The 57,671-nt window shown below is 68.4% G+C and carries 48 protein-coding genes and 3 pseudogenes (2 of these 51 cut by a window edge); 36 read left to right on the top strand and 15 right to left on the bottom strand.

Annotated elements, in window-relative coordinates; genetic code table 11:
* The 10 genes from tsf to D9T14_RS00725 form a co-directional block, all read left to right on the top strand.
* Positions 1 to 71 carry the end of a translation elongation factor Ts gene (gene tsf, locus D9T14_RS00770; RefSeq protein ID WP_119162345.1) on the top strand. It extends 742 nt beyond the left edge of the window, so only the last 71 of its 813 coding nucleotides appear in the window; its start codon lies off the left edge, out of view; the stop codon is at positions 69 to 71.
* A gap of 271 nt (positions 72 to 342) precedes the next feature.
* The gene (gene pyrH / locus D9T14_RS00765; RefSeq protein WP_119162344.1) at positions 343 to 1,056 is read left to right on the top strand and encodes a UMP kinase; all 714 of its coding nucleotides are present in this window, start codon (positions 343 to 345) and stop codon (positions 1,054 to 1,056) included.
* 71 nt (positions 1,057 to 1,127) lie between these two features.
* Positions 1,128 to 1,649: a ribosome recycling factor gene (gene frr / locus D9T14_RS00760; protein ID WP_220451987.1), complete on the top strand. Its 522-nt coding sequence runs from the start codon at positions 1,128 to 1,130 to the stop codon at positions 1,647 to 1,649.
* A 13-nt stretch (positions 1,650 to 1,662) separates the two neighbouring features.
* Positions 1,663 to 2,538 (top strand): phosphatidate cytidylyltransferase, encoded by an 876-nt coding sequence (locus D9T14_RS00755; protein WP_119162342.1) that lies wholly within the window; start codon positions 1,663 to 1,665, stop codon positions 2,536 to 2,538.
* A 47-nt stretch (positions 2,539 to 2,585) separates the two neighbouring features.
* Positions 2,586 to 3,752: a dual-specificity RNA methyltransferase RlmN gene (rlmN, locus tag D9T14_RS00750; protein WP_119162359.1), complete on the top strand. Its 1,167-nt coding sequence runs from the start codon at positions 2,586 to 2,588 to the stop codon at positions 3,750 to 3,752.
* A gap of 127 nt (positions 3,753 to 3,879) precedes the next feature.
* Entirely contained in the window at positions 3,880 to 5,049 is a 1,170-nt protein-coding gene (dxr, locus tag D9T14_RS00745; RefSeq protein ID WP_119162341.1) for a 1-deoxy-D-xylulose-5-phosphate reductoisomerase, read from the top strand.
* A 16-nt stretch (positions 5,050 to 5,065) separates the two neighbouring features.
* On the top strand, positions 5,066 to 7,795 hold the full coding sequence (locus tag D9T14_RS00740; RefSeq protein ID WP_170175730.1) for a DEAD/DEAH box helicase family protein: 2,730 nt from the start codon (positions 5,066 to 5,068) through the stop codon (positions 7,793 to 7,795).
* A 61-nt stretch (positions 7,796 to 7,856) separates the two neighbouring features.
* Complete coding sequence (gene ispG / locus D9T14_RS00735) at positions 7,857 to 8,999, top strand: flavodoxin-dependent (E)-4-hydroxy-3-methylbut-2-enyl-diphosphate synthase (protein WP_119162339.1); 1,143 nt, start codon at positions 7,857 to 7,859, stop codon at positions 8,997 to 8,999.
* Between the two features lie 71 nt (positions 9,000 to 9,070).
* Complete coding sequence (locus D9T14_RS00730; protein WP_232012294.1) at positions 9,071 to 9,883, top strand: GNAT family N-acetyltransferase; 813 nt, start codon at positions 9,071 to 9,073, stop codon at positions 9,881 to 9,883.
* A 122-nt stretch (positions 9,884 to 10,005) separates the two neighbouring features.
* Positions 10,006 to 11,781 (top strand): proline--tRNA ligase, encoded by a 1,776-nt coding sequence (locus D9T14_RS00725; protein WP_119162337.1) that lies wholly within the window; start codon positions 10,006 to 10,008, stop codon positions 11,779 to 11,781.
* 3 nt (positions 11,782 to 11,784) lie between these two features.
* Here the strand turns inward: D9T14_RS00725 and D9T14_RS00720 are convergent, their stop codons facing one another.
* Positions 11,785 to 12,804, bottom strand: a complete 1,020-nt coding sequence (locus D9T14_RS00720; RefSeq protein ID WP_119162336.1) for a hypothetical protein — start codon at positions 12,802 to 12,804, stop codon at positions 11,785 to 11,787.
* A gap of 143 nt (positions 12,805 to 12,947) precedes the next feature.
* Here D9T14_RS00720 and rimP point away from each other — a divergent pair, with 143 nt between their 5' ends.
* Together rimP and nusA are read left to right on the top strand one after the other, a co-directional pair.
* A complete protein-coding gene (rimP, locus tag D9T14_RS00715; protein ID WP_374955798.1) occupies positions 12,948 to 13,421 on the top strand; it encodes a ribosome maturation factor RimP in 474 nt (157 codons plus the stop codon).
* Between the two features lies 1 nt (position 13,422).
* On the top strand, positions 13,423 to 14,415 hold the full coding sequence (gene nusA / locus D9T14_RS00710) for a transcription termination factor NusA (RefSeq protein ID WP_119162334.1): 993 nt from the start codon (positions 13,423 to 13,425) through the stop codon (positions 14,413 to 14,415).
* Between the two features lie 200 nt (positions 14,416 to 14,615).
* On the opposite strand, the gene D9T14_RS00705 is transcribed toward nusA, so the two are convergent.
* Genes D9T14_RS00705 through D9T14_RS00695 form a run of 3 tightly spaced genes read right to left on the bottom strand, consistent with a single transcriptional unit; the run spans position 14,616 to position 17,831 of the window.
* The gene (locus tag D9T14_RS00705) at positions 14,616 to 16,241 is read right to left on the bottom strand and encodes an ABC transporter permease (protein ID WP_197720565.1); all 1,626 of its coding nucleotides are present in this window, start codon (positions 16,239 to 16,241) and stop codon (positions 14,616 to 14,618) included.
* Positions 16,241 to 17,155: an ABC transporter ATP-binding protein gene (locus D9T14_RS00700; protein WP_119162333.1), complete on the bottom strand. Its 915-nt coding sequence runs from the start codon at positions 17,153 to 17,155 to the stop codon at positions 16,241 to 16,243. The genes D9T14_RS00705 and D9T14_RS00700 overlap by 1 nt, the downstream gene beginning before the upstream one ends.
* A 4-nt stretch (positions 17,156 to 17,159) precedes the next feature.
* Positions 17,160 to 17,831, bottom strand: a complete 672-nt coding sequence (locus D9T14_RS00695; protein WP_119162332.1) for a TetR/AcrR family transcriptional regulator — start codon at positions 17,829 to 17,831, stop codon at positions 17,160 to 17,162.
* A 193-nt stretch (positions 17,832 to 18,024) separates the two neighbouring features.
* On the opposite strand from D9T14_RS00695, the gene D9T14_RS00690 reads away from it, so the two are divergent.
* From D9T14_RS00690 to D9T14_RS00670, 5 genes are all read left to right on the top strand, one after another.
* Positions 18,025 to 18,270: a YlxR family protein gene (locus D9T14_RS00690; RefSeq protein ID WP_232012292.1), complete on the top strand. Its 246-nt coding sequence runs from the start codon at positions 18,025 to 18,027 to the stop codon at positions 18,268 to 18,270.
* Between the two features lie 242 nt (positions 18,271 to 18,512).
* A complete protein-coding gene (gene infB / locus D9T14_RS00685; protein WP_119162330.1) occupies positions 18,513 to 21,386 on the top strand; it encodes a translation initiation factor IF-2 in 2,874 nt (957 codons plus the stop codon).
* Positions 21,383 to 21,808 (top strand): 30S ribosome-binding factor RbfA, encoded by a 426-nt coding sequence (gene rbfA / locus D9T14_RS00680; RefSeq protein ID WP_119162329.1) that lies wholly within the window; start codon positions 21,383 to 21,385, stop codon positions 21,806 to 21,808. The genes infB and rbfA overlap by 4 nt, the downstream gene beginning before the upstream one ends.
* 11 nt (positions 21,809 to 21,819) lie before the next feature.
* Positions 21,820 to 22,722, top strand: a complete 903-nt coding sequence (gene truB, locus D9T14_RS00675) for a tRNA pseudouridine(55) synthase TruB (protein WP_119162357.1) — start codon at positions 21,820 to 21,822, stop codon at positions 22,720 to 22,722.
* The gene (locus D9T14_RS00670) at positions 22,722 to 23,399 is read left to right on the top strand and encodes a hypothetical protein (RefSeq protein WP_126464242.1); all 678 of its coding nucleotides are present in this window, start codon (positions 22,722 to 22,724) and stop codon (positions 23,397 to 23,399) included. The genes truB and D9T14_RS00670 overlap by 1 nt, the downstream gene beginning before the upstream one ends.
* A 163-nt stretch (positions 23,400 to 23,562) precedes the next feature.
* On the opposite strand, the gene D9T14_RS00665 is transcribed toward D9T14_RS00670, so the two are convergent.
* From D9T14_RS00665 to D9T14_RS00640, 6 genes are all read right to left on the bottom strand, one after another.
* Complete coding sequence (locus tag D9T14_RS00665) at positions 23,563 to 23,787, bottom strand: YbdD/YjiX family protein (RefSeq protein ID WP_232012291.1); 225 nt, start codon at positions 23,785 to 23,787, stop codon at positions 23,563 to 23,565.
* The gene (locus D9T14_RS00660; RefSeq protein ID WP_119162326.1) at positions 23,784 to 26,198 is read right to left on the bottom strand and encodes a carbon starvation CstA family protein; all 2,415 of its coding nucleotides are present in this window, start codon (positions 26,196 to 26,198) and stop codon (positions 23,784 to 23,786) included. The genes D9T14_RS00665 and D9T14_RS00660 overlap by 4 nt, the downstream gene beginning before the upstream one ends.
* A 237-nt stretch (positions 26,199 to 26,435) precedes the next feature.
* Entirely contained in the window at positions 26,436 to 27,287 is an 852-nt protein-coding gene (gene fdhD, locus D9T14_RS00655) for a formate dehydrogenase accessory sulfurtransferase FdhD (protein ID WP_119162356.1), read from the bottom strand.
* Positions 27,288 to 27,420: 133 nt separating this feature from the next.
* Entirely contained in the window at positions 27,421 to 30,249 is a 2,829-nt protein-coding gene (fdhF, locus tag D9T14_RS00650) for a formate dehydrogenase subunit alpha (RefSeq protein ID WP_197720564.1), read from the bottom strand.
* The gene (locus D9T14_RS00645; RefSeq protein ID WP_119162325.1) at positions 30,242 to 31,510 is read right to left on the bottom strand and encodes a complex I 51 kDa subunit family protein; all 1,269 of its coding nucleotides are present in this window, start codon (positions 31,508 to 31,510) and stop codon (positions 30,242 to 30,244) included. Before D9T14_RS00645 ends, fdhF begins: the two co-directional genes overlap by 8 nt.
* On the bottom strand, positions 31,503 to 32,012 hold the full coding sequence (locus tag D9T14_RS00640; RefSeq protein WP_119162324.1) for an NADH-quinone oxidoreductase subunit NuoE family protein: 510 nt from the start codon (positions 32,010 to 32,012) through the stop codon (positions 31,503 to 31,505). Before D9T14_RS00640 ends, D9T14_RS00645 begins: the two co-directional genes overlap by 8 nt.
* A gap of 617 nt (positions 32,013 to 32,629) precedes the next feature.
* Between D9T14_RS00640 and D9T14_RS00635 the strand changes: the two genes are divergently transcribed.
* The 6 genes from D9T14_RS00635 to D9T14_RS00610 all read left to right on the top strand — a co-directional run bounded on the left by D9T14_RS00635 (position 32,630) and on the right by D9T14_RS00610 (position 40,036).
* Complete coding sequence (locus D9T14_RS00635; RefSeq protein ID WP_119162323.1) at positions 32,630 to 33,412, top strand: MIP/aquaporin family protein; 783 nt, start codon at positions 32,630 to 32,632, stop codon at positions 33,410 to 33,412.
* Positions 33,413 to 33,516: 104 nt separating this feature from the next.
* Positions 33,517 to 35,043 carry a glycerol kinase GlpK gene (gene glpK, locus D9T14_RS00630; RefSeq protein ID WP_119162322.1) on the top strand — a complete coding sequence of 509 codons (1,527 nt, stop codon included), beginning with the start codon at positions 33,517 to 33,519 and terminating at the stop codon, positions 35,041 to 35,043.
* A gap of 249 nt (positions 35,044 to 35,292) precedes the next feature.
* Positions 35,293 to 36,222, top strand: coding sequence for a bifunctional riboflavin kinase/FAD synthetase (locus D9T14_RS00625; protein ID WP_119162321.1), 930 nt, complete (start codon positions 35,293 to 35,295; stop codon positions 36,220 to 36,222).
* A 102-nt stretch (positions 36,223 to 36,324) separates the two neighbouring features.
* The gene (gene rpsO, locus D9T14_RS00620) at positions 36,325 to 36,588 is read left to right on the top strand and encodes a 30S ribosomal protein S15 (RefSeq protein WP_119162320.1); all 264 of its coding nucleotides are present in this window, start codon (positions 36,325 to 36,327) and stop codon (positions 36,586 to 36,588) included.
* A 300-nt stretch (positions 36,589 to 36,888) separates the two neighbouring features.
* The gene (locus D9T14_RS00615; RefSeq protein WP_119162319.1) at positions 36,889 to 39,096 is read left to right on the top strand and encodes a polyribonucleotide nucleotidyltransferase; all 2,208 of its coding nucleotides are present in this window, start codon (positions 36,889 to 36,891) and stop codon (positions 39,094 to 39,096) included.
* Positions 39,097 to 39,415: 319 nt separating this feature from the next.
* The gene (locus D9T14_RS00610) at positions 39,416 to 40,036 is read left to right on the top strand and encodes a CPBP family intramembrane glutamic endopeptidase (protein ID WP_170175729.1); all 621 of its coding nucleotides are present in this window, start codon (positions 39,416 to 39,418) and stop codon (positions 40,034 to 40,036) included.
* Positions 40,037 to 40,144: 108 nt separating this feature from the next.
* Here the strand turns inward: D9T14_RS00610 and D9T14_RS14385 are convergent.
* Positions 40,145 to 40,675 (bottom strand): annotated as a pseudogene (locus D9T14_RS14385) (transposase family protein); the annotation flags it as partial.
* Positions 40,676 to 40,939: 264 nt separating this feature from the next.
* Here D9T14_RS14385 and D9T14_RS00600 point away from each other — a divergent pair.
* The 4 genes from D9T14_RS00600 to ychF all read left to right on the top strand — a co-directional run bounded on the left by D9T14_RS00600 (position 40,940) and on the right by ychF (position 46,296).
* Positions 40,940 to 41,956, top strand: a complete 1,017-nt coding sequence (locus D9T14_RS00600; RefSeq protein WP_119161929.1) for a sensor histidine kinase — start codon at positions 40,940 to 40,942, stop codon at positions 41,954 to 41,956.
* Complete coding sequence (locus D9T14_RS00595) at positions 41,953 to 42,591, top strand: response regulator transcription factor (RefSeq protein ID WP_232012467.1); 639 nt, start codon at positions 41,953 to 41,955, stop codon at positions 42,589 to 42,591. The genes D9T14_RS00600 and D9T14_RS00595 overlap by 4 nt, the downstream gene beginning before the upstream one ends.
* 422 nt (positions 42,592 to 43,013) lie before the next feature.
* On the top strand, positions 43,014 to 44,870 hold the full coding sequence (locus tag D9T14_RS00590; RefSeq protein WP_119161928.1) for an ABC transporter ATP-binding protein: 1,857 nt from the start codon (positions 43,014 to 43,016) through the stop codon (positions 44,868 to 44,870).
* Positions 44,871 to 45,222: 352 nt separating this feature from the next.
* Positions 45,223 to 46,296, top strand: a complete 1,074-nt coding sequence (ychF, locus tag D9T14_RS00585; RefSeq protein WP_119161927.1) for a redox-regulated ATPase YchF — start codon at positions 45,223 to 45,225, stop codon at positions 46,294 to 46,296.
* A 246-nt stretch (positions 46,297 to 46,542) separates the two neighbouring features.
* Here the strand turns inward: ychF and D9T14_RS00575 are convergent, their stop codons facing one another.
* Positions 46,543 to 46,971 (bottom strand): type II toxin-antitoxin system VapC family toxin, encoded by a 429-nt coding sequence (locus tag D9T14_RS00575; protein ID WP_119161926.1) that lies wholly within the window; start codon positions 46,969 to 46,971, stop codon positions 46,543 to 46,545.
* Positions 46,968 to 47,207 carry a type II toxin-antitoxin system Phd/YefM family antitoxin gene (locus tag D9T14_RS00570; RefSeq protein WP_119161925.1) on the bottom strand — a complete coding sequence of 80 codons (240 nt, stop codon included), beginning with the start codon at positions 47,205 to 47,207 and terminating at the stop codon, positions 46,968 to 46,970. The genes D9T14_RS00575 and D9T14_RS00570 overlap by 4 nt, the downstream gene beginning before the upstream one ends.
* 119 nt (positions 47,208 to 47,326) lie before the next feature.
* On the opposite strand from D9T14_RS00570, the pseudogene D9T14_RS00565 reads away from it, so the two are divergent.
* From D9T14_RS00565 to D9T14_RS00525, 9 genes and pseudogenes are all read left to right on the top strand, one after another.
* Positions 47,327 to 47,449: pseudogene (locus D9T14_RS00565) on the top strand (DUF933 domain-containing protein); the annotation flags it as partial.
* A gap of 82 nt (positions 47,450 to 47,531) precedes the next feature.
* Positions 47,532 to 47,813, top strand: coding sequence for a type II toxin-antitoxin system RelE/ParE family toxin (locus D9T14_RS00560; protein ID WP_119161924.1), 282 nt, complete (start codon positions 47,532 to 47,534; stop codon positions 47,811 to 47,813).
* A gap of 8 nt (positions 47,814 to 47,821) precedes the next feature.
* Entirely contained in the window at positions 47,822 to 48,121 is a 300-nt protein-coding gene (locus D9T14_RS00555; protein WP_119161923.1) for a HigA family addiction module antitoxin, read from the top strand.
* A gap of 129 nt (positions 48,122 to 48,250) precedes the next feature.
* A pseudogene (locus tag D9T14_RS00550) lies at positions 48,251 to 48,379 on the top strand (DUF933 domain-containing protein); the annotation flags it as partial.
* Positions 48,380 to 48,482: 103 nt separating this feature from the next.
* Positions 48,483 to 49,736 carry an ATP-binding protein gene (locus tag D9T14_RS00545; RefSeq protein WP_119161922.1) on the top strand — a complete coding sequence of 418 codons (1,254 nt, stop codon included), beginning with the start codon at positions 48,483 to 48,485 and terminating at the stop codon, positions 49,734 to 49,736.
* A 393-nt stretch (positions 49,737 to 50,129) separates the two neighbouring features.
* Entirely contained in the window at positions 50,130 to 51,611 is a 1,482-nt protein-coding gene (locus tag D9T14_RS00540) for a DUF3375 family protein (protein ID WP_119161921.1), read from the top strand.
* The gene (locus D9T14_RS00535; RefSeq protein WP_119161920.1) at positions 51,604 to 52,323 is read left to right on the top strand and encodes a DUF4194 domain-containing protein; all 720 of its coding nucleotides are present in this window, start codon (positions 51,604 to 51,606) and stop codon (positions 52,321 to 52,323) included. The genes D9T14_RS00540 and D9T14_RS00535 overlap by 8 nt, the downstream gene beginning before the upstream one ends.
* Positions 52,320 to 55,685, top strand: coding sequence for an ATP-binding protein (locus D9T14_RS14335; protein WP_119161919.1), 3,366 nt, complete (start codon positions 52,320 to 52,322; stop codon positions 55,683 to 55,685). The genes D9T14_RS00535 and D9T14_RS14335 overlap by 4 nt, the downstream gene beginning before the upstream one ends.
* Positions 55,682 to 56,848, top strand: a complete 1,167-nt coding sequence (locus D9T14_RS00525) for a DUF3322 and DUF2220 domain-containing protein (protein ID WP_119161918.1) — start codon at positions 55,682 to 55,684, stop codon at positions 56,846 to 56,848. Before D9T14_RS14335 ends, D9T14_RS00525 begins: the two co-directional genes overlap by 4 nt.
* Positions 56,849 to 56,912: 64 nt before the next feature.
* Here D9T14_RS00525 and D9T14_RS00520 read toward each other — a convergent pair whose 3' ends face one another.
* The gene (locus tag D9T14_RS00520) at positions 56,913 to 57,122 is read right to left on the bottom strand and encodes a hypothetical protein (RefSeq protein ID WP_126464182.1); all 210 of its coding nucleotides are present in this window, start codon (positions 57,120 to 57,122) and stop codon (positions 56,913 to 56,915) included.
* 211 nt (positions 57,123 to 57,333) lie between these two features.
* On the bottom strand, positions 57,334 to 57,671 hold the 3' portion of the coding sequence (locus D9T14_RS00515) for a TetR/AcrR family transcriptional regulator (protein ID WP_170175658.1). It continues 250 nt past the right edge of the window; 338 of the gene's 588 nt are visible here — the last part of the coding sequence; its start codon lies off the right edge, out of view; it ends in the stop codon at positions 57,334 to 57,336.

Here is a 57,671-nt window from a genome sequence, read left to right as displayed (position 1 = left end):
CGGTCGGCGCCCTGGCCGCCGAGCACGGTGTCACGGTGACGCGCTTCGTGCGTTTCGCCGCCGGCGCCTGAGCCGACGAGGCGACCGGTTCACGAACACCGCAGGGCCCCACCCGGGAAAGACCGGGTGGGGCCCAGCCGTACCCAAGGCACCGCACCGGAAGCCGCCGCGCCAGCGCGCCGCCGCGCGGGGCGCGTCCCGGACCGCGGACACCAGGGGCCGGTCAGGAGGGCCCCGCCCCTGGCCGCCTCTCCGCAGCGCGGTCCGACCCCGGCGGGACCCGGCACCCGGTAGAGTGTCCACAGCACCGTGGCAGTGTCGACCCATGACCAGGAGGACAATGTGACCGAACCCTTCCACCGTGTCCTGCTCAAGCTCTCCGGCGAGGCCTTCGGGAACGGGAAGCTCGGCGTCGACCCGCACACGGTCCGCGCCATCGCCAAGCAGATCGTGGCCGTGACGAGGGCCGGCACGCAGATCTCGGTCGTCGTCGGCGGCGGCAACTACTTCCGCGGGGCCGAGCTGCAGGCCGGCGGCATGGACCGCGACCGCGCCGACTACATCGGCATGCTCGGCACCGTCATGAACGCGCTGGCCCTGCAGGACTTCTGCGAGAAGGAGGGTGTGCCCACCCGCGTCCAGAGCGCCATCACCATGGGGCAGGTCGCCGAGTCCTACATCCCGCGCCGCGCCGAACGTCACATGGAGAAGGGCCGCATCGTCATCTTCGGTGCCGGCTCCGGGATGCCCTACTTCTCGACCGACACGGTCGCAGCCCAGCGGGCACTCGAGATCGGCGCCGAGGTGCTCCTCATGGCCAAGAACGGCGTCGACGGCGTCTACGACGCCGACCCGCGCACCGACCCGAACGCCACCATGTTCTCCGAACTGAGCTACGACGAATTCCTCGCCCGCGACCTGAAGGTCGCCGACGCCACCGCCGTCAGCCTGGCCCGCGACAACAATCTCAACATGATCTTCTTCAACCTCGACGACCCCGACAACATCATGCGGGCTGTGCGCGGCGAGAAGATCGGCACCCTCGTGCACTGCTGACCGGCAGGTGCACCACTCTTGCGAAAGGAACCATCGTGACGGCAGACATCATCAAGGGCGCCGAGAAGAAGATGGAGGGCACCATCGCCTTCGCCAAGGAGGACTTCGCCACCGTGCGCACCGGCCGCGCCAACCCGGCCATGTTCAACAAGATCGAGGCCGACTACTACGGAACGCCGACCCCGCTCCAGCAGCTCGCCTCCTTCAGCTCACCCGAGCCCCGCACCATGCTCATCACCCCCTACGACAAGGGTGCGCTGGGGGCCATCGAGAAGGCCGTCCGCGACTCCGACCTCGGGGTCAACCCGGCCAGCGACGGCACGGCCATCCGGTGCGTCCTGCCCGAGCTCACCGAGGAGCGCCGCAAGGAGTACACCAAGATCGTGCGCGGCAAGGCCGAGGAGGCCCGAGTCGCGATCCGGGGCCACCGCCACCACGCCATCGAGGCCGTCAAGAAGATGGTCAAGGACAAGGAGATCGGCGAGGACGAGGCCAAGCGCGCCGAGAAGGCCCTCGACGCCACCACCAAGAAGCACGTCGCCCAGATCGACGAGCTGCTCAAGGCCAAGGAGCAGGAGCTGATGTCCGTCTGAGGGCACCCGCACCATGACCTCCACGGATCCGACGACGACTGGCGGTGAACCGGCCCGTAGACACCGGACGGGCCGCAACCTGCCGGTCGCCATCACGACCGGTGTCGTCCTCGGCGCGATCGTCATCGCCACCCTGGCCTGGTGGCACTGGGGATTCGCCCTGTTCATAGCGGTCGCCCTGACCGCCGGCGCCTGGGAGATGTGCAACGCCCTCGAGAAGTCCGGCATCCACCCGGCCCGCTGGCCCATCCTCATCGGCACGCCCGTCCTCGTGCTCGCCTCCTACGCCCTGTTCGCGGCCGGCGAGCGCGAGCGGGCGATGGGCGTGATCATCGGGATGCTCGCCCTCATGGTGATCGTCGCCCTGCTGATGCGCATCCCAAGGGGCACGGACGGTTTCATCAGGGACGCCGCCGCGAGCGTCTTCACCATCGGCTATCTGCCGCTCCTCGGCTCCACCTGCACGCTCATGCTCGCCGACGACAACGGCGCCAGCCGGGTGCTGTGCTTCCTCATCGCCGTCATCGCCTGCGACACCGGGGCCTTCGCCTTCGGGGTGGTGTTCGGCCAACACAAGATGGCGCCGAAGGTCAGCCCAGCCAAGAGCTGGGAGGGCCTGACCGGCGGCCTGCTCGTCGCGCTCGTGGCCGGCGCCGTCTCCGTCCGGCTCATGCTCCACTCACCCATCTGGGTGGGCGCCCTCATGGGTGTCGTCGTCGGCGCCGTGGGAGCACTCGGCGACCTGGTGGAGTCCGCGATCAAACGCGACGCCGGCATCAAGGACATGTCGCACGTACTGCCCGGGCACGGGGGAGCGATGGACCGGCTCGACTCGATCATCCTGTCGGCACCTGCTGCTTGGTTCGTGCTGTACCTTCTCGTGGTGTGAACCGACGCAGCCGCGAGCCCGCCACGACCTTCAGCATCGAACAGATCATGTCGACGGGTCCCGGCCGGCGCCCGCCCAGGCACTGGATGGACCTGAGCCCCACCGAGCGCGTCGACGCGGTCCGGGCCCTCGGCCTGCCTGCCTTCACCGCAAAGCAGATCTCGACCCACTGGTTCATCCGGCTGGAGGAAGACCCGACCCACTGGACCGACCTGCCGGCCGCATCACGCGGGACGGTGGCCGAGACATTCTTCCCCCGCCTCATGGAGCCCGTCGAGGAACTCACCGCCGATCGCGGCACCACCGTCAAGACCGCATGGCGCCTGCACGACGGCGCCGTCGTCGAGTCGGTGCTCATGCGCTACCCGCACCGAACCACCATCTGCATCAGCTCCGAGGCCGGCTGCGCCATGGGCTGCCCATTCTGCGCCACCGGGCAGGGCGGCCTGCAGCGGAACCTGTCGGCGGCCGAGATCGTCGCGCAGGTCCTCCACGGCGCCCGCCTGCTCGCCCAGGGCCGGGTGCCCGGCGGGCCGGGGCGCATCAACAACGTCGTCTTCATGGGCATGGGCGAGCCGATGGCGAACTACGCGGCGGTGCTCGCCGCGGTCAGGGAACTCGTGCGGCCCGCCCCCGACGGCCTGGGCATCTCCGCCCGCGGCCTCACCGTCTCGACGGTCGGCATGGTCCCGCGCATCCGCCGGCTCACCGCCGAGGGCATCCCGGTGACGCTGGCCGTCTCCCTGCACGCCCCCGACGACGAGCTGCGCGACGAACTCGTGCCGCTCAACCAGCACTTCGACATCGACCAGGTGCTCGACGCCGCCTGGGAGTACGCCCGGGTCACCAGGCGCCGGGTCTCGATCGAGTACGCCCTCATCAAGGACATCAACGACCAGGCCTGGCGCGCCGACCTGCTGGCCCGCCGTCTCGCCGAGCGCGGTGACTGGGGCTGGGTGCACGTCAACCTCATCCCCCTCAACCCGACCCCGGGCTCCAAGTGGACCGCCTCACGACCCGAGGACGAGGAGGCCTTCGTCCGGCACCTGCGCAGCCACGGCGTCCCAGTGACCGTGCGCGACACCCGGGGCCGGGAGATCGACGGCGCCTGCGGCCAGCTGGCCGCCACCCTCGACGGCGGGCAGGCGGCCCGCCGGGCACCCGGCAGGGCCTCCCGCGCGTCCGGCAACCGGGCAGGTACCGAGCGCGGCTGAGGGGACACCACCCCCTCATCTGGGCACGTGTGCGTCATACTGAACCAATTCCCAGACGACTGTCCTTGTCGGCGGGCGCCCCGATCCGGTTTCCCGCGGGCCGGGGCAAGGGGCCATAATCACGCAGGTGCGAGATGTTGTTCTTCTGGGCAGTACCGGTTCGATCGGGACACAGACCTGTGAGGTGATCGGCGCGCGCCGTGACGGTTTCCGCATCGTCGCGCTGAGCGCCGGAGGAGGGCAGATCAGCCGGCTCGCCGAGCAGGCGGCGCGCTTCGCGCCCAGGGTGGTCGGTATCGCCGCCACCGGGCGCGAGGAAGAGTTCTGGGCGGCCTTCGAGGCCGCCGGTGGCGTGGACCGCCCAGCCCTCGTCACCGGCCCCGGGGCCAACGAGGAACTGGCCTCGATGAGCGCCGACGTCGTCCTCAACGCCATCACCGGCTCGGCCGGGCTCATGGCCACCCTCGCCGCGCTGGACGCCGGGACGACACTGGCGCTGGCCAACAAGGAGTCCCTCGTCGTCGGCGGTCACCTGGTCACCGACAGGGCCCGGCCCGGACAGCTGGTCGCCGTGGACTCCGAGCACTCCGCCTTCGCCCAGTGCCTGCGCGGCGGCGGCCCCCACGAGGTACGCCGGCTCATGCTCACCGCCTCCGGCGGTCCCTTCCGCGGCATGACCCGCGACGAGCTCGCCGAGGTGACCCCCGAGCAGGCCCTGGCCCATCCCACCTGGCGCATGGGCCGCGTCATCACCATCAACTCGGCCACCCTCGTCAACAAGGGCCTCGAACTGCTCGAGGCCGCCCTGCTCTACGACGTCGACCCCGATGACATCACCGTCGTCGTCCACCCGCAGTCGGTGGTCCACTCCGGGGTCGAGTTCGTCGACGGCGCCACGATCATGCAGGCGTCCCCTCCCGACATGCGGCTGCCCATCGGGCTGGCGCTGACCTGGCCGGAGCGCATGCCCGGCGCCGCCGCCTGCTGCGACTGGTCGCAGGCCACCAGCTGGACCTTCGAGCCACTCGACGCGCAGACCTTCCCGGCAGTCGACCTGGCCCGCCGCGCGGGCAGGGCGGGCGGAACCGCGCCGGCCGTCCTCAACGGCGCCAACGAGGTCTGCGTCGATGCCTTCTGCGAGGGCACAGCGGGTTTCCTGGCCATTACCGACACGATTGCGCGCGTCCTCGACGAGCACCTCGCCTCCGGCCACGTGAGTGACGAGGCACTGAGCGTCGAGGCCGTCCTCGCCGCCGATGGCTGGGCGCGCCGTCGCGCCGCGCAGCTGTGCCGGTGAGGAGGAGCGATCGGGCATGTCCGTGCCGCAACCGGGTGAGCAGCAGGCGGCGAACGGCGTCCCGTCCAGCGCCCCGTGGCCCTGGCGGGAGCACCAGGTGGCCGTCCTCGAGGCGCTGGCCGCGGCGCGGGACCGGGGTCTCGAACGGGTCTGGGTGAGCCTGCCGCCAGGCGCCGGCAAGACGGCCGTGGGGCTGGCCCATGCCCTCGCCTCGGGACGCCCCGTGCTCGTCCTCGTGCCCAACACAGCCGTCCGATCGGTCTGGCTCGGCGAGGCCGCCCGGTTCGGGGCGGCGGGCCGCCGACTGGCCACCACCGACGCCACGCTGCCCACGGACCTGACCGTCCTCACCTACCAGGCGCTCGTCGGGCGCGCCGACGACGAGAACGAGTCAGCGCCGGCGCGGCTCAGCCCCGCCGGGGAGCGGATCATCGCCGAGATGGCCCGGCGGGGGCCCTTCACCATCGTCCTCGACGAGTGCCACCACCTGCTCGCGCTGTGGGGCGAACTGCTGGCCCACATGCTCGACCACGTCGGGCGCGCCGAGGTGATCGGGCTGACCGCCACGCCACCGTCCCGGATGAGCAGGGCCGAGGCCGAGCAGATGCGAGCCGTCATCGGCGAGCCGGTCGCCCAGGTGCCGGTGCCGCCCCTGGTGGCCCGCGGAGAGCTGGCTCCCTTCGTCGAACTGGCCTGGCTCACCCGCCCCACCGCCGCGGAGACCGACTGGCTGGCTGGACGTGCCACCCGGACCGCCGAGTTCATCACCTGGCTCACCGATCCATCGATCGCCTCCACCGGCCTGCTGGCCTGGGCCGAGCTGCGGTGGGGCGCCCTGTCACGGGACTGGCCGACAACGAGCCGCACGGACCCCGAGCTGGCCGATGCGGTCCTTCGCCTGGCCCACGCCGGCCACCTGTCGATGCCCCCGCAGGCCGGCCTCGGCGAGGCCGCGAGGGCGGCGCCGGGGCTCGAGGACTGGCTGGCGATCACCCAGGACTGGTGGGCGCACTGCCTGCGCCGCTCCGGGGATCGCCGCGATGCGGCAACCATCGAGCGGCTGCGCGAACTCCTGCCCGGGCTGGACCACCGGCTGGGCAGACACGGCATCACGCAGGGCGTCCCCGCCGTGCAGCGCGTCCTGGCGCGCAGCGACGCCAAGGCCCGCGGGGCCGTCGAGATCGTCACGGCGACACTGGCCGCCGACCCGCAGGCGCGCCTGCTCGTGCTCTGCGACCACGCCGAGGCCGCCGCACTGCCGGCCGACGTCACCGGCACCATCTCCGAGCAGTCCGGCTCGGCCCGCCGGGTCGCCGCCCTGCTGGCCGCCGATCCCCGCCTGATGACGGCCAACCCGCTGCTCGTCACCGGCCGGCGGATCGCGGGCTCGCCCGAGGCCGCCGCCCTGCTCACCGAGACCGCGGCCGGGCACGAGGACGAGCTGGGCGCCGAGCGGCTGGACGACGGTCTCGTGCAGGTCACCGGCTGGGGGCCGTCTGCCTGGGTGCGGGCCGCGACGGCCATGATCGAGTCCGGTACCAGCCGGGTGCTCGTCGGCACCCGCGCGCTGCTCGGCGAGGGCTGGGACGCGCCGTCGATCACCGGTGTCGTCGACCTCGGTTCGGCCACCACGAGCACAGCCGTCGTCCAGACCCGCGGCAGGGCGCTGCGCCGCGACCCGGCGCGCCCGGACAAGGTCGCCGTCAACTGGTCGGTCTGCGCCATCGCCCCCGGCCACCCGCAGGGCGACGGCGACTGGCGGCGCCTGGTCCGCAAGCACGACGGCTGGTTCGCCCCAGACGAGACCGGTGAGATCGTCGACCAGGTGGCCCACCTCGACTCGCGTTTCTCTCCCTACACCCCGCCTCCCGCCGAGCTCTTCGACGCCGCCAACGCCGCGGCACTGGCCCGCGCCGAACGGCTGGGACAGATCCGGCAGGCCTGGGCCGGTCTCGACCCCAACGGTTTCCCGCGCGGCGAACTGCGCATCACCCCCGCCGCCGGCCGGCACGACAGCGACCGGGCGCTCGCCGTCGCCCCCGATGACCGTCTCGCCTGGGACGGGCACCGGCTCGTCGTGCCGGGCGAGCCGCGTTCCAGGCCCGGCCTGCCCGGCGCCGCGGGCGCTGCCGCTCTCGCCGTCGGCGGGCTGCTCGCCGCCCTCACCGGGGCAACGCCGGTCGCCCTGGCCGCGTTCGGCGCCGCGGCTGCCCTCACCGGCTGGCGGGCCGTGATCCTTGGGCGGCGGATGCACCGCGAACCGGGCCTGGTCGACTACGCGCAGACCGTCCTGGCCGCCCTGCAGGCCGCCGGTCTGGTGGACGCCGAGGCGGCCCTGGACACCGAGGTGACCCACGACGGCGAGCTGCGGTTCAGCCTCTCCGGCGCGGGGCAGGGCCAGGCCGAGGTCTTCGTCCAGGCCCTGTCCGAGCTCATCGGGCCGGTCGGCGCCGATGCCCGCTACCTCATCAACCGCTGGCGCCTGGGGCCCGGCGCCTGCGGCCCCCTGGCGGCGCGCGGGATCGTCGGATCGCTCGCCGAGAACTGGCATGCGGTTCCCGGCGCCCTGGCCGACTCGCGAGCCCACGCCGACCTCTTCGCCGCCGCCTGGGCCGACCACATCGGCGGGGGAACCGCCGTCTACACCGGCCACGCCGTCGGCGCCGGCCTGCTCGCGGCGGTCCGCGGCACATCGCCCCTGGGCGAGGACTCGGCACTGGCGCCGGTGAGACGTACCCGCTGGTGATCCGCGGCAGGCGAGGGCAACCCGGCCCCGCAGCCCCGGCGGCCCGGTTACCCTTGAGGGCATGGCTGACAACCTTCTCATTGACGGGCAGGAGACGGCCCCGACCGTCGCCGTACGACGCAAGACCCGCACGATCCACGTCGGCAAGGTCGCCATGGGCGGTGACGCCCCGATCTCCGTGCAGTCGATGACCAACACCCTCACGGCCGACATCAACGCGACGCTGCAGCAGATCGCCCAGCTGACCGCCGCCGGCTGCGACATCATCCGCGTCGCCGTCCCGAGCCAGGACGACGCCAAGGCGCTGACGGCCATCGCCGCGAAGTCCCAGATCCCGGTCGTCGCCGACATCCACTTCAACCCGAAGTACGTCTTCGCCGCCATCGAGGCCGGCTGCGCAGGCGTGCGCGTCAACCCGGGCAACATCAAGAAGTTCGACGACAAGGTCGCCGAGATCGCCAGGGCGGCCACCGACCACGGCACAGCCCTGCGCATCGGCATCAATGCCGGCTCCCTCGACAAGCGCCTCATGCAGATGTACGAGACCGACCCGGCCGGCGCGCTCGTCCAGTCGGCGCTCAACGAGGCCCGGCTCTTCGAGGACGTCGGCTTCGGCGACTTCGCCATCTCCGTCAAGCACCACGACCCGGTCATCATGATCCAGGCCTACCGTCGCCTGTCAGCCGCCTGCGACTACCCGCTGCACCTGGGCGTCACCGAGGCCGGGCCCGCCTTCCAGGGCACCATCAAGTCCGCCGTCGCCTTCGGCGCGCTCCTGGCCGAGGGCATCGGCGACACCATCCGGGTCTCCCTGTCCGCCGACCCGGTCCAGGAGGTCAAGGTCGGCGTCAAGATCCTCGAGTCCCTCAACCTGCGCCCCCGCCAGTTCGAGATCGTCAGCTGCCCCAGCTGCGGCCGGGCCCAGGTGGACGTCTACACGCTTGCCGAACAGGTGACCGACGCCCTCAAAGACATGACCGTCCCGATCCGCGTGGCCGTCATGGGCTGCGTCGTGAACGGCCCCGGCGAGGCCCGCGAGGCCGACCTCGGTGTGGCCTCCGGCAACGGCAAGGGCCAGATCATCGCCAAGGGCCAGGTCATCAAGACCGTGCCCGAGAGCGAGATCGTCGAGACCCTCGTCACCATGGCCCACGAGATGGCTGCCGAGTTCGCCGAGCAGGGCACGCCGCAGGTCCTCGTCTGATGCCCTTCTTCCATCGGCCCGGGCCGGCCTCGCGCACGCCGCCGCGCGGCAGGGCGAGAATCCTCGAGCCGATGGATCTTCCCGTGCTGCGCGCCCTCCTGGAGGAGCATCCGCTCGAGAACATCTTCATCAGTTCGCGTCTCGACGTGGCGGGCCTGTCCCCGGCCGGGCTCGGCTGCCACGTCTGGGGCTACTTCCGTGACGGCCGGCTCGTCGCGGCCTGCCACGCCGGCGCCAATCTCGTCCTCGCCGGTGACGACCCCGCCGCACTCGACGCCTTCGTGGAGCGCCTCGGTCCGCGCCGGGCCAGCCAGGCCATCATGGGGCCCTCGTCCGCCGTCATGGCCGTCCACGAACGTCTCGTCTCGCGCTGGGGCCAGGCATGGCTCGGCGCCCGCTCCATCCGCGCCCACCAGCCGCTCATGGCCATCGACCACCCGCCGGTCGTGCCCGGCGACCGGCGCGTCCGGCCCGTCACCGCCGAGCACTTCGAGCCCTACTTCGACGCCGCCGTGTCGATGTACACCGAGGAGGTCGGCGCCAGCCCCCTCGACAACACCAACAGCTACGCCGCGCACGTGCGGGGGCTCATCGGGACGGGTCGCGCGTTCGGCGCCTACGACGAGGACACGGGACGCTTCTGGTTCAAGTCCGACATCGGTGCCGTTCACCGCGGCGCCTGCCAGATCCAGGGCGTGTGGGTGAGCCCCGAGATGCGGGGCCAGGGCCTGGCGGTGCCGGCCATGGCGCGCGTCGTCGAACTGGCCCGCCGCCAGTACCCGGTGGTCTCGCTGTACGTCAACGACTACAACACCGCCGCCCGCGCCGTCTACGCCCACGTCGGCTTCCGGCAGGTCGGCGAACTCGGCACCATCCTCTACTAGCGCCCCTGCGACGCCGGCCAGGCATCCTCGGCGGCCCAGGCGTGCTCGGGCCGGGGCCGTGCCGGCGGCGAGCCCGGCACTAGGATTGGCTCGGCACGGTCTCGAGAAAGGCACCTGTTCCAGTGATTACCCGAATGAGCACGCTGTTCGTGCGCACGCTGCGCGAGGACCCGGCGGACGCGGAGATCCCCAGCCACCGCTTCCTCGTCCGGGCCGGCTACATCCGCCGCGTCGCCCCCGGCATCTACTCGTGGCTGCCGCTCGGCCTGCGCGTCCTGTCGCGCGTCGAAGCGGTCATTCGTGAGGAGATGGACGCCATGGGTGCCCAGGAGGTCCGCCTGCCGGCACTGCTACCGCGCGAGCCCTACGAGGAGTCCGGGCGGTGGACCGAGTACGGGCCCAATCTGTTCCGGCTGGTCGACCGCAAGGGCGCCGACATGCTGCTCGGGCCCACCCATGAGGAGATGTTCACCCTCATGGTCAAGGACCTCTACTCCTCCTACAAGGACCTGCCGGTCACGCTCTACCAGATCCAGAACAAGTACCGCGACGAGGCCCGCCCGCGCGCCGGCGTGCTGCGCGGCCGCGAGTTCGTCATGAAGGACTCCTACTCCTTCGACGTCGACGACGCGGGCCTGGACGCCAGCTACGCCAGGCACCGCGAGGCCTACATCCGGATCTTCGACCGTCTCGGCTTCGAGTACGTCATCGTCAAGGCCAACGCCGGTGCCATGGGCGGCTCCGCCTCCGAGGAGTTCCTGGCCCTCAGCGACAGCGGCGAGGACACCTTCGTGCGCTCGCCCGGGGGCTACGCGGCCAACATCGAGGCCGTCACCGTGCCGGCCCCCGACCCGGTGCCCTACGACGACGCCCCGGCCGCCCGGGTCGTCGACACGCCCGAGGTGCCGACCATCGACGGCCTCGTCGAGCTGCTCAACAGCAGTTACCCGCGGCCCGACCGCGCCTGGACCGCGGCAGACACCCTCAAGAACGTCGTCTTCATGACCGTGGCCCCGGACGGGGCCCGCGAACCGGTCGTCCTCGGTCTGCCGGGCGACCGCGCGGTCGACCCCAGGCGCCTCGAGGCGGCCATCGCACCGGCCGAAGCCGTCGACTTCACCGACGAGGACTTCGAGCGGTTCCCCCAGCTCGTCAAGGGCTACATCGGTCCCGCCAAGGGGGGCGCCCAGTTCCTGGGCGCCGAGGCCCCCGCCGGGATGCGGTACCTGCTCGACCCCCGCGTCGTGCCCGGCACCAGCTGGGTGACCGGCGCCAACGAGGACCAGCGGCACGTCATCGGGCTCGTCGCCGGCCGGGACTTCACCGGCGACGGCATCGGGGACGTCGCCGAGATCCGCGAGGGCGACCCGGCGCCCGACGGCTCCGGCCCGCTGAGCCTGGCCCGCGGCGTCGAGATGGGCCACATCTTCCAGCTCGGCCGCAAGTACGCCCAGGCCCTGGGTCTGCAGGTCCTCGACCGCAACGGCCGGCTCGTCACCGTCACCATGGGCTCCTACGGCATCGGCGTCACCAGGGCCGTCGCCATGATCGCCGAGTCCAGCTGCGACGAGAAGGGCCTGTGCTGGCCCCGCGAGGTCGCGCCGTTCCAGGTGCTCGTGCTCGCCACCGGCAAGGGCGACGAGATCGCCGCCAAGGCTGCCGAGATCGCCGAGACCCTCGACGCGGCCGGCATTCCCGTCCTGCTGGACGACCGCAAGGCCAGCCCCGGGGTGAAGTTCAACGACGCCGAGCTGCTCGGCATGCCCACCATCCTGGTGGTCGGCCGTGGCCTCGCCCACGGTGTCGTCGAACTGCGCGACCGCGCCAGTGGCGAGCGATGCGAGATCGGCGTGGACGAGGCCGTCGATCAGGTGCTCGCCGCCGTACGCGGCGAGTGAGCCTCACACCCAGCCCGGCCAGGTGCAGGTGCCGGATCCGTGCCGGGGCGCCTGGCCGGCCTGCTTCGTGGCCCGGTCGATGACCTCGTCCAGCCCGTACAGTCCGCCGGACGGCTGCGTCCGGCTGGGGCTGGGGGAGACCGAGCCGCCGGGTGAGGACTGGACGGGATCGCCCGTCGTGGCGGCTGCCAGGCGCATCCAGCCGGCCAGCAGCTGGTCCTCCAGCCGGGCCCAGATGACCTCGTGCGAGTCGGCGTCGTCGCCCAGCTCGTACTCCAGTTCGGGGCCCGGCGCCTCGCCGCCGGCCGCGGTGATCCGTCCGGCCAGTTCGACCCGCAGCGCATCGGCCTCGTCGCGGCGGGCCGACATGTCGGCGCGGGTGCCGCCCGAGCGGCCGATCATCGTCTCCAGGCCGTAGCGCAGGGCATCGACGCGGCTGAGGAGCACGGCCATGGCGTCCAGCGCGGTGCCGGCCTCGACGCGCACGGGAACGGCGTGCCCGGCGACCGGTACCGGGGTGAACGACGAGGCATCCGCGCACGCCGCTCCACGGGCGGCGAAGACGGCCAGCGAGCTCCACAGCATGCGCATCGAGGGGTCCTGCTCGGCCGATGCCGCCGCCCGGTGCGAACCCTCCGCGTCCCGGTACACCTGAACCAGCGAGCCCGGTCCGGTGGGTGTCGCCGTGGCGCTCGGCGACGGCGAGGCCGCGATGGGGGAGCGGTCGGTCGCGGTGCCGCCGAGGGGATCGGCCTGCAGCAGGACCCGGACGTGCGCGGCGTGGGCCGCGGACGCGGCCTCGCACCACGCGACGAGCCCTGCGTCCTGGCCCGCCGCCGTAGCGGCGAGCGACGTCGTGAGCGTGGCCAGCGCGGTCTCGATCGTGGCGGCGACGTAGCGGGGGTCGTCGGGTCCCAGCGTGCCCGTCGTCGCCGAGGAGCCGGACGACACGACGGGGGAGGGGGCGCAGGCCGCCAGGGCGCCCAGCAGCGGGGCGGCCAGAATCATCCTGCGGGAGACCATGACCCTCACCCTAGTGCGGTCTGCTGCGGCGGCGGTGTTCGCGCCCGGGCGAGGCGGCCGCGCCCCTGGATCCCGCCGGCGGGGATGGGCCTCACCTATGCTTGAGGCACAATCGAAACGACAAGAGGATGAAGGACCGGCCTGTGAACGAATCAGCGTTGGTATCCGTGCTCGAACCCATCGTGGCCGCGCACGGACTCGAATTGGACGATCTCACCGTGGTGAGAGCCGGTAAACGCAGCGTCCTGCGGATCACGCTCGACGGTGACGGCCCCGACGGCCATGGCCCCACCATTGATGACATCGCCGATGCGACGCGCGCCATCTCGGCTGCGCTCGATGACTCCGAGGCAGTCGGCGACGCCCCCTACACGCTCGAGGTCGGCTCCCGGGGCGTGTCCGCGCCGCTCGGTCGCCCCGCCCACTGGCGTCGCAACATCTCCCGGCTGGTCCGTATCACGCCCACCCAGGGCGACACCTTCGTCGGGCGGATCCGGGCCGTCGACGACACCGGGGCCGACGTGGACGTCGACGGCCGGGCCCAGCGCGTCGACTTCGACCAGGTGCGACGCGCCGTCGTCCAGGTCGAGATGAACCGCAAGGATGAGGAGGCCTGAGATGGACGTGGACATGTCGGCCCTGAAGGCCATCGGCAACGAGAAGGAGATTCCTCTCGACTACTTGGTGAGTGCCATCGAGGACGCGCTCTACAACGCCTACACCAAGACCGAGAACCCCAAGCCGGGTGCCCGGGTGGTGCTCGACCGCAGATCGGGCAAGGCCTCGGTCATGGTTCCCGAGCGCGACGAGAACGGTGAGATCATCGGCGAGTACGACGACACCCCGGCCGACTTCGGGCGGGTCGCCGCCTCCACCGCCCGTCAGGTGATCTTCCAGCGGCTCCGTGAGGCCGAGGACGAGCGAAAGTACGGCAAGTTCAGCGCCTCCGAGGGGGACATCCTCACCGGCGTCGTCCAGAAGGACGGCGACAACCGGACGGTGCGTGTCGACCTGGGCGGCATCGAGGGCCTCATGCCCCTGGCCGAGCAGGCCCCGGGCGAGACCTACGAGCACGGCAAGCGGCTGCGCGTCTACGTCGTGAGCGTCCGCATGGAGGCCCGGGGGCCCAGGGTCATGGTCAGCCGCACTCACCCGAACCTCGTCAAGAAGCTCTTCGAGCTGGAGGTCCCCGAGGTGGAGCAGGGCGTCGTCGAGATCATGGGGCTGGCCCGTGAGGCGGGGCACCGCTCCAAGATCGCCGTCGTGTCCCACAACGCCGACGTCTCGGCCAAGGGCGCCTGCATCGGCCCGATGGGCCAGCGGGTGCGTGCCGTCATGCGTGAGCTGAACGAGGAGAAGATCGACATCATCGACTGGTCCGAGGACCCGGCCGTGTACGTCGGAAACTCACTGAGCCCCGCGAAGACGATCAGCGTCGAGGTCATCGACGAGGCGGCGCGGACCGTCCGCGCCATCGTGCCGGACTACCAGCTCTCCCTGGCGATCGGCAGGGAGGGACAGAACGTCCGGCTCGCCGCGCGGCTCACCGGCTGGAGGATCGACATCAAGCCTGATGTCACCCCCAACTCACCCTCAGCAACCCCGAGTTGACCCGGGCATTCTCGTGTGGTAGTTTTCTATGTGGGTCGTGAACGATCGGTTGAGGGTGAATCACTCTCCCTTTTGTTTACACCTATGGCTGGGATCCCAGGGGGTGGGGATCCCAGCCGCTTTTTTCATCCCGGTTCCGCATCCGGCACGCCGTGTCCTGGCACCCACCGGGTGAGGGATGCAGGTCCGGGGCGGCGGGATCAGTGCACGTCGCGGCACCGGAAACCGGCGAACCCGGCGGCCAGCAACCCGAGGGTGATGGCCGAGACGACGGTCAGCCCACCCCACGAGACGCTGCCCGCCATGACATTCGGCACGTGGTGCATGGGGCTGATCGACATGGCCCACTCCGGCAGGTCGAATGTCGGCCCCAGCAGCGTGATGGCGAAGGTCGCCACGATGCCGCCCCAGCCGATCATGCGCAGCGCAGGCCGTGCGCCGACGGCCGCCGTCGCAAGAGCGACGAGCAGCCAGACGGCCGGGATCGTGCAGGCAGCCTGACGTAATGCCTCGCCGAAGCCGATGCCCGTGCCGTCCGCCATGTTCACCAGCCCGATGCCGGTACCCGCGACGAGCAGTGCGCAGCCGCTCGGAACGAGCGCCACCAGGACGTTGGCCGCCAGATAGCGGCTGCGGTGCAGCGGGCCGGCGAGCAGCGGCTCCAGGCGGTGATCCAGTTCCTCCGCGCGGATCCCCATGATGACCTGCGTGCCCATGATCGCGGCGATGATGCCGATCAGCTGAAGGATCGTCGCGATGAAGACGGCCGTCAGCTCGGCCGTGCTCGTCGCGCCTGCGGCGATGAGGGAGGCGACCACCGGGTTGTCGGCAAGGACCGAGGTGCTCAGCGTGCCCATGACGAGACCGAGCAGCGCGAAGGCGATGAACCAGCCGGCGAGTGAGCCGCGGTGCAGGCGCCAGGGGAGCACCCAGCAGCTCAGGTGCGGGGCCGCGGCGCGCCCCGCACGCAGGGGAACGACGCCGAGACCGAAGTCCCGGTGGCCCGCCGCGACCAGTGCCGCGGTGAGGAACGCCACCGTCAGGCCGAGCGCGGCGAGCAGCGGCAGCGGATCGTTCTCGACCGCGGGCCCGGTCCGCTCGAACCAGCCGAAGGGGGTCAGCCACTGCGTCCACGCCGGTGCGTTGCTCGCATCGAGATAGCCGCGGACCACGTAGAGCGCCCCCATCGTGCCGATCGCCAGCCAGTTCGCCGTGTGCGCCTCCGAGCCGAGCTGCGCGGTGAGCGAGGCCAGCGAGCCGAAGACCAGCGCCGAGGCCGTGAAGCTCGCCGAGAGGACGAGCGTCGGGGCGATCTGCCCGCCGAACGCCCAGGTGAGGAGGAAGCACAGCGCGCCGAGGACGACCGAGGCCAGGGCCGTCACGACGACCGGTACGAGCAGCCGAGCGCGGCGGCTGATGACCCCCGCGGCGACGAGCTCGGCGCGGCCGGAGTCCTCGTCCGCGCGTGAGGTGCGGACGACGAGCAGGATCGCCATGAGACCGGACAGCAGGGCGCCGAGCATTCCGGCGCGCCAGGCGTTGAAGCCGTCATTCGTCATGAGCTCGCGGGCCGGCCCGAAGATCAGCTCGAGGGCCGGGCTCGAGGACACGGTGAGGGCCAGCGCCGCACGGTCGGCCGGGTTCGGGAAGATCCAGCGGTAGGCGGCGATCGAACTCGCCGACAGGGCGCTGACGAGCACGATCCAGGGCGCGGTGCTCCGGCATTCCTGGCGCAGCGTCACCGCGAGCAGCGCCCGGACGCCGGTCCGCCCGGACGCCGGACGCGCGACACCGAGCCGCGGTGGGGAGGCGATGGCAGTCGGCATCACAGGCTCCCTCCCGCGTGCCCGGCCGCCTCCTCGTACTGGTGCAGGAAGAGATCCTCGAGCGAGGCGGGGGAGACCTCCAGCTCCGCGATCCCCAGAGGGACGAGCGCAGCCATCGCCTCGGCGATGCGGTCGGCTTCCACCGCTGCGCTCAGCACGCCGTTCGCGTCGACGCTCGGGTCCTCCAGCGGCAGGGCGGACAGTTCGGCGGGGAGCCGCCCCAGCCGGGCGCGGACGTGCGTCCGGGTGCTGCCGCGCAACTCGGTCAGGGTGCCCGAGGAGATGATCCGGCCCTGGCGGATGATGCTCACCCGGTCGGCCAGCGCCTCGACCTCGGACAGGATGTGGCTGGACAGCAGCACAGTGCGTCCCCTCGCCCTCTCGGCGGCGATCTCGGACTGGAAGACGGCCTCCATGAGCGGATCCAGTCCCGACGTCGGCTCGTCCAGGATGAGCAGGTCCGCGTCCGAGGCGAGAGCCGCGACGATGGCCACCTTCTGGCGGTTGCCCTTGGAGTACTGCCGGCCGCGTTTGGTGGGGTCCAGCTCGAAACGCTCGATGAGTCCGGCGCGGCGTCGCTGGTCCAGGCCGCCACGCAGGCTGCCCAGCAGGTCGATCGTCTCGCCGCCGGACAGGTCCGGCCACAGCGCGACGTCTCCTGGCACGTAGGCGATCCGGCGGTGCAGCGCGACCGCGTCGCGCCAGGGATCGCCGCCGAAGACCTCGACGAGGCCGCCACTGGCGCGCAGCAGGCCGAGCAGGACACGGATGGTGGTGGACTTCCCCGAACCGTTGGGGCCGAGGAAACCGTGCACCTCGCCGGCCGCGACCTCCATGTCGAGGCCGGTGAGAGCGGTGAACGGGCCGAAGCGCTTGACGAGATCCTTCGCGCGGATCACGGTGCCGGTGTCCATGACGTCAGTCCTCCTGGGGGGTGTTCTCGGGGGCCTTCCCGGCGGGCCCGGTCAGGTCCGCCCGGATCGTCGGCAGGATCAGCTCGTGGAGCTCGTCCGCGGGCAGGCTCGCCAGCGGCTCGATGCGCAGGATCTTCCGGGCGACGAGCGTGCCCATGAGGTGACTGGCCAGCAGGGTCATCCGCAGCCGCGCCTGCTCGGGGCCGGGTTCCCCCAGACGCGCCGAGACGGGTTCGACGAGCGCCGAGAAGAGGAAGTCGACCAGGACGCTCAACCGCTCGGGTTCCTCGAACAGCGCGCGCCGCAGCAGGGCTGTCGTCTGCGGCCCCGTCTCGGGGCCCTCCCAGATCTCGATGAAGGTCCTGGCGACGAGTTCGGGAAGTTCCTGCGCCGAGGTGACCTGCTCGAAGCGGGCCAGCACCTCCTGCGGGTCGAGCGGGATCTGCATCGCCTGCCCGAACAGTCCCTCTTTGCCGCCGAAGTAGTGGTTGATGAGGGACGGGTCGACGCCGGCGCCACTCGCGATGGCGCGCACCGAGGCGCCGGCGTAGCCCTTGGCCGCGAACAGCTCGCGGGCCGAGGCAATGAGCGCGGCACGGGTTGCCTCGGCGCCCGCTCGCCGCCGGTGCCCGGGGGCCGCCCCGGTGCCGGTCCGATCATCGGCATGGCCGGTCATGACATCCCCTTCCCTCAACAGGTGTTGAAAAAAGTGTGGCAGGTACCTACGGTCTTTTCAACACTTGTTGGACACTGCGTCGCGGTGCGGCTCCGGTCGGTGCCTCCCCGCCATGGTGCGCCGGCCTGACGGGATACGGCGAGCGCCTCACCGGATTCACCGCCGCGGGGCGACGGGTCGGTACCCTGGGTGGGTGAGCAGATCCCGTCCGCAGCGGACCTGTGTCGGCTGTCGGCGCACCGATGACCAGGACGCATTGCGCCGCTACGTGCGCACCGAGCAGGGACTGGTGCTCGACGAGGACCGGCGCGCTCCCGGGCGGGGCGCCTGGGTGCATCCGGATCCGCAGTGCTGGGCCGGGGCGCTGCGCGGCGGATTCGCCCGCAGCTTCCGTACCCCGGTTCGCCCCGAAGAGGTCGACCGGCCGCCATTCGGGTAGTGGCCGGGCCGATCCGGCGGGCCGGTGGCGCCCCGTCCCCGTTTGGCCTGCGGGGGGTGCCGCGGAGTAAACTGATCCTTGCGCGTCAGCTCGGCGCGCGGTCAGTCGTGCCGTCAGGTGCGGTGTGGTCCCGGTTATTTCTGAAAGTGGGCTAACGCTCATGACCACTCGATGAGTACGCAGCAATGAGCACAACCGACAACTAGCCGGTCCCGGCAGACGCCTGGACCTGAAGGAGAGTAGTGGCCAAGGTCCGCGTCTACGAGCTCGCCAAGGAGCTCGGACTCGAAAGCAAAGAACTTCTGGCGAAACTGAAGGACATGGGCGAGTTCGTCCGGTCCGCTTCGTCAACCATTGAAGCCCCCGTGGTGCGCAGGGTGACAGAGAAGGTCAGGTCCGAGAGCGCCGGGGGCGATTCCTCGGCCAAGGCCGCGCCGGCCTCGAAGGCCTCGCGTTCGTCTGCGCCGACGGTGGGCTCGTCCGCTCCCGAGGCGCGTCCCGGCCCGGCCAAGCCCGCGGCGTCCCCGGGCGCCCCCAAGCCCGGTGCCGCCCCTAAGCCCGGCAAGCCCGGGCAGCGTCCCACTCCGAAGGCCCCGACACCTGCCTCAGCATCGGCTCCCGTCTCCAGCCAGACCCCGCGTCCGGGAGCCCCGGCCCGTCCCGGCGGCCGCCCCACCCCCGGTCCGCGCCCATCGGCACCTGCTCAGCGTCCCGGTCAGGGCTCGTCGGCCCGCCCCGGTCCGCGCCCCGGCCCCAGGCCCTCGTCCACCGCCCGGCCCGGAGCCACCGGAGGCCTGCCCTCCAGCCGTGGTGGTCGCCGCACCGGTGCTCCGCGCCCTGGCAACAATCCGTTCAGTTCATCCCAGGGCATGGGGCAGCAGCGTCGCGGCCAGGGGCAGCAGGGCCGTCCGGGCGAGGGCGCCAAGCCGCGCGCCCCGCGCCCCGGTGCGACCGGTGGCCTGCCTCGCCCCGGTGGCACCTCCGGCATGCCTCGCCCGAATCCGGCGATGATGCCCAAGCGCCACAACTCCCAGCTGGCCCCCGCCGGTACTCGCCCGGCCCGTGGTGGTGGCCGCGGCCGCGGCAGCGGAGGCCCTGGTCGCGGCGCCGGAGGCTTCCGCGGCGGACCCGGCATGGGTGCGCCGCTCGGCGGTGGCCGCGGGGGCCGCGGCGGCCGTGGCGGTTCCGGTACTCAGGGCGCCTTCGGTCGCGGCGGCGGAAGCCGTCGTGGACGCAAGAGCCGCAAGCAGCGCAGGCAAGAGTTCGACGAGATGCAGGCGCCGACGATCGGCGGCGTGCGCATCAAACAGGGCAGCGGCGAGACCATCCGGTTGCGTCGGGGTTCCTCGCTGACCGACCTCGCCGAGAAGATCGGTGCGGATCCGGCCGCCCTGGTGCAGGTCCTGTTCAACCTGGGTGAGATGATCACGGCCACGCAGTCCGTGCCGGACGAGACCCTCGAGGTCCTCGGTGCCGAGCTCAACTACACCATCGACGTGGTCTCGCCCGAGGACGAGGACCGTGAACTCCTCGAGAGCTTCGACCTGGAGTTCGGGGAGGACGCCGGCGACGAGTCCGATCTCGTGCCGCGTCCCCCGGTCGTCACCGTCATGGGTCACGTCGATCACGGCAAGACCAAGCTGCTCGACGCACTGCGTCACACGCACGTGGTCGAGGGCGAGGCCGGCGGCATCACCCAGTCGATCGGCGCCTACCAGGTGCAGGCCAAGGTCGACGACGAGGACCGCAGGATCACGTTCATCGACACCCCGGGCCACGAGGCCTTCACCGCCATGCGTGCCCGCGGCGCCAAGTCCACCGACATCGCGGTGCTCGTCGTCGCGGCCGATGACGGCGTCATGCCGCAGACCATCGAGGCCCTCAATCATGCGAAGGCCGCCGATGTGCCCGTCGTCGTCGCGGTGAACAAGATCGACAAGGCCGGCGCCGATCCCACCAAGGTGCGGGGTCAGCTGACCGAGTTCGACCTGGTGCCCGAGGAGTACGGCGGCGACACCATGTTCGTCGACGTCTCGGCCGTCACCGGCCAGGGGCTCGACGATCTGCTGCAGGCCATCATCCTGACCGCCGATGCGGCCCTGGACCTGAGGGCCAACCCCGACATGGCGGCCCAGGGCGTCGCCATCGAGGCCCATCTCGACAAGGGCCGCGGTCCGGTCGCCACCGCCCTCGTCCAGCGCGGCACCCTGCGCAAGGGCGACTCGATCGTGGCGGGCTCCGCCTATGGCCGCGTGCGTGCCCTGGTCAACGACCATGGCGAGCAGGTCGACGAGGCCTCCCCCTCGACTCCGGTCCAGGTGCTGGGCCTGACCAACATCCCGGGTGCCGGCGACAACTTCCTGGTCGTCGAGGACGACCGCATGGCCCGTCAGATCGCCGAGAAGCGCGAGGCCCGCATCCGCGCCGCGCAGCAGGCGGCCTCGAGCCGTCGCCGGACCCTCGACGAGCTGTTCGAGCAGATGGAGAAGGGCGAGACCAACGAGCTGCTGCTCATCCTCAAGGGCGACTCCGCCGGTTCCGTCGAGGCGCTGGAGGACTCGCTCAGCCAGATCGACGTGGGCGACGAGGTCGACCTGCGTGTCATCGACCGTGGTGTCGGCGCCATCACCGAGACGAACGTCACGCTGGCCGCAGCCTCCGAGCCGCATGCCGTCATCATCGGCTTCAACGTGCGCCCGACCGTCCAGGCCGCCCGCATGGCCGACCAGAACAACGTCGACGTCCGCTACTACACGGTCATCTACGATGCGATCGACGAGATCGAGGCGGCCCTCAAGGGCATGCTCAAGCCGGTCTACGAGGAGAAGACGCTCGGTACCGCGGAGATCCGCGAGATCTTCCACTCGTCCAAGGTCGGCAACATCGCCGGGTGCATGGTGCTCGACGGCCTCATGAGGCGCAACGCCAAGGCGCGCCTGGTGCGCGACGGCGTCGTCCTCGCCGAGACATCGATCAACTCGCTGCGCCGCGAGAAGGACGACGTCACAGAGGTCCGCGAGGGCTTCGAGTGCGGTCTCACGCTGGGCTACTCCGACATCCGGATCGGTGACCAGATCGAGACCTACGAGATGGTCGAGAAGGAGAGGGACAAGTGACATCCAGCCCCCGCATCGCCAAGCTCGAGGATCAGATCCAGGTCATCGTCGCGCAGACGCTGCAGACCCGCGTCAAGGACCCGCGCCTGGGTTTCGTCACCGTCACCGACGTGCGGCTCACCGGCGACGCCCGCGAGGCCACCGTCTTCTACACGGTGATGGGGGACCAGTCAGACCTCGCCGCCACGGCCGCAGCACTCGAGTCGGCGAAGGGACTGATGCGTTCTACCGTCGGCAAGCGGCTGGGACTGCGTTTCGCCCCCACACTGGCCTTCGTGCCCGACGCGACCACCGAGGCCGCCGCCGACATGGAGGAGCTGCTCGCCAGGGTCCGGCAGGCCGACGAGGAACTGGAGTCCCGCAAGGGCACCGAGTTCGCCGGCTCCCCCGAGCCCTACCGGGCCGACGACGAGGACGAGTGAGCAGACGCGCCATGCCGGCCGGCCCCAGCGGCCTGGTCGTCATCGACAAGCCGGCAGGCCTCACCTCCCATCAGGTGGTGGGGCGCTGTCGGCGCCTGTTCTCGACCAGGCGCGTCGGCCATGCCGGTACCCTCGACCCGATGGCCACCGGCGTGCTCCTCATCGGTGTCAACAAGGCCACCCGCCTGCTCGGCCACCTGGCGCTGAACGACAAGAGCTACACGGCCACCATCCGGCTGGGGCAGGCGACGGTCACCGACGACGCCGAGGGCGAGACCACCGGGACGGCAGACGCCTCCTGGCTGGGTGACGCGGCGATCGAGGAAGCCGTCGCAGCCCTGCGCGGACCGATCATGCAGGTGCCCAGCGCGGTCTCGGCCATCAAGGTCGACGGCCGGCGCTCCTACGCCCGGGTACGCGGCGGTGAACAGGTCGAGCTGGCGCCCCGCCCTGTCACGGTCAGCGAGTTCACCGTGCTCGGCCGTCGTGACCCGGACGGGCTGGTCGACCTCGATGTCGTCGTCAGCTGCTCGTCGGGCACCTACGTCAGGGCGCTCGCCCGTGACCTGGGCGCCGCGCTCGGCGTCGGTGGCCATCTCACCGCCCTGCGCCGTACCCGGATCGGCGGCTACCGCATCGAGGACGCCCACGTGCTGCCCGATCCGGCCGAACCCGGCGCAGCCGCGCCGCCGCTGATGAGCATGGCCGAGGCGGCCCGGCTCAGCTTCCCGGTACGTGGCATCGACGAGGGCCAGCGCGCCGCCGTCAGCCACGGCGGTTTCCTCCCGTTCGCCGTACCCGCCGATCCGACCGGCCTCATCGACCCGGACGGAGAACTCGTCGCCCTGTACCGCCCCGACGGCCCGGATCGTTCCCGCCCGGTGGCGGTGCTGATCGACGCTGGGGGGCGATGATGGGCGCAGTGTGGGCGGCTGCGGGGTCCATGATCGGCCTGGGGCTGCTCATGGGCTTCAGCCCGACCACCTATGCGCTCGTCGTGCACCTGCTCACCGTGGCCCGGCGGCCCGGACGATCCGTCGCCTGGATCTGCGTGGGGCTGGCCGCCATCGCCACGGTCATGCTCGTGGTCTTCCACTTCGTCGATCCCGATCGGCTCACGGAGCTGTTCCGGGCCAGGGCCTCGGCCCTGCTCATCCGCCGCGGTGTCGACCTCGTCGCCGGGGTGCTCGCCCTGGCCGCCGGGCTCGCCGAACTCGCCGACTGGCGCGTCGACCTGCCGCGCAGGCGACGTCCCAGGGCCTCCCACGGTGGTTCCCCGCTGCACCTGGTCGGCCTCGGCGTGGCCGCCGGCATCGGGCTCAGCGCACCGGTGACCATGTACGTGACGGGGCGCGTCATCGCCTCGGTCACCCATGACGTCGTCGTCGCCGCCCTGCTCTACCTCGTCTTCCTGGCGGCTCTCGTCGGCCCCTACCTGGGTGCCGTCGTCGCCTGGGTGCGCATGCCGCACCTGGCGAGCAGCGTGAAGGCGTTCTTCGAACGTGCTGCCCGCCTCGACCACCGGCCGATCGCCGGCACCGTCCTGCTCGTCATCGGTCTGGTCTTCGTCCTGCTCGCCATCGTGCACTGAGCCGTTGCACGGCCAGCGCCGCGTGGCCGCTCCGAATCCCGGTCGCAGGGCTGTCTCACGAGGCATGGGACAGGCTGAGCACAGCACCATCGCGCCGGTTGTCGCTGCGGCGATGTGCCTCGGGCATGGCACAGGGGCGACCGGGCGCACGGCCCGGCCGCCCTCAGCAGCAGCCGGAGGACACGTTCTTCTCGTCGAAGTCGGTACGTGCCCGCCAGAACTGACGTTCGCTCATCGGCTCGTGGCCGGGATGCTCGAGCCGGTGACGCAGCAGGTACCGGTCGTAGGCGGACTCCCCGGTGAAATCGCGCCACAGTGCCCGTGCCGAGCGCATGGCCGCGCGGACCCGGTCGTGCGCCCGGCGGGGCCGGCTGTGGGACGGGCTCACGAGCCCGCTTCCGATCCGACACCGGCGGGTTGCTGCCGGGATGCGCGGTCCGCCTGTTTCAGTCCGGGGATGAGTGCCGGATCGCCGACGATCTCGTACTCGGCCACGCACTTCTTGTCGAGAGCCGTGCCGATCATCGTGGTGGGCGCGAAGAAGTTCGACTCCTGACGCGGATCCTCCGAGGTCGTCGTGTCGCCGGTGCGCAGCGTCCGGACGATACGGATGATGCCGCAGACCATGACGAAGGCCACCGTCACGACGAAGACGATCGACAGGGTTCCCTGGATGAAGGTGTTGCGCACGATGGCCTGCGTGACGGCGATCTCGTCCGGATCGGTGAGGGTGGTGAGCTCGGCCCTCGCGTCCCGCCACTGCTGCCAGTAGCCGAGCGCAGGATCGTGGGAGAAGATCTTGTGCCACGATGCGGTGAAGGTCACCACCGTGTCGAAGACCAGCGGGATGATCGGTATCCACACCCACCGGGCGTAGCCCTTGCGCACCACCATGACGGTGACCACGAGCAGGGCGACCGCTGCGATGAGCTGGTTGGCTATGCCGAACAGCGGGTAGAGCGTCTGGATGCCACCGCGTGGATCGGTGACCCCCATGAGCAGCAGCGAGCCCCAGGCCGCCACGACGACGCCGGTGGAGATCCATGCGCCGACGCGCCAGGACGGGTCCGCGAACCTGGGGATCAGATTGCCCAGCGCGTCCGACAGCTGGAAGCGGGCCACGCGGGTGACCGCATCGACCGCGGACAGGATGAACAGTGCCTCGAACATGATCGCGAAGTGGTACCAGAAGCCCATCATCGTACGTCCGCCGCCGACCTGGTGCAGGATGTGCGCCATGCCCACGGCCAGGGTCGGTGCGCCGCCGGTGCGCGAGACGATGGAGGTCTCGCCGACGTCCTCGGCGACCGCCCGGTAGGCGTCGCCGTCGTAGACGGTGATCGGGTTGCCGTTTTCGTCCCAGCTGTCCCAGGCGGCACGGATCTGGTTTCCGTTCACGTCGGTGACACCGAGGTTCTCGATGGCCTCTGCGGTGATGTCCTCGCGGTTGTCGGCTGACTGCACGACGGCGCTGCCGGCCAGCTTGTCGACCGAGGCCGTCGAGGTGTTCATGCCGAAGTAGATGCCCTGGTTCAGGCTGACGGCGGCGGCCATCGCCATGACGGCGACGAAGGACTCCATGAGCATGCCGCCGTAACCGATCATGCGGGCCTGCGATTCCTTCTGGATCATCTTGGGGCTGGTGCCCGAGGAGACCATGGCGTGCATGCCGGACAGGGCGCCGCAGGCGATCGTGATGAACAGGAAGGGGAAGATCGCACCGGCGAAGACCGGCCCGGCGGTGTTCGTGGCGAACTCGGTGACCGCCGGCATCTCGACGATGGGGCGCACGAGGATGATGCCGAGGGCCAGGACGACGATCGTCCCGACCTTCATGAAGGTGGACAGGTAGTCGCGCGGGGTGAGCAGCATCCACACCGGCAGGACGGCGGCGAAGAAGCCGTAGATGACCATCGCCCACACCAAGGTGGTGGGGGACAGGTGCAGGTGGGCCTGGCCGAAGCCCGACTCGGCGACCCAGCGGCCCGAGATGATGACGCCGATGAGCAGCGCGAAGCCGACGAGCGAGACCTGCGTGATCTTGCCGGGCTGGACGAAGCGCAGCCACAGGCCCATCCCGATGGCGATGGGGATCGTGCAGCCGACCGAGAAGACGCCCCACGGGGATTCCGCCAGCGCGTTGACACAGACCATGGCGAGTACGGCCAGGACGATCATGAGCATGACGAAGACGATGACGGTGGCGACGATGCCGCCGAGCACGCCGATCTCGTCGGTGGCCATCTGCCCCAGCGAGCGTCCACCGCGGCGCATCGAGAAGAACAGGACGAGCATGTCCTGGATCGCTCCGGCCAGGCAGACGCCGATGACGATCCACAGGGTGCCGGGCAGGTAGCCCATCTGCGCCGCGAGCACGGGGCCGACGAGCGGGCCGGCACCGGCGATGGCGGCGAAGTGGTGGCCGTAGAGCACGACCCTGTTCGTCGGATCGAAGTCCTTGCCATTGTTGATGCGCTCGGCCGGTGTCGCATTGGTGTCGTCGGGGCGCATGATCTTGCGCTGGACGTACAACGCGTAGAACCGGTAGGCGATCGCATAGGTGCACACCGCGGTGATCACGAACCAGATCGTGTTGACCTGCTCGCCGCGGATGATGGCGAGCATCGTCCACCCGAGCACGCCGAGCGCGGTGATGAGACCCCAGATCACGATGCGCTTGGGCGTCCACCTGCGGTCGGGTTTGACACCCACCGGGACTCCCCGCGAGTTGCGGATGATGCGTTCTTCCTCTTCGGGGGAGTAGGTGGGCAGTGTTGCTGCTGACGTCTGTGCGGCCATGAATGAATCACCTGGCTCTCGTCGTATTCGTATCGTGGGCTGACCGTATTCGTGTCGGGGGCTGATCGGAGCGCCGATGCCCGTAGCACCAGTGCCCGGGCCTCCGGTGCTCATCGTAGGGCTATGGTCCTGCTCTGACTAGGGGGTCAGGGCGGGGTTCGGGTCATATCCTGTTCGCTGTGAGCGGGTGGATCGACACGATCACGTCCCCGAATTGGGATCGGGGGTCGGTCCCCTTCAGCGAAGATCCGCCCCGAGCACTCGCTCCGGGTTCGAGTAGATGCTCATCCGATCGCCGCGGACGAAGCCGGCCAGCGTCAGCCCGGTCTCGTCGGCGGTCCGCACGGCCAGGGCGGTGGGCGCCGAGATGCCGGCGAGTACGGGGATGCCGGCCAGGACGGATTTCTGGGCCAGCTCGAAACCGATCCGCCCCGAGACCACGAGCACGCAGCCGCCGGCCGGGCGTCGCCCGTTGCGCATCGCCCAGCCGACCACCTTGTCGACGGCGTTGTGGCGCCCGACGTCCTCGCGGGCCACCAGCATCTCGCCGTCGCCGGTGAACAGCGCGGCGGCATGCGTCGCACCGGTCGTCGAGAAGGTCCGCTGGGCGCTGCGGAGCCGGTCTGGCAGCGCGAGGATCGTGTCCGCCCGCACTCGGGTCCGGTCCTCACGCAGGTCGAAGCGGGTCTGCCTCGTGAGGCTCTCGATCGTGTCGGTGCCGCAGATGCCGCAGGCGGACGAGACCACGGTCGCACGGCCGGCCTCGGGGGGTGGGACCGAGTCGTCGAGCCGGACCTGCAGGACGTTGTAGGTGTTGCGCGGCAGACCGGTCAGCTCGTCCTCGACGGTGCCGGTGCAGTAGCGTGCGCTGACGATGTCGTCCGGGCCGGTGATGATGCCCTCGGCGGCGAGGAAACCGTGCACCAGTTCCATGTCGTGGCCAGGGGTGCGCATCGTCGTGGCGTATCTCATCGCCCCGAGATGGATCTCGAGTGGTTCCTCGACGGCGAGCGTGTCGACCCCGTTCATGCCCCCGGGGTGGTGTTCATCGATCCGGACGACGCGGTGGCGCGTGGTGACTCGGCCCATGACCATCCCTCCTCAGTCGTGTCGGCGTCACGGGCCGTGCCGTCTTCTTCACCCGGCACGGCCCGTGCTGACCGGACCGGCCCCTGCGCCCGGGCGGCACAGCCGATCTGCAGGCTGGCCGAGCCGCACGCCCTCACAGCAGCGCGGGCTCGTGGAGACCGCTGAGGCGCCCCGGGACCGGCGCGTCGGCGACCTTCTCGACCCTGATCGCGCAGACCTTGTACTCGGGGATGAAGCACAGCGGGTCGGTCGCGTCATTGGCCACGACGTTCGGGTTGCCGCCCGGGAAGTGGAAGGTCATGAAGGCCTCGCCCTCACCGACCCGGTCGCCCACCCAGGCCTGCGTCTCGATGGCTCCCCGCCGCGAGCTGACCCGGACCCGGTCGCCCTGGGCGATCCCCAGTTCGTGCGCATCGGTCTCGTTGATCTGGATGTAGGACTGCGAGGCGATCTGTGCCAGGCCCTCCGTGCGATGGGTCATCGCGCCGTTGTTGTAGTGGTACAGCATGCGGCCGGTGCTCATGAGGATGGGGTAGTCCTCGTCCGGGACCTCGTTCGGTTCCTGGTACTCGGTGGGGTAGAAGTAGCCCAGGCCGCGCCTGAACGTGCCGACGTGCATGATCGGCGTGCCCGGGTGGTCCCTGGTGGGGCAGGGCCACTGCAGGGACTCGCCGGCGTCCAGCCGGGCGTGCGAGATGCCCCCGAAATCCGGGTCGACGAGGGCGATCTCGTCCATGATGTCGGCCGCTGTCCCGAGCGTCTCCGGGTAGCCCATGCGGCGCATGAGCTCGGCGAAGATCCAGGTGTCGAGCCGGGCATTGCCAGGGGCGTCCACCGCCTTGCGGACGCGCTGGACACGTCGTTCGGTGTTGGAGAAGGTGCCCTCCTTCTCCACGTACGCCGAGCCGGGCAGGACGACGTCGGCCAGCTCGGCCGTCGGCGTCATGAACAGTTCGTCGACGACCAGCAGGTCGAGGGCCTCCAGGCCTGCCCTGACGTGGGCGGTGTTCGGATCGGTGATCATCGGGTCCTCGCCGAAGATGAACAGGGCCTTGACGCGTCCCTCGGTGGCCGCGCCGAACACCTGGGTGGCGCGCAGACCGATCCGGCGGGGCAGGGACGTGCCCCAGACGTGCTCGAACCGGTCCATGACACCGGGGGCGTCGAACTTCTGGTAGCCGGGCAGGTTGTGCGGCTCGCAGCCCATGTCGCAGGCGCCCTGCACATTGTTCTGGCCGCGCAGCGGGTTGATGCCGCAGCCCGGTTTGCCGTACTTGCCGACGACCATCGCCAGGTTGGACAGGGACATCACGTTCTGGGTGCCGCTGGTGTGCTCCGTGACGCCGAGGCAGTAGATGATCGGGGCCCGTTCGGCCTTCGCGTAGATCTCGGCGGCGCGGTACAGGTCGGCGACCGGGATGTGGCACAGGCGCGCCACCTTCTCGGGCTCGTACTCGGCGACGATCTCGCGCAGCGCCTCGAAACCCTCGGTGCGCTCGGCGATGAAGGCCTCGTCGGCCCAGCCGCTGGAGATGATGATGTTCACCAGCGCATTGGCGAAGGCGATGTCGGTGCCGGGTTTGATCGGCAGGTGGAGTTCGGCCATGGAGGCGAGGTCGGTCCTGCGGGGATCGACGACGATGAGCCTGGCGCCGGCCCGCACGGCGGCGCGGATCTGGGCGCCCATGACCGGGTGCGCCTCGGTGGTGTTGGAACCGACGAGCAGGATCGCGTCGACGTCGTGGGTGACGTCGCGGATGGTGTTCGTCATGGCGCCGGAGCCGAGCGTGGTGGCCAGGCCGATGACCGAGGCCGAGTGGCAGACGCGCGCGCAGTTGTCGACGTTGTTGGTGCCGATGGCGGCGCGCATCATCTTCTGGAACATGTAGTTGTCCTCGTTCGGCGCCCGCGAGCACGAGAAGCCCGCGACGGCGTCCGGGCCGTCCTTGGCGATGATGGCCTTCATCCTGCCGGCGATGAGGTCGAGGGCCTCGTCCCAGCTGGCCGTGCGGAACGTGCCGTTCTCCTTGATGAGGGGATCGGTGAGCCGGTCGGGGGAGGAGGCGAACTTGTAGGAGCCGAACTTGCCCTTGACGCACAGGATGCCGCGGTTGGCCGGGCCGTACGCGGGTTCGACGCCGACGACCCTGCCGCCGGCGACCTGCAGCTCGAGCTGGCAGCCGACCCCGCAGTGCGGGCACGTGGTGACGACCTTGTCCTCGACCTGCCAGTCCCGGTAGCCGCGCTGATGGTCCTTGGCCTCGAGGGCGCCGACGGGGCACACCGAGACGCAGTTGCCGCAGGACTCGCAGTTGGTGAGCTCCCAGGGCATCTCCCAGCTCGTCGACATCTGGGTGTCGAAGCCGCGCTGGGTCAGGGCGATGACATTGCGTCCCTGCAGTTCACCGCAGGCGCGGACGCAACGGCGGCACATGATGCACCGGTCCGCGTGGAAGGTGAGGAACGGGTTGGACGAGTCGACCTTGTGCCCGATGAAGCGGCCGTCGGGGAAGTCGGTGCGGTCGATGCGGTACTGCATGGCGTAGTCCTGCAGGCGACAGTCGCTGTTGGCGGCGCACCGGAAGCAGGCGAACTCGTGGTTGGAGCAGAGCAGGTCGAGGATGAAGCGGCGGGACTCGACGATCTCGTCGTCCATCGTGACGACCTCCATGCCCTCGGCCACCGGTTCGGCGCACGAGATCTTCATCGCCGTCCGGCCCCACCGGGTGATCTTGACCATGCACATGCGGCAGGATCCGTCCGGGGCGAGGTCCCGCATCTCGCACAGCGTGGGGATCTCGATGCCCAGCTCGCGGCAGGCCTGTAGGACGGTGAGGCCCTCGGTCACGTCGTGCTCCCGGCCGTCGATCCGCATGCGGACGGTCCGGGCGGGTTCGGGGGCGGCCAGGCCCGCCTCGCCGTCACCGATCCGGATGGGCTGTGGCGTCATGGTGTCAGACATTGCTCGGCTCCTTCGTGAGTGCCGCCTCGAAGGCGGGCAGGGCGCCGTCCAGGGCGCTGAAGATCGGGACATCGATGCACTGGCCCAGGCCGCAGGCGGAGAGTTTGTGGACCTGCTCGGTCGTGGTGCGCAGCCGCTCGATGTCGTCGGGTTCACCGCGGCCCGAGGCCAGGCGCTCGAGCACCTCGCAGACCCGCGTCGTGCCGAGGCGGCAGGGCGTGCACTTGCCGCAGGACTCCTTGCGGAAGAAGACCATCACCTGGCGCAGGTAGTCGACGATGCTGACCGTGTCGTTCATGACGACGATCGCCCCCGAGCCGATCGCCTTGCCCCCGGACCACGCGTCGTCGTAGTCGTAGGGTGCGTCCAGGCAGCTCTCGAAACCGATCGGCCCCGAGTGCCCGCCGCAGTGAACGAAGCCGAAACCGCCGCCGATGACACCGCCGCCGAACTCGGGGGACCAGATGAGCTCGCGGAGCGTGTGCCTGCCGAAGGGCACCTCGAAGACGCCCGGGCGCGCGACGTGGCCGCAGATGGAGACGAGTTTCGTGCCGCCGCCGTTGACCGAACCCTGGTCACGGTAATGCTGCCCGCCGTTGGCCATGACGAGTGTGACGGCCGCGTAGCTCTCGACGTTGTTGACCAGCGTCGGCTTGCCGTACAGGCCGACCTCGGCCAGGTGGGGTGGCTTGATGCGCGGGCGCCCCGGTTTGCCCTCGATGGAGTTGAGCATGGCCGAGTTCTCGCCGCACACATAGGCGCCGCCGCCCGAGACCGTGTCGATGTCGTAGTCGAAACCCTCGATACCCAGGATGCCGTGCCCGAGCAGCCCGGCCTCGCGCGCCTGCTGCAGGCAGGAACGCAGGATGCCGAACTCCTCCGGGTACTCGCCGCGCACGTAGATGATGCCCCTGGGGGAGCCGAAGACGTGGCCGGCGATCGTCATGCCCTCGATGACGGCGTAGGGGTTCTTCTCCAGCAGGATCTGGTCCTTGAAGGTGCCCGGTTCGCCCTCGTCTGCATTGCAGACGATGTACTTGGGCTCGCCCTCGATGCGGGCCAGTTGACCCCACTTCCTGCCGGTGGGGTAGGCGGCGCCGCCCCGGCCGCGAACCAGGCCGGTGGAGATCTCCTCGATCACCCTCTCGGGCCCCGCCGCCACGGCCTTGCGCAGGCCCTCATAGCCGCCCTGGGACAGGTAGACCGACAGCTGCTTCTGGTCCTCGTCGTCTCCGACGTGCGCGAGAAGGCGGTCATACATGCTGGCTCACCTGCCCCTGCTCGGCCAGGTCATCGCTGACCAGCCGGTCGATGAGGCTGCGGAGCATGGCGGGGGAGACCCGGTGGTGCACCGCGCCGTCGACCCGGATGTTCGGCGCGCTCGCGCAGCGGCCGAAGCAGGGCACCGTCTCGACGCAGAGGGCCCCGTCCTCGGTCACCTCGTTCATCGCAATGCCCAGCCGCTCGGCGGCCGCGCCCTGCAGGGCGTCGCCGCCCTGGAAATAGCACGGGGTGCTCTCGCAGATCTCCACGCGGTGCCTGCCGTGCGGGCTCGCATGGAGCATGTGATAGAAGGTCACGATCTCGTACATCGCGGTCGTCGTCATGCCCAGGTCAGCGGCCACCTGGGTGGCGGCCTCTCGGCTGACGTAGTGCTCCGTGCTGGCGTGCTGGATGTCCTGGAGTATGGACAGGACGTGTTCACGCGAGTGGTCCCAGCGCGCGAGTATCTCGTCGACCTCGCCGCGAGTCGGATCAGTCATCGTTCATCTCCTTCGAACTCATCCTGTTCACCGAGCCTCGGCCCGTGGGGCCTGCTGGGCGGCATGGGACTGCGTCATCCGGGTTCTGCCGGGCAGGCAGCCCTTGGCCCAGCAGCGCCCCAGAGGGTGTTCCGCATGGATTCGGTCCGAATCGGTCCGTTTTGTCTCAATTTTATTGTGCCAACGATAGCCCTTCGAGACGACGCAGTGCCTCGATCATGACCGGTGTCGCATTCAGGGGGCGGCGGCCGGTCAGGGTAATGCCTTGTGAAAGACCTGAAAGAGCTGTCTCGGAATGTGCTGGAGGCCGAGCGAAGGCTAGCCGAAGTCCGTGCTGACATGATGATGGTTTTCTGTGCATCCTGGATGAGAGAAAGTGCGCTGCGTTGGAGGATCCGGTGCACATATTGCAATTTTCAAATGAAAATCCATTGCTGTGCTGACATCGGGCGCTTCCGAGATGAAAATCTGTTTCAAGCCTCCCCTAGGGGAAAGGTTCCAAGGAGAGGCGGCAGGGCCTGTGCATGCGATACGCCCGGGGCGTGTATGAGCGGGTCTGTCAACTGTCGACCACGCGTCGTCAGGCACATGTCCAATCTGACACAAGGGAGTACTTCATGATTCCTCTTGTCTCCTCGGCGGCCATCTTCGGCTCCGAGTTCCTCGGTACCGCACTGCTCATGCTGCTTGGCGTGGGTGTTGTTGCGAACCACAGCCTGCCCAAGACCGGTGGACACGGCGGCGGACCCCAGTTCATCAACTGGGGCTGGGGCATTGCGGTCATGATCGGCGTCTATGGCGCCTATCAGACCGGCGGTCACCTGAACCCCGCCGTCACGGTCGGCCTGGCGGCCGCCGGCAAGGACCTCGCGCCGGGCATCCCGGCGACCGGTTCCAACATGGGGCTCTACATCATCGCTCAGCTCTGCGGCGGTTTCGTCGGTGCCGTCTTCGCGTGGCTGGTCTACAAGAAGCACTACGACGAGGACGCCGAGGCGGCCGTCAAGCGAGGCACCTTCTGCACCGCCCCGCGGATTCGCAGCTACGGGTGGAACTGCCTGGTCGAGGTCGTCGCCACCTACGTCCTGGTCATCTGGGTCATCATCTCCGGCTACACCAACGTGGCCTCCATCACCATGGCCGACGGCATCGAGCAGATCACCGGTTCCGTCATCGGCCCGCTCGGTGTCATGCTTGTCATCGTGGGCATCGGCAACGGCCTGGGCGGCCCAACCGGTTACGCCCTCAACCCGGCCCGTGACCTCATGCCCCGCCTGGCTCACGCGGTCCTGCCCATCAAGGGCAAGGGCAGCTCGGACTGGGCCTACGCGTGGGTCCCGGTCGCCGGTCCGATCATCGGTGGTCTCCTCGCCGGCGCCACCTACCAGATCTTCTGGTGATCCGTTGAGTGCCCGCCGCAGGCACGCGCCTGCGGCGGGCACTTCGCACATCCGAGTCGGTGCGCTCACAGGCGAGTGCACCACAGCTGAAAGGAGCAGCTCCCATGGCGGAAGCAGAGAAGTACATCCTGGCCATCGACGAGGGCACCACATCGGCGCGGGCCATCGTCTTCGACCATGCCGGACGCATCGTTGCCACCGGTCAGCAGGAATTCGAGCAGATCTTCCCGCGCGCCGGATGGGTCGAGCACGATCCGGTCGAGATCTGGGAGGCCGTTCGCGCCGTCGTCGCCCAGGCCCTGTCCTCGGCGGAGATCAACCGTCACCAGCTCGCCGCGGTGGGCATCACGAACCAGCGCGAGACCACCGTCGTGTGGGACCGTGAGACCGGCGAGCCCGTCTACAACGCCATCGTCTGGCAGGACACCCGGACGCAGAAGATCTGCGAGGAACTCGGCGGCGAGGAGGGCCCGGACCGGTTCAAGGACATCTGCGGCCTGCCGCTCAACACCTACTTCGCCGGCCCCAAGGTCCGGTGGATCCTCGACAACGTCGAGGGTGCCAGGGCCAGGGCCGAGGAGGGCAAGCTCCTCATGGGCACCATGGACACCTGGGTCCTGTGGAACCTCACGGGCGGCCTCGAGGGCGGCGTGCACGTCACCGACGTGACGAACGCCTCACGCACGATGCTCATGAACATCAAGACCCTGCAGTGGGACGAGCGCATGATCGAGGCCCTCGGCATCCCGGCCTCGATGCTGCCACAGATCAAGTCGAGCTCGGAGATCTACGGCTACGGCCGTAAGAACGGCCTGCTCATCGACACTCCGATCGCCGGCATCCTGGGCGACCAGCAGGCGGCGACCTTCGGTCAGGCCTGCTTCGAGCCCGGCATGGCCAAGAACACCTACGGCACCGGCTGCTTCATGCTGCAGAACACGGGCACCGAGCCCGTCTTCAGCAAGAACGGCCTGCTCACCACCGTGTGCTACAAGATCGGTGACCAGCCCGCCGTGTACGCCCTGGAGGGGTCCATCGCCGTGGCCGGCTCGCTTGTGCAGTGGCTGCGCGACAACCTGAAGATGGTCGAGAGCGCCCCGGCCTCCGAGGCCCTGGCCGCCTCGGTGGACGACAACGGCGGCGCCTACTTCGTACCGGCCTTCTCCGGCCTGTTCGCGCCGTACTGGCGTCCGGACGCCCGCGGTGCGCTCGTCGGACTGACCCGCTACGTCAACCGCGGTCACATCGCCCGCGCGGTGCTGGAGTCGACGGCATACCAGACCCGTGAGGTGCTGGACGCCATGAACGCCGACTCCGGCGTCCCCTTGACCGAACTCAAGGTGGACGGCGGCATGACCGCGAACCAGCTGCTCATGCAGTTCCAGGCCGACCAGCTCGACGTGCCGGTCATCCGTCCGGTCGTGGCCGAGACCACCGCCCTCGGCGCCGCCTACGCGGCCGGTATCGCGGTGAACTACTGGAGCGGTGAGCAGGACGTCATCGACAACTGGGCCGAGGACATCCGCTGGGAGCCGAAGGCCGATCCCGCCGAGCGTGACCGGCTGTACCGCAACTGGAAGAAGGCGGTCCAGCGCACCCTCGACTGGGTCGACGAGGACGTCATCGAGTGAGCGGCTGAGAACCCGTTCGACGCGGGCCCCGGGGGCATCTGGTGCCACCCGGGGCCCGTGTCGCGTCAGCTCCCGGCGCATCTGGGGAACCGCCGTGTGCCGGCCGGCTGCCCATGCGTTCCCCGCGGCGGTGCCGGAGTCGTACTAGACTCGATCCGGCCTGTCGCCGGGTGCGCCCGCCCCGGCCCCGGCGGCTCCACGCGAGCAGCCGGTGGCTGTCCCGCTCAGATCGACCCCGAAAGGTACGGCATGGCTGGATCGGTCGTCGTCATCGGCACCTTCGACGGCGTGCACCGTGGTCACCAGGCGCTGCTCGAGCACGCTCGTGAGCGTGCCGCCGCCCTCGGCGGCGCGGCCCCGCTGCCTGTCATCGCGGTGACGCTGTGGCCCCACCCGATGACCGTCTTCGCGTCGGACCGGGTGCCGCGCCTGCTCACCACTCTCGAGGACCGCATCGAGTTGCTGAAGCGCTACGGGGCGGCGCAGGTGCGCGTCGTCCAGTTCAACGGCGAGGTCGCCGCCTGGTCGCCGGCCCGCTTCGTCGGGCGTATCATCGACCCGCTCGACCCCCGGCTCGTCATCGTCGGTGCGAACTTCACCTTCGGCAAGGGTGCCGCCGGCGACCCCCGGACGCTCGCCGAGCTCGGGGCGGGCCGTTTCGAGACGACGGCCCTTGACCTGGTCGGGGTCGGGGGCGTCGACATCTCGTCCAGCCGGATCCGCAAGGCGCTGGCCGCCGGTGACATCTCCGGCGCCGCCGAGCGCCTCGGGCGCTGGTTCAGCCTGACCGGGGTCGTGGTCGTCGGTGATCAGCGCGGACGGCTACTCGGTTTCCCGACCGCGAACCTGCCGGTGCCCGCCGAGCTCGCCACGCCCGGGGACGGCGTCTACGCCGGATGGGTGCGCCGAGCCGACGAGCCGGACGCGGAGGTCATGCCGGCGGCCATCAGCGTCGGGACGAACCCGACCTTCGACGGCGTCGAACGTCGCGTCGAGTCCTATGTGCTCGACCACACCGACCTCGAGCTGTACGGCGCGAGGATCCGTGTCGAGTTCGTCAAGCAGCTGCGCGGGCAGATGCGGTTCAGCGGGGTCGACGAACTCGTCGTCCAGATGCGCCACGACGTGGCACAGACCCGGCAGTTGCTGGCCGATTCGGCCAACGCGCCGACCGCCTGATAAGCTCTGCAAGTTGCCGTCGATCGGCCGCGGAACACCAAGGGCTGCTCATGCACAGGATGGGGCAGCGCCGCGCAGCGGAAACAGGAAGGGGAGCGACGCATGGACGCCGCCGAGAAGAAGAAGATCATCGAAGAGTACGCGACGCATCCGGGCGACACAGGTTCCCCCGACGTCCAGATCGCCCTGCTGACCAAGCGGATCTCGCACCTGACAGAGCATCTCAAGCAGCACCGGGGCGACCACCACAGCCGCCGTGGTCTCATGCTCATGGTGGGCCAGCGCCGTCGGCTGCTCAACTACGTGGCCAAGGAGGACATCAACCACTACCGTGAGCTGGTCAAGCGCCTCGGTCTGCGCCGCTGAACAGCAGGACGTGGCAATCGCCCGGGGATTCGCTCCCTGGGCGATTCTGCGTTCCGGCCCGCTTCGACCGGCACATGTTTTCGATTGGTTGCAGGTTGAAATGGGTGGAACCGCTCATCGTCGGCTAGCCTTGTGGGCGGTGCGTCCGATGCGCACCCATCGACGCTGCTGTCATGGCCGCCACACTCAGGCCTCGGTCCTCGGTGGTGGATCCCGGGCACGTCCCGGCGTCCTCGATCGAAGACCGGTTCCGATGGGCGTCCATGCCCGCAACGATTTCTCCCAACTGGAAGGAATCCCATGGAGGGACCCGACATCAAGTTCACCGAGGCCGTCATCGACAACGGCTCGTTCGGCAGGCATGTTGTCCGTTTCGAGACCGGCAAGCTCGCCAAGCAGGCCGACGGCTCCGCCGCCGTCTACCTGGACGGCGACACCATGCTGCTCAGTGCCACGACCGCGCAGAAGTCCCCGCGCGAGTCCATCGACTTCTTCCCGCTGACCGTCGACGTCGACGAGAAGATGTACGCGGTCGGGCGCATCCCCGGCTCGTTCTTCCGCCGCGAGGGACGGCCCAGCGAGGGCGCCATCCTGGCCTGCCGCCTCATCGACCGCCCGCTGCGCCCCGCCTTCAAGAAGGGGCTGCGCAACGAGGTCCAGGTCGTCATCACCGTCCTCGCGCTCAACCCGAAGGTCGAGTACGACGTCGTGGCCATCAACGCCGCGTCCATGTCCACCCAGATCTCCGGTCTGCCCTTCTCCGGGCCGATCGGCGGCGTGCGGATCAGCCTCATCGGCGACCAGTGGGTGTGCTTCCCCACCGTCGACCAGGAGAGCGAGGCCACGTTCTCGATGGTCGTCGCCGGACGCGTCCTGGCCAGCGGCGACGTCGCCATCATGATGGTCGAGGCCGGTTCCACCGAGGCCACCTGGGACCTGGTGAAGGCCGGCCGCACCGCCCCCACCGAGGAGGTCGTCGGCGCCGGCCTGGAGGCCGCCAAGCCGTTCATCAAGGCCCTCTGCGACGCCCAGGCCGAGCTGGCCGCCGAGGTCAACAAGGAGACCTACGACTTCCCCGTCTTCAAGGAGTACGAGGAGGACGTCTGGGAGCGCGTGAACGAGCTCGGCTACGACCGGCTCGACGAGATCGAGCAGATCGCCGCCAAGCTGGAGCGCCAGGACGCCGAGTCCGAGCTCAAGCACGAGATCAAGGAGACCATGGTCGCGGAGGAGGCCTTCGCCGGTCGTGAGGGCGAGATCTCCGGCGCCTTCAAGGCGATGCAGAAGAAGATCGTCCGCGGCCGGGTCCTGACCGAGGGCATCCGCATCGACGGCCGTGGCCCCAAGGACATCCGGGCGCTGTCCAGCGAGGTCGGTGTCATCCCGCGCGTCCACGGCTCGGGCCTGTTCCAGCGCGGCGAGACCCAGGTCCTGGGCATCACGACGCTCAACATGCTCGACATGGAGCAGAAGCTCGACACCCTGAGCGCGGTGCGGTCCAAGCGCTACATGCACCAGTACGAGATGCCGCCGTACTCCACCGGCGAGACCGGCCGGATCGGTTCGCCGAAGCGCCGCGAGGTCGGTCACGGCCACCTCGCCGAGCGCGCCATCGTCCCGGTGCTGCCGACCCGCGACGAGTTCCCCTACGCCATCCGGCAGGTCTCCGAGGCCATCGGCTCCAACGGCTCCACCTCGATGGGCTCGGTCTGCGCCTCGACGCTGTCCCTGCTCAACGCCGGCGTGCCGCTGCGGGCCCCCGTGGCGGGCATCGCCATGGGCCTCATGAGCGAGACCGGCGAGGACGGCGAGACCACCTACCTGGCCCTCACCGACATCCTCGGTGCCGAGGACGCCCTCGGCGACATGGACTTCAAGGTGGCCGGCACCAGCGAGTTCGTCACCGCCCTGCAGCTCGACACGAAGCTCGACGGCATCCCCGCCGACGTCCTGGCCCAAGCCCTGCTGCAGGCCCGCGAGGCCCGCACGACGATCCTCGACGTCATCAGCGACGCGATCGACGCGCCCGACGAGATGAGCGAGTTCGCCCCGCGCATCATCACCGTGCACATCCCCACCGACAAGATCGGTGAGGTCATCGGGCCCAAGGGCAAGGTCATCAACCAGATCCAGGACGACACCGGCGCCAACATCTCCATCGAGGAGGACGGCACGATCTACATCGGTGCCGACAACGGCGAGGCCGCCGAGGCCGCCCGCACGATGATCAACGCCATCGCCAACCCGACGATGCCGGAGATGGGCGAGCGCTACCTGGGTACCGTCGTGAAGCTCACGAGCTTCGGCGCCTTCGTCTCGCTGCTGCCGGGCAAGGACGGCCTGCTCCACATCTCGAAGCTGCGCGCCCTCAACGGCGGCAAGCGCGTCGAGGACGCCGAGGACGTGCTGTCCGTCGGGCAGAAGCTCCAGGTCGAGATCACCGACATCGATGACCGCGGCAAGCTCTCGCTGACCCCGGTCATCGAGGACGAGGCCGCCGAGGCCTGATCCTGGATCCCGCGGTCGACCGAGCCGGCCCCAGGGGCGTTGCCTCTGGGGCCGCTGCGTTGCCGGGCCCTGGCACCTGGCAGGGGCCTGGTGCGCTGCGTCCGGCGGGTGGGTTCGCCGGCGTTCCTCAGCCCCTCCCACCCTGTGATGCACAGATCCGTCCAAGTGAATGTGCACCACGATGCCCGCGGTCAGGTGCAGGGGAGTCTGCCATGCGATTCACGTGGCCTGTCGATGGGTTCGGTCGCGTACCCTCATCCGTGGCCATGGTTGGGTCGATCGGTTCCACGGACATACGTCCACGCGCTCGCTGCGGAGGGTGATCGGATTGAAGAAGGATGGGTTCTGGGCGTATCTGCTCAAGAACCTCTTCCCGCTTGCAGTGGAAGCAGTCTTCGTCGTTCTCGTGGTTGTCGGCATTCCGAGGACGATATACCTGAACCTGATGCTCTACCTGCTGATGATCCTGTACTTCGCGGCACGGCGTGAGTACTCATTCACCGAGTGGTGGGACGAGTTGCGTAAGAAGATCTTCTGGGTTGCCTGTCTCGGTACACTGGTGCTGATCGGGGCAGGATTCGCCGCTATGACGGTTCTGCAGGGATGCTTCGCCGACGTGCCGCTGGGTGACATAAAACTGAGGAGCACCACGCGTTTCGGGCTGTTCCTCTTCGCGGTGCAGACGATTGCGTTCCCTCCGCTCGCGGAAGAGATGTTCTACCGGAAGTACCTGATCTCGTTGCAGGGTGGCGCTCGGACCGCTGTCACGTTGATGGTCAGCTCGGTCCTGTTCGCCGCCGCCCACGCGGTGTACCCGTTCGGGATCCTGACGTACGCAGTACTCGGCATGTCCTTCGGGCTCGCCTACGTCTGGCACAAGAACATTTATGCAATGATGAGCGTTCATTTCATCGAGGGTTATGCAAAACTGTTTTTGTAGAATTCTAGTGCGATGACTGTTGTGATGGTTTGTGGGAAGGTGTGGATGGGTCTGCGGTAGCCGGTGTGGAGTATTCGCCAGGTTTTGAGGCTGGGGGATTGCTCGTTCGACTGGGGCGCGTAGCTTGTTGATGGTTCTGTTGTACTGTTTCTGGTTTTCTGTCAGCTCGCCGTGGACTGGTTTTCGTTCCGGGGTGATCATGCCCAGTCCGGTGTAGCCCTTGTCGGCCACTGGTGGGGTGTTGGGGAAGTGTTCGAGCAGGCCGGTGAGTCGGAGGGCTTTGGTGTCGTGGGTGGCGCCTGGGGTCGGGTCTGACACCCAGGCCAGGCGTCCGGTCAGGTCGCAGGCGACCTGGAGGTTCAGGCCGGTGTGGTGGTGTTTGCCGGAGTAGAGGGCGGGCTGGTTCTTCCAGTTCCAGCAGGTCACGAGGGTGCCGTCGACGATGAGGGTGTGGGATGGGTCGAGGTCTTCCACGGTGGGGATGAAGTCCTCGAGGGCTTCGGCGATGCGGGGTGTCCATCGGCTGATGGCCCGACAGATGGAGGACTGGCATACGCCGAAGGACTCGGCGAGTTCTGTCTGGGTGCGGTTGCGGCGGTGGTAGACGAGGGTGGCTCTGATTTCTTCGGACTGGCTCATTGCGGGCGGGCGTCCGGTTGTCTGCGGGAGGCGAGGGTAATTGTGGGTCAGGATCTGGTGGAGGGCTGCCATTGCGGCCGGGGAGAAGCCTGTTGTATGATACATGTGAGGGCCTGTTCTGAGATTGTCGAGTGTTTGGTAACCCAATTATCTCTGTGGCAGGCCCTCACCTTTTATCATGACACGCCCATACTGGTGAAATAGCCTCCAAGATCACCCCTCAAACCAAGAGTTTTGAATAACCCTCACGGTGTCGAATGGACGATGCTTGCCGTTCTCCTGGCAACACCGATCGCGGTCTTCGGCACCTTGAACTTCACCATCCCGGTTCTTCTTCTGGTAGTCGCGTTCGCCGTCGTTGACGTTTCTCTCAGGGCGGGGATCCATGCAACCGTATGGATTTCGTGCGTAGGTTTCGCGCTGCATGTCTTCGGCAGCCTGACGCCGTGGGACGCGTTTCCCGTGGGTGCGACTCAAGGACTGATCAATGTCGTTCCCGTCGCCGTGCTTTTGTGTTTTGGGATCGCCCTTGGTCTTTTGCTGCGCAGTTTCGAAAAGCGCCGACACGATGATCAGAAGGTGATCAATCGCCTGCGACATGCTACGGAAATGGAAAAGGAACTTCTGCTTTCAGAGGAACGAGCCCGGAGCGCGAGGGAACTCCACGACGGGCTCGGTCACCGGCTCACGCTTGTCTCGATGAGTCTCGAACTGGCTGAAAGGATGCGTGGAATTGATGTTGACCAGGCGTGGGAGGAGATCCACACCGCCAAGGACACCACCAGTGACGCTCTCGCCGAGATGCGGATGTGGGTACGAGCCTTGAACCCAGTGCGAGACTCGGAAGCTCGTGGACTTGCCGCACTTGAGCTCATCGCCGAATCGTTCCGGGGCACCGGTCTGACCGTGGACGTTTCCGGGGATGAAGCATCAGACCGCGAACTCACCAGTGACGATGAGGTTGCGCTGCTGATCTACCGCGCAGTCCAAGAAGGTCTGACCAACGCCTTGCGTCATAGTCGAGCCCGGACAGTGCGCATCTTCCTCGCAGTAAAGGAGCGGCGGATGGAACTGGCCGTCATCAACGACTTCGGATCGGCTGCGACCGTCGGGCAACCGGAGTTAGTACCCGACTTCGGGTTCGGGTTGCGAGGAATCTCCGACCGTGCCGCAGTGCGCGGCGGGTCCGTGCACGCCTGCCGTATCGATGGTGAGTTCCACCTTGACGTCGTTGTGCCGCTCGGCGGTTCTGGAGGTACCGATCGAAAGGAGACAACGTGACTGATCCGGAATCGATACGCGTGCTGCTGGTTGAAGACCAGCAGCTTATACGTCGAGGCCTGACCATGCTCCTCGCCACCGTGGGTGGGATCGAGATTGTGGCCCAGGCTTCGGATGGGGAGATGGCGCTCGCGGCCCTCGCCGATGAAGACGTCGATGTGGTCCTCACGGACGCGCGTATGCCCGGCATGGACGGCGTGGAACTCACATTCCAGTGCGCGAGCCTCTACCCTGGTCTGCCAGTCCTGATCCTGACCACTTTCGACGATGACGCACTCGTGCAGGCCGCACTCGCTGCTGGCGCGTCGGGCTTCTTACTTAAAGACACATCTGTCGAAGGGCTCACTGCTGCAGTGCGTGCGGTTCTTGACGGCGGGATGGTGATCGATCCGCGCGTTGCGAAGGCAGCGATGCGCACCATGAACGCCCGAGATGAGTCCCTGGCGATACTCACCCGAAGCGAACGCGTAGTGGCCGAACTCGTTGCACGAGGACTGACAAACAGCGAGATCGCAGAAACTCTTGTGCTCGCCGAAGGCACCGTGAAAAACCATGTCTCGGCACTCCTGCGGAAACTCGATGCGAGAGATCGCACAGCATTGGCGCTGACGTTGCATAAAGCTCTAGGCAACTGACTCACCACCGGTGGTCTTTCCGGTTAGGGCTTTTGGTCAGGCGCCACGACCCGTACGAGGGGCACTCGTCGATGGTGGTGGCGGCGATTAGCAGCCCGGTTCGGTAGAGCAAGAACAGCCTTGAGTCTTGTTTCTGGGCGCGGGTGAGTTTCGTCGCGTTCTGGTTCCTGCCTTGCCAGTGGCGCCGTCATCCCCAGGCCGCCCGGACGGGCGCGAGCCCCTCGATAGTGCCTCCAGGCCACCACGATGCAGGCTTGGCACGAGAACCTATGGACTTTCCGTTACCTTCTTCGTATTATTGGTGATGGGGCTTGTCGCCAAGTCCGCAGAAGCTCGTGGCGTGGCTTCGCCTGTTCCAGATCGGCAGCGTCGTCAGTCGAGCTTCCCAATGACACTCACCAAAGACGATCAAGAAATATGCGATGACCTCCTCTGAGTCTCCGATTGACGACATCCGTGACATGACGCCGGGTAGCTCTGCGGTTCCGTTCCGTGAGGGTATCGCGCTGTTGTGGTCGTACGCGCGTCCGCATCTGCACACTCTCATCATCGGTATCCTGCTGGGATTGTTTACGACGGCGATCACGCTTGCGACGCCTATGGTCACCAAATGGGTTCTCGATTCGCTTGGAGCCGAACTCGAACTTGCCAGGCCGGTCGCAGTGTTGGTGCTGATCTTGATCGTCGGGATCATCGCGAACCTCGCGCAGAGCGTGCTGCTGGGCAGGATCTCGGAACGTATCGTGCTGGATGCTCGCCGTGGCCTGGTCAGTCGATTTTTCCTGGCGAAGCTGGAACAGATTCAGCGCTTTCGCACCGGCGAACTCGTCACCCGTGTGACCAGTGACACGCTGCTGTTGCGGGAAGCGGCAACGAACAGTCTCGTGCAACTCATCAACGGCCTGGCGTCATTGGTCGGGACCATCGTATTGATGGCACTCCTCGATTGGCCTCTCCTGTTGACCACGCTTCTCGCGCTGGTGGTCGTCGTGGGCCTGTTCGGTGTGCTCGTCCCGCAGATCGGCAAAGCCGACAAGCGTGCCCAGGATGCCATCGGAGAGCTTGGTGCGGCATTGGAGGGCGACGTGCGCGCACTGCGTACGGTGAAGTCCAGCCGCGCTGAGTTCCGTGAAATTGCACGCGTGAACATGAAAGCCGAAGAGTCTGCCCGGCACGCCATCTGCTCGGTATGGTTCTCTGCGCTGGCGTGGGCGGTCGCAGGCGGGGGAATGCAACTGGCGGTCATCGTCATCCTCGGCCTCGGCGCAAGACGCCTCGCGCTCGGCGAGCTCGCCGTGTCCACCCTGGTTGCATTCTTGCTGTACGCCTTCAATATCGTCGAGCCGATCACCTCACTGGCCGGGTCATTCGCCACCCTCCAGAGCGGCCTCGCCGCAGCTGCGCGCATTCGCGAAACCGAACACCTTGAACTCGAAAACACGCACGCTCGCCCTAGCGACGCAGTTGCTGACCCGAGCAACCCCGATGCACCGGTACTCGCGCTCCGCGCGGTCACAGCAGGTTACGCCGATGCAGACACCCCCGCGCTATCCGACGTGACACTCGCCATCCCGCGCAAGGGGCATATCGCACTCGTAGGCCCGTCAGGTGCAGGAAAGACCACCGTCTTCTCGTTACTGCTGCGCTTCATCGACCCCAGCTCGGGGCGGCTTGAACTGAACGGCGTGCCCTACGACCGGTTGAGCATTGACGATGTCAGGTCCGGCATCGCCTACGTCGAACAGGAAACCCCTGTGATCCCCGGGACCGTTCGTGACAACGTGCTCTTCCGTGCGCCCGGAGCCACCGACGACGAAGCGTGGGAGGCACTGGCGTCAGTACGCCTCGATCAGAAGATTCGCTCCCTGAATGGCGGGCTGGACGCGAACGTTACCGAGACCACTCTCTCAGGCGGGGAGCGTCAACGCCTTGCTGTCGCGCGAGCGCTGGTGCGCCGCCCGAACGTGCTCCTGCTGGACGAGGCCACCGCCCAACTCGACGCGACCACCGAAGCGGCTATCCAGAACGTCATCGCCACCGCTTCACGAGAGGGCGCGGTCGTCACTATCGCGCACCGCCTGTCCACGGTGCTCGATGCCGACCAGATCATCGTCCTCGAAGACGGTGTCTTGCGAGATATAGGAACCCACCGCGACCTCCTCATCCGCGACACACTCTACCGGGAGCTCATCACCGCGCTACGCATCCACACGAACACCGACCCCACCCCTGCCAGCCACGAACACGAAGCCGCCCAGTCTGCAGACCTGTTCCGGTGACTGGCCGAAACCATGGACAGTGGCGTGGCGCCACCGATCCTGAGGCACACGGCGCGGCTGCTGACCATCACTACGCGATCAGCCGCTTCTGGCAGCTAACCCCGGTGGGCGCGCACCTTCGCGGACGCCATCGTCACGCGGCACAAGAGATGGATCGTGCAGAACCAGCCGACGGGCGAGGCGGTGCTGGTCATCGACACCGAGATGGTGAGATCACTCGCCCAGGAGATGAGGGCGGACCTGCGCTGAGGGCGGTGCCGTTGCCCGGCCTGTTCCCCATCCGCGTCCGACCGCAGACGCCCGGCGGAGCCGGCTGGGGTGTGGTGGCCGGCGAACGGTAATCTGGTTGGACGTGGCACTCACCATCGGAATCGTCGGCCTCCCCAACGCCGGCAAATCGACCCTGTTCAACGCGCTGACCCGCAACGACGTGCTCGCGGCGAACTATCCGTTCGCGACGATCGAACCCAACGTCGGCGTGGTCGGGGTGCCCGAGCCCCGTCTCGAGGTGCTGGGGAGGATGTTCAACTCGCAGCGCCTCGTGCCCGCCACGGTGAGCTTCGTCGACATCGCCGGCATCGTCAAGGGCGCCAGCCAGGGCGAGGGCATGGGCAACGCCTTCCTCGCCAACATCCGCGAGGCCGACGCGATCTGCCAGGTCACCCGCATGTTCACCGACGCCGACGTCTCGCACGTCGCGGGCTCGATCGACCCGGCGTCCGACCTGGAGACGATCACCACCGAGCTGGTGCTCGCCGACCTGCAGACCCTGGAGAAGGCGCTGCCCAAGGTCGAGAAGGAGGCGGCGATCAAGAAGGAGGCCCGCCCCCGCGCGGCCGCCTACCGCGAGGCATACGAGACCCTCAGCAAGGGCGTCGGCGTCTTCCAGGCCGGCCTCGACCCCGAGCCGCTGCGCGAGCTGTGGCTGCTCACCGCGAAGCCGTACATCTACGTCTTCAACTGCGACCAGGACGAACTGGCCGACGAGGAGCTGAAGGCCCGTACCCGCGCACTCGTCGCCCCGGCCGAGGCCATCTTCCTCGACGCCAAGTTCGAGGCCGAGCTGGTCGAGATGGAACCGGACGAGGCCCGCGAGTTCCTCACCGAGATGGGCGTCGACGAACCCGGCCTCGACAAGCTCGCCCGGGTCGGCTACGACACCCTCGGCCTGCAGAGCTTCCTCACCGCCGGCGAGAAGGAGGCCCGCGCCTGGACGATCCGCAAGGGCTGGACCGCCCCGCAGGCCGCCGGCGTCATCCACACCGACTTCGAGAAGGGCTTCATCAAGGCCGAGGTCGTCAGCTACGACGATCTGGTCGAGTACGGCTCGAAGAAGGAGTGCCAGGCCGCCGGGAAGGTGCGGCTCGAGGGCAAGGACTACGTCATGGCCGACGGGGACGTGGTGGAGTTCCGGTTCAACGTGTGACGTCATTGACGTCTTCGGCATCGCGCAGCACGGGCTCGCCATGTCGATCGGTGTGCCCTCGCGTCGGGTCAATGAGATCGTGCACGGCAAGCGGGCGATCACCGCGGACACGGCGTTGCGCCCGGGCATAGTCGAGACCGGTGGGGGCGCGGGGCACGCTCCCCGGCCCACGCCGCCTACGAGGTGGCGGGCTGCGTGCGCAGGTGCTTCAGGAATTGCGAGGCGCGGTTCCCGGAAAGGCTTGTTTCACCGGGGCGTGCTCTCCCACGGGTTGACGACCGCTACTCCCAACACCGCGAAGTCCCTGGTGTTGCGCGTGACCACGGTCAGGCCGTTGACCGTCGCGGTGGCTGCGATGAGTGCGTCGCGTTCTGGCCGCGGGTCCGGGACGTGCAGGCGTGCGGCGCGGCGGGCCGCGGCAAGATCGATGGGGAGGATCCGGCCGGCAAAGGCGTCGAGAAGCTGCTCGTCCAACCATGACTGGAGCCGCTGCGCTTGGATGTGGTCCCGCCTGTCCAGGCTGGCTATGCCCCGTTCCACCTCAAGAATGGTGATCACCGACAGGTACAGATCCGACGGCCTTCGTGACGCCACCCATGAACGTACGTGAGGGTCGGCTCTGCGCGCGGGCTTGCGGAGTTCGCTGACCACATTGGTGTCCAGGAGAAAGCTCACAACTCTGGAATCCTCAGGCCGATGGATGCCGGCTCGAACTCGACATCGACGTCGTCATCCATGCTCAGTCTGTCGACCAGTGAGGTGCCCGTCTCACCGAGGCGGTGGTAGTCGTCAATGGTCAGCAGGACGTACGCCGGCTTGCCGCGGTCCGTGATGATGACCGGCCCGTCATTGGCTGCCCGCTTGGCGGCACTGACGTCATGGTTGAAGTCGCGAGCAGTGATCGAGGACATGCCGACACCTCCCGTGTAGGTACATGCCTACGATATCTTCGGCGCGTGTGGTGGACAAGCGTTGGGTGCACTGGGTCCGCCGCCGGGCTCATGGTGTGGGATATTTGATGTTTCCCAGGGCGCGGGCCGGCTTCGACACTCTCGGCCTGCAGAGCTTCCTCATTGCGGGGGAGAAGGAGGCTCGCGCTTGGCCGATCCGCAAGGGCCGGACCGCCCCGCATGCCGCCGGAGTCATCCACACGAGTGGCCGATGGCGATGTGGTCAAGGTCCGCATGACGTATGGCGTTATTGACGCATATCGTCATGCGTGTCACTCTGGGTGGGTGATCAGATCCTTCGGAGACCGGGACACGGAGCTCGTGTGGCTGCGTGAGCCGGCTCGGCGGATCGATCCGCGCGTCCACAAGACGGCGAACCGGAAGCTGCATCAGCTCGATGCCGCTGTGTCGCTCAACTCGCTTCGAGTCCCGCCCGGGAATCACCTCGAAGCGTTGAGGGGCGACCGTAAGGGTCAACACAGTATCCGGATCAATGACCAGTGGCGGATCTGCTTCGTGTGGACCGCCGCGGGGCCCGAGAACGGGATCATCGAGGACTATCACTGAGGTGCACCATGGCAGAAAAGCTCTACGCGCCGATCCATCCGGGCGAGGTCCTGATGGAGGACTTCATCAATGCCTTCGGCATCACGCAGCACAAGCTCGCCGTGTCGATCGGCGTGCCCCCGCGTCGGATCAATGAGATCGTGCACGGCAAGCGGGCGATCACGGCGGACACGGCGTTGCGCCTGGGGCGCTACTTCGGCGTCGAACCGCAGTTCTGGCTCAACCTGCAGTCGCGGTATGAGCTGGAGCTGGCGGAGGATCGTGCGGCCGGTGAACTCGACGCCATCAAGCCCATCCACGCTGCATGACGACGAAACCGACTGACTGGGCGAGCAGCGACGTGGTCATCGCTGCGATGTCTACGCCGAGGTGATCGACTGCCGCTCCACCTGCCGGCCCGCGCGCCGGGTTGGTCGTGCCTGGCATGGCGATGAGGCGTCGGCCATGACGATCTGGTCGAGTACGGCTCGAAGAAGGAGTGCCAGGCCGCCGGGAAGGTGCGGCTCGAGGGCAAGGACTACGTCATGGCCGACGGGGACGTGGTGGAGTTCCGGTTCAACGTGTGATGCCCGGGGCGCGGACAAAAAGTAGCGTATCGGTCCTCCAAAAGGTATCGTATTGAATCTCCAAAAGGTAGCGTAGAGATCAGCCAAAAAGTAGTCTTCACGTATGGAATACCTTGTCAGGACCCTTGACTTCGAGTTGGATGCTCTCCTCGCAGATGCCCCTGCCATCGCGATTGACGGACCCAAGGGTGTAGGGAAGACCGATACCGCGGCTCGCAGAGCGGGGCAGGCCTGGTTCCTGGATGACCCGGCCCAGCGGGAACTGCTTCGTGCCGACTTCGCACTTGACGCCATCGCCCCGCAGGGAACTGTGCTGCTCGACGAGTGGCAGCAGCTGCCTCAGGTGTGGGACTCCGTCCGGCGCGCGGTGGACAGGGGGGCTGCTCCGGGAAGATTCCTTCTCACCGGGTCTGCCACGCCTGCGTCAGCATCGGGTACGCACAGCGGAGCGGGCCGCATCCTGTCGCTCCGGATGCGCCCGATGGGTCTGCACGAGCGAGGTGTGACACGTCCAGCGGTCTCACTGGCAGCGCTTCTCACCGGTACCGCAGGAGGGCTCGGGTCAACGACGGAGTTCGGTCTACGCGATTATGTCGGGGCAATCGTGTCCAGCGGCTTCCCCGGCACGCTCGGCATGTCACCCCGAATGTGTCGTGGCTTCCTGGACTCCTACCTCTCCCGCGTCATCGATCGTGATCTTCCGGATCAGGGCTACGAGGTTCGCCGCCCCGAGACCCTGCGGCGCTGGCTCGCGTCCTATGCTGCGGCGTCATCGACGACGACCGCTTATTCACGACTCCTGGACGCCACAACCGGTGGCGATGGCGCGCAGCCGGCGAAGACGACGACCATCGCGTATCGGGATCACCTCAGCAGGCTGTGGCTGCTGGACCCCGTCCCCGGCTGGATCCCGGCGGGTAGTCCCTTCACCGCGTTGCGGCAGGCCCCCAAGCACCAGCTGGCCGATCCGGCGCTGGCGGCCCGCCTGTTGCGATTGACAGAGTCAACACTGCTTGCGCCCGAGGGCGCTGCGATGCTCGGCCACCTCTTCGAATCCTTGGTCACCCTCGGGATCCGCATCATGGCGCAGGCCGCTGAGGCCACCGTCGGCCATCTGCGAACCAAGGCCGGTGAGCACGAAGTCGATCTCATCGTGGAATCGGTGGACGGGGGAGTGCTCGGTGTCGAGGTCAAACTCGCGCCGGCGGTCCAGGACCCGGACGTGCGTCATCTCCTCTGGCTACGTGATCGGATTCCGGATCGGGTCGTGGACCTTGCCGTCATCACCACGGGACCAGCCGCGTATCGCCGCCCGGACGGGGTCGCGGTGATCCCGCTCGCCCTTCTCGGTGCGTGATGCAGTCGTATGACACATCGCGTGCTCGCTCACCGTCGTTGAGCGGGGTCATCCCCTGGCTGCCGGTGCCTTCCACGGCGGCTTCAAGAAGAGTGCCAGTGAGGCTGAGGTTGTCGGTGACGACGACATGGTCGAGCATGGTTCGAAGAAGTGCCTGCCAACAAGAAGTGTCGGTGCTGTCGGGCATCATGGTCGTCGTGGTTCGAAACCGAGCAGTGAGCCAGGCCTGCTCCGGAGATTGCCGTTTCGCGCCAGTTGTGTCCCCGCCGCGTGGTGTTCTTCCGCGCGGACCGCCAGCATGGCCGGGCCCCTGCGACTGTGCCGGATGTCTCCCTGAGTGGTGCGGGTGGCAGTACATGAGCAGCGTTTTCTGATGGTAGGGAGGATTGACCGATGGCCTCCGATATTCGCGCGGACGTCGCACGAGTGGAGTCCGCTCTCGACACGCCCACGCTCAAGCTGTTGGACCGCAAGTCCGCGTCCATTGCGCTGCCGGTGTTCGCCAGCCTGTTCCCCGAGAATGCCGATCCGATCCCCACCGAGCGCTTCCACACCCGCGTCGACGCGCTCCTGGACGAGCTGCGGGCATCTGGCTACGACGTTCCACTCTCCAGCGGCAAGCAACTGGCCTCCCAGTGGGTTCGGGAGCGCTGGCTGTACCACGACCCCGGCAGGGAAGACGAGACCTACCGACTCACCAGCGACGCCGAACAGGCCCTCGACTACGTGACCCGGGCGACCCGCACCACCCTCAACGTGTCGGCCTCGCGCATCGAGACGATGCGCCGCGTCGTCGCCGAGGCTGCGCTGGCGGCTCACCCGGATCGCGAGAAGCGGATGAGCTATCTGCACGGGGAGATCACCAGGCTCACCGCCGAGTACGAGCGACTGCAGGCGGGCGGCGAACTGCAGCCGGTCAGCGATGACGAGCTGGCCGAGCAGTTCGCCAACGTGCTGCGCGAGCTGGAGGGACTGCCCGCCGACTTCCGTCGCGTCGAGGAGGCGGTTCGCGCCGTGCACCGCGACGTCGCCCAACGCTTCCGCAACGAGGACCGGCCCGTCCGCGAGGTCATCGACTACTACCTGGACCAGTCCCAGCAACTGCTGACCGCCACACCCGAGGGGCGCGCGTTCAGCGGAGCCCTTCAGCTGCTGCGGGAACCCGACTGGTTGCGCCGCCTTCGTGATGACCTGGGCACCATTCTGGAGCATCCCCTGGCCGACGCACTCCTGCCCGAGGAGAACCGGCAGCTGCGCGGCACGGTCGAGGTTCTGCGCCGGGGCATCGACTCCGTTCTCGCCCAGCGCCACCGCGCCACCGCCACGCTGAGCGAGCACATCCAGAACTACGACCACGTCCGCAACCGCGAGCTGGATCTGGTGCTGCGTGGTATTGATGAGCAGCTGCGCGGCTGGATGCAGCACGCTCGTGCGCGCGACCACGTCGACGTGGGGCTGCTTCCTGCACCGCTGGAGATCGACGCTCTCAAGTTGAACACGTTCGATCCTGACAGCGAGAAACCGCCGGAGCCCCTGGAGGACGTCAGTGACCTGATTCCGGCACCTCCCGACCTCGACGACATCCGCAAGCAGGGCGGCCCGCGCTTGGATGACCTGCGAGGCAGAATCCGCGAGCAGCTGCACTCAGACGCTCTCGATTCCGCCGCCCATCTGTTCAATACACTGCCCGACGACCTCAAACGACCCGTCGAGGTGCTGGGGATGCTGCACCTGCTCGCGGAGATGGGCGCCGACATCGATCTCGCTGCCCGCGAACCAGTCCGCACCATCCGCCCAGACGGCACCACTCGCACCCTGGCCATGCCGCGCACCCGCTTGACCGCCCCCGAGAACCGAGGAGACGACGATGACTGACCTCGAGTGGACCGACGACGATCCGAACGAGCATGGTGACGCGACCGAGGAGACATCGCTGGCCATGTTCGAGGGAGACAGCTCCCGGCTGTTCCCCGAGCAACGCCGATGCCTGCACGCTCTTCTCAAACACCGCTACCTGTCAGCCGAGAAGCATCCCGAGCACTGGGCGGTCCTCATGGCCGACACCGAGCTGATCAAGAGCCGGCTCAACGACGTCTTCCTCGACCTGCACATAGACCGGACGCACCGGATCGCCTTCAAACGCCAGGCCACCGCCGACTCCGAACCACTGCCGACACTGCTCCGCGCCTCCTCGCACACCAAGGAGGAGACGATCGTCATGGTGCACCTGCGGCGCAGGTTCTTCACCCAGCGTCAGGAGGGCGACGAGGCCGTCTTCGTAGACCGGCAGGCCCTGCTGGACGAGGTCGCCGACATGCGTCCAGACCACGCGACCAACCGGGCGATGGACCAGAACCGAGCCAACAAGGCCATCGACTCACTCGTCACCGCCCAGGTGCTGCTGCGCACCCCGGACCCCGATCGCTTCCAGATCTCTCCGGTCGTGGAGGTCCTGTTACCGGTGGAGAAGCTGCGAGCCCTGTGGACCTGGCTGATCGAGTCCAACCAGAGGGACGCCAAACCCGATCTTGACGTTGACGAGACAGCCAACGGCCTGCTGCTCGACACCCTCGAGGAGAGCACATGACCGACGCCACCCTGCCCGTTCCCGTGCCCACCGACCACTCACAGTGGCGCATCGAGACCCTGCAACTGGTCAACTGGGGCGGCTTCCACGGACACCACCTGGTGCGGTTCGCGCCGGGCTCCACCCTCATGTCCGGCGGGTCGGGCTCGGGCAAGTCGACCGTACTGGACGCCTACATCGCCTTGATGATGCCCAGCGACGTACCGTTCAACGGAGCCTCCAATGAGGCCGGAGGACGGGCACGCTCCGCCGGCCAGCGCAACCTGCTCACCTACCTGCGCGGCAAGACCGACACCGCCCGGGTCGACGGCTCCGACGAGCTGCGCGACCACGTGCTGCGCGGCCGCGACGGCGGACACGTGTGGGGCGGCATCGCCGGCACCTTCGTCAATGACGCACAGCGACGGTTCACCATCATGCGACTGTACTTCGTCAAGGCCGGAGCCACCGTCAACGCCGACATCACCACCACCTACGCCACATTCGAGGGTTACTGCGAGCTGTCCACATTGGAGCAGCTGGCCGTCACCCGTTTCGAGAAGCGCAGCCTGCGTGCGGTCGGCATCGTGCCCTACACCACCCTCCGCGAGTTCCAGGACACGTTCACCACCCGGCTGGGCATCGGCGGCAGCGATGGCGGTCACAAGGCCCTGCGCCTGCTCGCCCGTGTGCAGGGCAACCTGGAGGTCAAGCGCGTCGACGACCTGTACAAGAAGATGGTGCTGGAGAAGCCCATCACCTATGAGGTGGCCGACGAGGCCATCGCACACTTCGCCGATCTGCAGGCCTCCTACGACAAGATGCAGGACGAGGCGGAGAAGGTCAAGGCGCTGCAGCGCCTGCCCGAGCTGCAGGTCGACCTGCTCCAGGCAGAGCAGGAAGCGGCGCTCCTGGCAGCGATCGGCGCTGACCGGGACGGCCCGACCCCCTTCCGGCTGTGGCGCCTTCGGACCGAACGAGTGCTGCTGGACGACGCGGTGGCAAGGAACCGTGACGAGTATGCCAGCTGGTCGACGAGCGTGGCCACGCTGAAGTCCGATGTCGCGAGGCTGGAAGGCAGATTGAGCGACATCGCCGAGCAGAAGCGCGCCAACGGCGGCGACGCCATCGACGCGCGCCGGCGTGAGATCGAGTCCCTGCAGCGCGACCGGGAGACCGCCTATGCCGCCAGCATCAAGTTCAGCGAGCGGACCAGCGACATCAACCTGGTCACGCCCGAGACCGCCGATGAGTTCGCCCAGGCTCAGCGCGATGCGACGGCCTTCCTCGCGGCATACGACGAGCGGCAGGCGGATCTGCGGGCCGAACAGGAACAGTTCCGCGACGATCTGGCGCCGCTCACGACCCAGAGACGCGAACTCCTGGCCGAGCGCAGCTCCCTCCAGGGCCGTGCCAGCAGCGTGCCCCGCAGGATGCACCAGGCCCGCGTCGACATGGCCCAGGCGGCCGGCCTGGACCCCGAGGACGATCTGCCGTTCGTCGCGGAACTGATCGACGTGCTCCCCGACGAGGAGCACTGGCGCAAGGCCATCGAGACCACGCTGGGCGGCGTTGCCCGCACCGTCCTGGTCGACCGCAAACGGCTTGCTCACCTGTCCCGTACCATCGAACCGATCCGCATCTCCCCGCGCATCCGGTTCGTCGGCGTCGACCTGGCCGAGTATCGGGCCTGGCACGGCGATCCCGACCACGTCTCGGGCAAGCTCGCGTTCAAGGAGTCCGGGTTCTCCGCGTGGGTGCAGGACCGCGTCTCCAGCCGGAGCCTCGACCACCTGTGCGTCCCCGGCCCCGACGCCTTCACCGACACCGAACCGTGCGTCACCCCGTCCGGCCAGACCCGCGACGGCAACAAGGGAGCCCACGGCGAGTCCGGCGACGGCTCCATCATCGGCTTCTCCAACAAGCGCCGCCTCGCCGACATCGAGGCGCGCCTGGCCGAGCTGGACCCCCGGATCCGTGTCCTTGACGATCAGGTCAAGCAGCTCGACGAGCGCCTGCGAGTGCTGGCCGCGCAGGAGCACGCCCACCGCTACGTCACCGACCAGACCTGGGCCAGCATCGACCACCTCGGCATCACCCGCCGCATCGACGAGCTGCGTGACGAGATCACCCGGCTGCGGCAGGCCAACTCGATCCTCGATCAGCTCCAGCAGCAGGAGGAAGAGCTCTCCGGGCGGCTCCGACAGGCCAACAAGGACCTCACGAGAGGTGAGGACCGACTCGACGCCCTGACCAAGGAGCACGGCGTCCTGGTGGACGACACCGACCAGATCCAGGACGGCATCGACGCCATCGAACAATCCCAGACCGCCGAGCTGACCACCGACCAGCAGGACTACCTCGACGAACTGTTCGCAACCAGCTGGGACGCCTCCGACCTGAAGGGCTTCTCCAGCAACATCAAAGGACTGCGACGGGCCCTCGCCGACAAGGCGTCTGATGCCGGGCGTCGACGCAGGAGCGCCGTCGGCTCCATGGAGTCGATGTTCACCCAGTTCCAGCAGCACTGGCCAGACAACAACCTGGGCGTCGCCGCCGAGTCCGCCGACGGCTACCGCGACATCCTCGACCGCATCCAGAACGAAGGCCTGCACGAGCGCCGGGAACGCTGGCGCCGAGAGTTCGCTGCCTGGTCCAGCGACGACCTGCTGCGGCTCGGTGACGCCTACGACACCGCCATCGAGGAGATCGAGGACCGGCTGGAACCGATCAACCACATCCTCGCCGACCTCCCATTCGGCGGGAAGGGACATCTGCAGATCCACCACCGCCGCCTCCAGAACGACGAGGTCCAGCGGTTCCGCAAGGAGCTGCGCACCCTGTCGTCCGGCCTGGCCGCCGAGGTCAGCGACCAGCAGGTCGAGACCCGGTTCAAACGCCTGGCCGAGTTCATGGCTCGTATCTCGATCCCCGAGGGGCACGCGAGGTCATCGACCTCGCAGCGCGACCGTTTCCTCGACGTGCGCCAGCACGTGTTCATCACCGCCGTGTGCCTCGACGAGAACGGCGACGAGGTCGCCACCTACGACTCGCTCGGCGGCAAGAGCGGCGGCGAGACCCAGGAACTGGTCGCCTTCATCGTCGGATCCGCGCTGCGCTACCAGCTCGGCGACGAAGAACGCTCCCGACCCCGGTTCGCGCCCGTCTTCCTCGACGAGGGTTTCGTCAAGGCCGACAGCGAGTTCGCCGGGCGCGCCGTCACCGCCTGGCAGCGTTTGGGCTTCCAGCTCATCGTCGCCGGCCCCTTCGACAAGGTCACGTCACTCGAACCCCACATGGACCTGCTGCTCACCGTGGTCAAGAGCGACAAGGGCTACTCCAAGGTGACCGACCTGCCCGACGCGAAGGGAGCGCCCGCATGAAAACGCCCGACCAGGTCACCGCAGACATCCGCCGCCGCCTGACCAAGGGCTGGCACACCCACTTGACTGGCGAGGAGGCGGCGTTCCCGCACGACTTCCCGCTGGGCCGGACGGACGCCGCGCAGCTGCGCGGCAACTACGCGGCCGTCCACGCCCTCACCGTCGACTGGCAGCAATGGGCCCGTCGGCACGACGTCCAATTGACGTATGCCACGCGGATGGCGACCGGCGGGACTCGCCAGCAGGTTCCGACCCACGCGCAGGTGGCCGGCATCGACCACGCCGCAGCCATCGTGGGAGACGGTTGGCCCGAGCGGCTGGAGCGTGGTCGACGGCGCCTCAACGCCCTGAAGGACGGATACCCGCAACTCGTCGATCTGGCGCGTACCGTCAGAGCCGTCGACGGCTACAGCGATCTCGACTTCGACCTGTTGCGCACCGTTGCCGACTGGTTCGCCGACGATCCGTTGCGGGCTCACGGCGTTACGCCGCGACAGGTGCCGATACCGGGCGTGCACGCGAAATGGCTGCAGGCCCACGAGGCGACCGTGTGCGCGCTCATCGGCATCCACGACCTTCACCTGGCGCCCCGGCATCCCTCGCGCATCCACTTCACCTACCTCGACCCGGACCACATCGCCGGGGAAGGGCGCGTCCACGACTCGGCGACCGTCGGCGACCGGTTCACCCCTGCCTACCGGCCTCGTGTCGTCATCATCTCCGAGAACAAGGACACGGCGATCTACTTCCCGGCGATGCCGGGAGCGATCAGTGTCGAGGGCATGGGGCGCGGCGGCAAGGCGGCCGCGTCGTTCGAGTGGCTGCACCAGGCGCCTCTGGTCGTGTACTGGGGCGACATCGACCGTGACGGTTATGAGATCCTCGACGGCTACCGCGCCGACTTCGGACGCGACATCGAATCGGTCCTCATGGACGAGGCCGCCTACACCACCTACGAGCGTTTCGGCACCGACACCGACAGGCACGGGGCAGCGCTGCGCCCTGGGAATCCCCGGCCCGTGCCGCGGCTCCGGGCGAGCGAGAGGGCCGTCTACACGTTGCTGACCGATCCGAGCCATGACGGACACCGCCGCGTCGAGCAGGAACGCATCCCCCTGCATGTGGCCCTTGAGCACGTGCTCGGGCTCGACGGCATGGGCTAGGGATCCTTCGCTGCGGGCGTGTCTCATGTGTTCCCCACCAGCGCCACGGACAGCGTCGCACGGATCATGCCAGGTGCCGAGCCATCACAGCTTTCTGCGCGTCGTCAGTGATGCGCTGGCGCGTGGAGTCCGACACCCGTTCGACGAACAACCGGTCCACGTCACAGATCACCGACTTGTCATACACGGCGGGGTGGGTGATTGCCACTTCACTGTTGGCCGGTGCGCCGGGTTGGTCGTGCCTGGCATAGCGGCGAGGCATCGGGTTCGACACGCTCGACCTGTAGACCTTCCTGACGGCGGGGCTATCCGGAGACTCCGGTGCGATTCAAGGATCCGTTCGAGGGCCTCAAGTGGTCCCCGTCGGAGCCTGGGGCGGAGCAGGTCCGCTCGCGGGCTTCCACGTGGGCGCCGTGATCCGGGAAGTCCTGGTCGACCCCGCCCCACTCGGGAGAGCGGGGATGGGCCCTGGGTGGACGTTCCGTTCAGGCGGGTGGGGGCTCCGCCGCCCAACCCGAGCGCAGGGTCGCGGTGAGTTGCTCTCGGGTCTCGGTGTCGTCGGCGGCTGAGCTCGCCCAGGCGATTCCCAAGGCGGCCAGGAACAGGGCTCGGCCCGTAAGCTGCGGTTTCGCCAGTCCTGCGTCCCGTGCGGGGGCGAGGAAGGTCTCGGTGGCGTCTACGATGGTGTGGCAGGTGCTGCCCAGAGGCGTGCCGGTGGCGTCGACGGCTGCCCTCAGAGGTCCGGGGAGCCCGTCGTAGGCGGTCATCTTACGGACGAGGACGTCGAGCCACTGCTCCAGCGCAGCTACCGGGTCGAGGTCGG

It is taken from the genome of Propionibacterium australiense (genome assembly GCF_003666605.1).
Lineage (GTDB): Bacteria > Actinomycetota > Actinomycetes > Propionibacteriales > Propionibacteriaceae > Propionibacterium > Propionibacterium australiense.
The sequence above is the reverse complement of the archived record's forward strand: the minus strand, read 5'-3'. Positions and strand labels throughout refer to the sequence as shown.

Coding starts and splice junctions, on each gene's coding strand:
- frr (WP_220451987.1), top strand. CDS start 1,128: ATGGAGGGCACCATCGCCTTCGCCAAGGAGGACTTCGCCACCGTGCGC.
- D9T14_RS00755 (WP_119162342.1), top strand. CDS start 1,663: ATGACCTCCACGGATCCGACGACGACTGGCGGTGAACCGGCCCGTAGA.
- rlmN (WP_119162359.1), top strand. CDS start 2,586: ATGTCGACGGGTCCCGGCCGGCGCCCGCCCAGGCACTGGATGGACCTG.
- D9T14_RS00740 (WP_170175730.1), top strand. CDS start 5,066: ATGTCCGTGCCGCAACCGGGTGAGCAGCAGGCGGCGAACGGCGTCCCG.
- ispG (WP_119162339.1), top strand. CDS start 7,857: ATGGCTGACAACCTTCTCATTGACGGGCAGGAGACGGCCCCGACCGTC.
- D9T14_RS00730 (WP_232012294.1), top strand. CDS start 9,071: ATGGATCTTCCCGTGCTGCGCGCCCTCCTGGAGGAGCATCCGCTCGAG.
- D9T14_RS00720 (WP_119162336.1), bottom strand. CDS start 12,804: ATGGTCTCCCGCAGGATGATTCTGGCCGCCCCGCTGCTGGGCGCCCTG.
- nusA (WP_119162334.1), top strand. CDS start 13,423: ATGGACGTGGACATGTCGGCCCTGAAGGCCATCGGCAACGAGAAGGAG.
- D9T14_RS00705 (WP_197720565.1), bottom strand. CDS start 16,241: ATGCCGACTGCCATCGCCTCCCCACCGCGGCTCGGTGTCGCGCGTCCG.
- D9T14_RS00700 (WP_119162333.1), bottom strand. CDS start 17,155: ATGGACACCGGCACCGTGATCCGCGCGAAGGATCTCGTCAAGCGCTTC.
- D9T14_RS00695 (WP_119162332.1), bottom strand. CDS start 17,831: ATGACCGGCCATGCCGATGATCGGACCGGCACCGGGGCGGCCCCCGGG.
- truB (WP_119162357.1), top strand. CDS start 21,820: ATGCCGGCCGGCCCCAGCGGCCTGGTCGTCATCGACAAGCCGGCAGGC.
- D9T14_RS00670 (WP_126464242.1), top strand. CDS start 22,722: ATGGGCGCAGTGTGGGCGGCTGCGGGGTCCATGATCGGCCTGGGGCTG.
- D9T14_RS00660 (WP_119162326.1), bottom strand. CDS start 26,198: ATGGCCGCACAGACGTCAGCAGCAACACTGCCCACCTACTCCCCCGAA.
- fdhD (WP_119162356.1), bottom strand. CDS start 27,287: ATGGGCCGAGTCACCACGCGCCACCGCGTCGTCCGGATCGATGAACAC.
- fdhF (WP_197720564.1), bottom strand. CDS start 30,249: ATGTCTGACACCATGACGCCACAGCCCATCCGGATCGGTGACGGCGAG.
- D9T14_RS00645 (WP_119162325.1), bottom strand. CDS start 31,510: ATGTATGACCGCCTTCTCGCGCACGTCGGAGACGACGAGGACCAGAAG.
- D9T14_RS00640 (WP_119162324.1), bottom strand. CDS start 32,012: ATGACTGATCCGACTCGCGGCGAGGTCGACGAGATACTCGCGCGCTGG.
- D9T14_RS00635 (WP_119162323.1), top strand. CDS start 32,630: ATGATTCCTCTTGTCTCCTCGGCGGCCATCTTCGGCTCCGAGTTCCTC.
- glpK (WP_119162322.1), top strand. CDS start 33,517: ATGGCGGAAGCAGAGAAGTACATCCTGGCCATCGACGAGGGCACCACA.
- D9T14_RS00625 (WP_119162321.1), top strand. CDS start 35,293: ATGGCTGGATCGGTCGTCGTCATCGGCACCTTCGACGGCGTGCACCGT.
- rpsO (WP_119162320.1), top strand. CDS start 36,325: ATGGACGCCGCCGAGAAGAAGAAGATCATCGAAGAGTACGCGACGCAT.
- D9T14_RS00615 (WP_119162319.1), top strand. CDS start 36,889: ATGGAGGGACCCGACATCAAGTTCACCGAGGCCGTCATCGACAACGGC.
- D9T14_RS00600 (WP_119161929.1), top strand. CDS start 40,940: ATGCTTGCCGTTCTCCTGGCAACACCGATCGCGGTCTTCGGCACCTTG.
- D9T14_RS00590 (WP_119161928.1), top strand. CDS start 43,014: ATGACCTCCTCTGAGTCTCCGATTGACGACATCCGTGACATGACGCCG.
- D9T14_RS00570 (WP_119161925.1), bottom strand. CDS start 47,207: ATGTCCTCGATCACTGCTCGCGACTTCAACCATGACGTCAGTGCCGCC.
- D9T14_RS00555 (WP_119161923.1), top strand. CDS start 47,822: ATGGCAGAAAAGCTCTACGCGCCGATCCATCCGGGCGAGGTCCTGATG.
- D9T14_RS00545 (WP_119161922.1), top strand. CDS start 48,483: ATGGAATACCTTGTCAGGACCCTTGACTTCGAGTTGGATGCTCTCCTC.
- D9T14_RS00540 (WP_119161921.1), top strand. CDS start 50,130: ATGGCCTCCGATATTCGCGCGGACGTCGCACGAGTGGAGTCCGCTCTC.
- D9T14_RS00535 (WP_119161920.1), top strand. CDS start 51,604: ATGACTGACCTCGAGTGGACCGACGACGATCCGAACGAGCATGGTGAC.
- D9T14_RS14335 (WP_119161919.1), top strand. CDS start 52,320: ATGACCGACGCCACCCTGCCCGTTCCCGTGCCCACCGACCACTCACAG.
- D9T14_RS00525 (WP_119161918.1), top strand. CDS start 55,682: ATGAAAACGCCCGACCAGGTCACCGCAGACATCCGCCGCCGCCTGACC.